Consider the following 57,671-nt stretch of genomic DNA (forward strand, 5'->3'; position numbering starts at 1 on the left):
CACGGCGTCGTCGCGGTAGATCTGGTGCTCAGCTTCGAAATCGTTTGCATCGGAGGCAGCCCAATGGCGATCCAGAGCCGCTCGAATCTCTTTGTCCTCCATGTCGAACTCCTGATCATCGTCATCGGCGTCAAACTGTGCGCGGCAAGACAGGTCGCGGCGCATTTCCTATTCGCCCGGGCCTGCTGGGTCACGATGCGAAATGTGGATTTTGCGTGCGATACGATCGTGAAGACTCGCGACTATGTCTTCACCGCGTACGGCATGAGGTGGCTGCCAAGATTACATCTTATTGGCTTCGACAGCTTTCCAACCGCCGTCGCTTTGGTTCTGGATGTGCGGCGCCGAAGGTCTCGGCGCGGGGCGGACCATCCATGATGGCCACTCCGCCGATAAATGCGCCTGTGCCTCGGCCATGGCCGCCGTTTCGTCAGGAGCGTCCACTTCCACTATGGCTTCCAAGGTTCGCCGAAGGGTGACAATGTACCGTCGCATTGGATGGTTCTCCCTTTGCGATAGGGTCCGAGGTCATCATAGCAAGCCATCATAGCAAGTCTTCTTGGATTAGCACGCCGCTCGCAGGCCCAATGCTCGCGGAACGGTCGCGCCGCAGGCGCAGCTTCAGCTTGTCTCTGACCGGCGGCCCACAAACAACGCACCAGGAAGGCTATGTCTTGCGCTGTTCGGCCAGAAAACTCGCAATATCGCGCGCGACGTCGGCTTGCATCCGCGCGCGTTCGGACGCGCCTTCGCTCGGTTTTTCATCGCCGTCAGAGGCATCGGCTTTGTCCAGATCGATGGCTGCTTGTTCGCGCAGCGCGGCATAGGCCAGCACTTGCTCGATGCAGCGTTGCCGCTCTGCGTCCATTGCCGTTTTGACCCTAGACTCGGGGTTGTCTTCGCTCATCGTGAACGCCCTTTCAGGCCGTCGGAAAAACCTACTCTAGCATGTAAGTGTTCGAACGGTGGCGTGCCCCGCAGAAAATCGAATTCCTGCCGTTCCAAATCAACAATATCGACTCGGATAAGGCCTGGCGGCGAGACCGCCGGAGGCGGCAAAGGCCGATGCCGACGTAAAGGTGACGATTATCTCGTTCGCCATGCGCGGCTGATGTCGAGGCCAAGGCAACCTTGAACCTTGGCGCGAAAGCCCGCTGTGCCACGCCCGCAAATCCAGCGCTTCCCATGCTGCCGGTTCGACGCTGATGCGGGGCAGGAACCTTCGGCCCCAACTGGACATTTTCCGCGGCAGCTCACGATCCGCACCGGATGGAACCAGATGCCAAAGTTCTTCTTCAGCATCGAAGATGGCTCGTTAGACAAGGCCGACAAGATAGGGACCGATCTGCCAGACGTGGAATCGGTGCGCGGCGAGGCAATTCGAGCCGCGGGCGAAATGCTTGCGGACGCCGACGGAGCCCTTGACGGAGAGGAGTGGAAAATGACGGTGACGGACGAGGCAGGCAAAGTCATCCTGAGACTGCAATTTTCCGCAGTGGGAGGGGAGGACGCTTGAGCCAAGAAGCCGCACGAAACGAAAGCGTTCAGTCAGGCAACCTGCATGGCCTGCTCACAAAGAAACTGCAAAACTTCGACGCGCTTTCGGAAGATGAGACCCGCGCTCTCGACCAAGCTATTAGCGGAACCAGGAGCTTTGCGCCTGATACGGACCTCGTGGCGCTGGGGAGCACGCCGGTTTTCAGCACGCTCCTCGTCGATGGCTGGGCCGCGCGATATAAAACGTTGGAAAACGGCGCCCGGCAGATCTCAGCGGTCCATATTCCTGGCGACTTCGTCGACCTGCACAGCTTTTTGCTGAAGCCGATGGACCACGGCGTTTTGGCCTTATCGGCCTGCCGCGTCGCGATGATCCCGCATGAGAGGTTGCGGGAGATCACCGAAACGCAGCCTCATCTCACGCGCTTACTGTGGTTGAATACGCTCGTCGATGCCGCCATGCATCGCGAATGGCTCGTGGACATGGGGCGGCTACAAACCGTCGTTCATTTGGCCCATCTCCTTTGCGAACTCTATCAGCGGCTTCATGCCGTCGGTCTCATCGCGGGCCAATCCTTCGAGTTTCCGGCGACGCAAGCTTCTGTCGCGGACATACTCGGCCTATCGACCGTTCACGTGAATCGCGCTGTGCAGGACATCCGGGCGCGGGGATTTGTGAGTTGGCAAAATAAGACCGTGACGGTTCTCGATTGGGAAGCGCTCAAGGTTTTTGCGCAATTCGATCCGACCTACTTATACCAGGTCAGGCGGCCCCGATAGTTCCGGCGCTTCCCGCGAGGCAGCGAAGCCGATGGAAAAAAGATCATCAAAAAAATGTAAGCGCGCGAGAAAGCATCGCATCACGACATTTTTCTGCTATGGAAGGGTGGCCATTGCCCATTTTCTAACAATCTTGGCCATGGTCAGGGCCGAGTCAGAGTTTCCTCTCTGCTCGGCCCGTTATTCGCAGGGGGGATTCCGCACAAGATTGCCCGCGGATTCGACACGGCCCTATAGCGCGTCTTCGCTTCGCAGCATTGGGAATTCTGCGCCTAGCCCGAGGCTCGTCGCCGGCATTATCTGACACATCCGCAGCGCGGCGGCGTAGAAGAGCTCGCAACCGGTGGTGTCGGGCGGAGGAAGGCGATGGCGCGCCGCGCGTCGGCCAAATGCACCCCACAAGCATGCGCTGCGTCGGCGGTATCCCTTCAAACATCGGAAGCGGGGATATTGCCATTTGGCGCATCTTGCCATATGCGGGCATAGGGGAAATGCAGACTCCCCATCAGACGGACTCCGTCCAAGCTCTGCGCAACGCTCGAATCGTCGAGGAGTTTGCGCATGGACGAATGCCGCAGTTCAGTTTCACAACCCCTTCCTTACAGCACCGTCATCCTAGCCGTCGCGCTTGCGGCGATACTGGTGCCTGCGCAGGCCCGAGCAGGGTCTTGGTTGTTGGGTTTCTCTCCCGCAGACACGCTCCCGCCGGGAGGGTTTTCCGCTATCGCAGGGACGGGAGGACAGATTTCATCTGTAGGCGATCCGAAACTTACCAGCTTCACCCCGTTTCTCGCTCATGCGGGTGTGCGGGCGGGATTGGCTGACGGCTGGGATATCGGTTATCGCTTGGCAACCGTTGCGCTTCCCTTTTCCAGCGTGGGCCCGTCTCTGGGTAGCGAGATCGACATCAAACATCGGTTCACGCCAAAGGATGCACCTTGGCAGGTCGCATTTGTTGCTGGGGTTGGCTATGCCTTCCTCGACATGCAAAATAACCCACGAAGCGCATGGAGCCCCGGCGCGGATCTGGTAATGAGCCACGCGATCGCGCCGGGTTACACCGCGTTCGCGGACCTGCGTTATGTCTATACATTCATCCCAACGGCAGGGGGCGGCTCCACTGCCAATCATTTCGAAGCATTTGGCCCCGGACTAGGCATCAAGGTCAGGCTGACCGATGTGGTTTCACTCACCCCCGAGGTTGGCGCGTTCGACTTCCAAGGCAAGTTGGCCGGCGAGAAGGCCAATGGATTTGGCGCGCAGTATGGCGCGGTCTTGGGTTTTCGCTTTTAGCGGCCTGATTTACTAACCGGCTGGGCGGTTGGAAACAAATCAACCCAGCCGGAAGCATTCGAAGGTCATCGCGGCGCACCGATACTCGGATGCATATGCGAAGTGGCGCGCCCGAAGAGATTCGAACTCCTGACCCCTAGATTCGTAGTCTAGTGCTCTATCCAGCTGAGCTACGGGCGCGCAGATTCCCAAGGGAAGACGAAAACTTGCCGATCTGACCGGAAGGTGTCGATCCCAGGGATGGACGGCCTCCTTTAGCGGCTCAGGCCGGGCATGGCAACAGGCAGTCGCATCGCCCCTTAGGCCGCCGCCGCAGGACGGCGTTGCGGCAACGTGATTCGGAAGGTCGCGCCGGCGGTTTCGTCGTCGGCCTCCGGCAAAAGTTCGATGCTGCCGCCGTGGGCGCGGACGAGATCGGCGGCGATGGCCAGGCCGAGGCCCGAGCCGCCCGGCCGCGAGGAGCTCGAAAAAGGTGTGAAAAGCTGCGCGCGGACGCTCGGCGGCACGCCCGGCCCGGTGTCGGTGATTTCGAGAATCGCGTCATCGCCGCCGAATTGCGCCGAGACCCTGATCTGTGCCGTCCGGCCGCGCGCCGGCCCGGCACGGTCCAGCGCTTCGACGCCGTTGCGCATCAGATTGACCATCACCCGGAACAGATGCTCCGGGTCCGCCCAAAGACTGAAGCCCGAGGAGACGTCGTTGATGATCGCAATGCGGCCGAGGCCGCTGGGGCAGACGGATTCAGCAGCCTCGTCGACCGCGGCGCGCAGATCGATGAGCCGCGGCTTCGGCGCCTCGTCCGTCGCCCGTCCATAGGTGAGCGTCGCCTGGCAGAAACGGATGGCCCGATCGAGGGTCGCGACGAGCTTCGGCGCGAGGCGCTGCGCCAGCGGATCGGTGACATTGGCGAGCCGGTCGGACAGAAGCTGCGCCGAGGCGAGCATGTTGCGCAGGTCGTGATTGATCTTGGCAACGGCAAGGCCGAGCGCGGCCAGATGCTTCTTCTGCGTCAATTCGCGGACGAGCGTATCCTGCATCGTCGCCAGCGCTTCCTCGGCGCGGCCGATCTCGTGGGTCTGGCCGGACGGAACGATAATCCGATTGGCGTTCTCAGGATCGGCGCCGAATTCGGTGATGTTCGTGGTGAGGCGGCGCATCGGCCGCAGCACCAGAAGATTGAGGATCGTGACGGCGAGGGCCGCGACGATCGCCGAGACGATCATGGAAATCGTCAGAACCCGCGCCGCGACGACGTGCAGCGCGGCTTTCGCCGGACCTTCGTCCATCGTGACTTCGATGGCTTCGCCGCCCATTGGCGCCGCGCCGAATACGGTCAGAACGCGATGGTCGTCGGCGAAATAGGTCCGCCAGGTCGAGGCGAGTTGTTGCAAGAATGTGGCCTGGCGCAGGTCGTAGAATTCATCGACGGCCGGCGGCAGGCTTGCCGCCGCGAGAATCTGCCGCGTCCCATGCGCCTGCAGGACGATGATGCGGGCGCCTACGCTGTCGAGCAATTGCCGCGACAATTGCTCGGAGACCATCGCCCGCGGCGCCGCTTCGAGCACCAGGGTCGCGGTATAGGCGGCGCTGAGACGGTTGCGCAGCCAATTGTCGCGGAAATTGACGACGAGCGGCACGTAGATAATGATTTCCGCTGCCATCACGAAAGCAATGACGGACAAAAGCGTCCGCGTCGCGAGGCCAAACCGAGGCCGTCCGCGCAGGCCCTGCAATTGCGAAGAGCCTTTGCCGGCATCAGGCTGCTGGTTGACGGTTATAAAGTCCCGCATCGCGCCTAGTTTGTACGACGCAGCCAAAAAGGCCGCCTGTACAGAGCTTTGCCGACTTGGGAGGGAGATGCAAGGGCGGCATTTGACGCGGCTTGCGCTAAAGTTGGCGCATTGGCGACGACATCGAGGTCGGCCGCTTTCATGCGCCGGTCTATGGCGACGCTGAAGATGCCGATCAGCTCGCGCGCGCTTGGGCCGACCAAGCCGGCGCCGAGGATCGTGCCAGCGGCATTCGTCACAATCTTGACATGTCCGTCCAGCCTGCCGGAGAGGCGGGCGCGTGTGGTTTCGCCGAGAGTGGCACGCAAGATACCGATCGAGCGATATTTTTCTCGCGCCGCGGCTTCGCTGAGGCCGACGGTGGCCATTTCGGGATCGGTTTCGAGAATGCGGGCAATCGGCGCCATCGAGCCGCTGTGACCGGCAAGATGCCGGGCGACGCGCTCGGCCTGGCCAAGCGCCGACAGGCTCGACTCCGAACCGCCTGCGGCATCGCCAATGGCATAGATGTGGCGATTGCTGGTGCGGCCCTGCGCGTCGGTCAGAATGCCGGAATTTGCATAGGTGACCTGAGCATTCTTCAACCCCAGGCCTTCGACCAGGGGCAGGGGGGGACCGGCGAAGATGATCTGTGCGGCGTCGAAGGGGCTCGCCTGTCCCTTGATATGAAGGCGGACGCCGCCGCCCGCCGGCTCGAGGCCGCCGATTTCGGCATGCGAAAAGAGCCGTAGGCCTTCACGCGCGAGTTGGGTGAGCACGGGGGCAAGGAGTTCAGCGTCTTCGTTTGGCAGGATGGCGCCCTGCTCGAGCAGGGTGACCTGGGTGCCGAGCCGCAGGAAGGCCTGCGCCAAAACCAGCCCCTGAAATGTCGCGCCAACGATGATGAGGCTTTCCGGCGGCCGATCGATCGTCAGCAGATCTTCGAGCAGCAGCGGACGGATCAATTCTTGGCCGGGCAACGCCGCGGGCGCCGGCATGGACCCGGTCGCCAGAATGAAATGCTTGGCCTCGATCGAGCGGCCACCCGCTTCCACCCGCGTCGACCGGCTGAAGCTGCCAAGGCCGCGGACGATCTCGATCTTGAGCGCCGCGAGCGGTCCCGGTGCATAATCGCCGGCGAAATCCTTCATCGCAGCGAGGACATCGGCGCGCAGGCGCACGAAATCGATTTTCGGTGCGGCGCCGCCGACGTGGGCATTGCGGGCCGCGCCCGCCCTTATGGCGGCGCTGCAGAAAGCCTGAACCGGGATCGTCCGTGTCAGATAAGTGCCCCCAAGGGCCCGCTTTTCGACGACGACGACGTTTGCGCCGAGCCGGGCTGCGGCGCGCGCCGCGGCCAGCCCCGCGCCGCCGCCGCCCAGAATGCAGAGATCGCATTGCAATACGTCTGTCATGCGGCTATCCCGCTAGGCTTGCTTGACGGCAACAGGCCCCGGCGGCGACGCTGCCCAGCCTTCCCTAATCTCGACAAAGACTTGCCCGAGACCGTGCCAGTCCGGAACGCGGCGTTGTTTCGAGCCTGTGTCATCGATCCGTTGCCTCACGGTCGTCAAAATGGCACTGGCAACGTTTCGGTCGCAAGTCCCATAAGGGTCGCGGCGCTTTAGGAGCGAAAAATGCAAATCGCTATGGTCGGCTCAGGGTATGTGGGTCTGGTGTCGGGGGCTTGTTTCGCCGATTTCGGTCATAAGGTCTGTTGCATCGACAATGACCCGGCGAAGATCGAGGCGCTGAAGTCCGGCAAGATGCCGATTTATGAGCCGGGGCTCGCCGAATTGGTGATGACCAATGTGCGGCAGAACCGGCTGACCTTTGCCGACAACCTCTCGGCGGTGCGCGAGGCGCAGGCCGTCTTCATCGCCGTCGGCACGCCGTCGCGGCGCGGCGACGGCCATGCCGACCTCACCTATGTCTATCAGGCCGCCCGTGACATTGCGGCGGCGATCGAGGGATTCACCGTCATCGTGACCAAGTCGACCGTGCCGGTCGGCACCGGCGATGACGTCGAGCGGATCATCCGCGAAGTACGCCCCGACGCCGATTTCGCTGTCGTCTCCAATCCCGAGTTTCTGCGCGAAGGTGCGGCGATCGCCGATTTCAAACGCCCCGACCGGATCGTAATCGGCGTCGAGGACAAGCGCGCCGAGGCGGTGATGCGCGAAATTTACCGGCCGCTTTATCTCAATCAGGCGCCGATTCTCGTCACCAACCGGCGCACGTCGGAATTGACCAAATATGCCGCCAATGCGTTTCTCGCGACGAAGATCACGTTCATCAACGAAATCGCGAGTCTCTGCGAGGAAGTCGGCGCCAATGTCCAGGATGTTGCGCGCGGCATCGGCCTCGACAATCGCATCGGTTCGAAATTTCTGCACGCCGGCCCCGGCTACGGCGGCTCCTGCTTCCCGAAGGATACGCAAGCGTTGATCAAGACGGCGCAGGATTATGGTGCGCCGATCCGCATCGTCGAAACCGTCGCGGCCGTCAATGACCAGAGGAAGCGCGCCATGGCGCGCAAGGTGCTTGCCGCTTGCGGCGGCTCGGTGCGCAATAAGACGATCGCCGTGCTTGGGCTCACCTTCAAGCCGAACACCGACGACATGCGCGATTCGCCGGCGATCTCGATCATCACCGCACTTCAAGATGCCGGCGCCAAGGTCAATGCCTTCGACCCCGAAGGGATGGAGCAGGCGCGGCATTATCTGGAAAATTTGAATTACTTCGGCGACCCCTATAGCTGCTGTAAGGACGCGTCGGCGCTCGTCATCGTCACCGAATGGGATGCGTTCCGCGCGCTCGATCTCGGCCGCGTCAAAGAGCTTCTGTCCGAGCCGATCCTGGTCGATCTGCGCAATATTTATACGCCGGACGAAGTCCGCCGCCAGGGTTTCAAATATCTCTCGATCGGACGGCCGGAAGGGCCGTCATCTTTGGCGGCCGAATGAAGTCGAACTCGGCGTAGCGTCTCGTACTTTAGTCGGAGCCCGCGCAGAAGCGCGGGCTCGCCTGTATTTGCGTCCGACTGCTGATAAGCCCATCAGCAGAAAGTCCAATTGTTTCGAGCGTTGAATGCGGCGATGACCGGCCAGACATTGGGTCTGGAGGCCGCAGCAATGAATATGATCACGCGAACCCGGGAACCGGATGCCGCAGTGCTCGCGGGCACCGGGCTCGCCGGCGCGCTAGCGGTGCAGGCCAATCTTCATGCGGCACCGCTCGTCGCTTTGGCGCTTCAGCGCGGCGAGGGTCGGCTCTCCGGCGACGGTGCGCTCGTCGTGCGCACCGGAACACATACCGGCCGTTCGGCGCAGGATAAATTCATTGTCGACGAGCCGGAAACGCGCTCCGACATTTGGTGGGGTAACGTCAACCAGAAGCTTTCGCCTACCAATTTCGCCGTGTTGAGTGACCATGTGCGCGGCTATCTGCAAGGCCAGGTCCTGTTCACGCAAGACCTTTATGCCGGCGCGGCGCCGGAGCATCGCCTGCGTGTGCGGCTCGTCACCACCAATGCGTGGCATGCGCTGTTCGCCCGCAATATGTTTATCCGTCCGCCCGCGGACGAACTGGAGACCTTCGCGCCGGACTATGTGATTTTGCATGCGCCAGACCTCGCGGTCGATCCGGACCGCTGCGGCTTGCGCTCGGCGACCGCCGTCGCTTTGTCCTTTGCCCAAAAGCTGATCGTCATTTCCGGCACCCAATATGCAGGGGAGATCAAGAAGGCGATTTTCACCGTCATGAATTGGCTGCTGCCGGCGAAGGGCGTGTTGCCGATGCATTGTTCCGCCAATATCGGCCCCGCAGGAGATACGGCCTTGTTTTTTGGCCTCTCCGGCACGGGCAAGACGACGTTGTCGTCCGACGCCGAGCGTCGGCTTATCGGCGACGACGAACATGCCTGGTCGCCGGACGGCGTTTTCAATTTCGAGGGCGGTTGCTACGCCAAAGTCATTAACCTGCGGCAAGAGGCGGAGCCTGAAATTTGGGCAGCCTCGCACCGTTTCGGCACCGTGCTTGAAAATGTGCCGGTCGATCCTGACGGCGGGATCGATCTCGACGACGATTCACTGACGCCCAATACGCGCGCCTGCTATCCGCTCGACTTCATCGCCAATGCCGAGCCGAGCGGGCAGGGCGCCGCGCCGCGCGACGTCGTGATGCTGACGGCCGATGCTTTCGGTGTCATGCCGCCGCTGGCGCGGCTGACGCCGACGCAGGCCATGGTTCATTTCCTTTCAGGCTATACGGCGCGTGTCGCCGGCACCGAAAAGGGCCTCGGCAAGGAGCCTTCGGCGACCTTCAGCGCCTGTTTCGGCGCGCCGTTCCTGCCGCGCCCTCCCGAGGTCTATGGCCGGCTTCTGATGCGCTATTTGTCCGAGCAGAAGGCGCAAGTCTGGCTCGTTAATACCGGCTGGACCGGCGGCCCCTATGGCGTCGGCAAGCGCATTTCAATCGCTCACACGCGTACGCTGTTGCGCGCCGCACTCAGCGGCGGGCTCGATCAAGTCGCATTCCGCGTCGAACCTTATTTCGGCTTGCATGTGCCGCTGCATGTGCCGGGCGTTCCGGACGGCTTGCTCGATCCGTCGCAGACTTGGCCGAGCGCCAAAGCCTATGCCGCGCAGGCGCGCCATCTCGCCCGCTTGTTTGAAGAGAATTTTTCCAGATTTGCCGGTGCGTTCGCGGCGGAATTGGGTGCGCAGGAGAAGCCCGTCCATGCGTGACTATCAATCTGTCGGCGGTCTCAAGGTCGCCAAGATGCTCTATGATTTCCTCGCCGCCGAGGCGCTCCCCGGCACCGGTGTCAGCGTCGGCGCCTTCTGGACGGGCTTTGAAAAACTCGTCAGTGAATTCGCGCCGCAGATCGCCGCCCAATTGCAAATTCGCGATGCTCTGCAAGACAAGATCGATGCCTATCATGTCGGCCATCGCGGCCGGCCGTTCGATCAATCCGATTACGAGCATTTTCTGCGCGAGATCGGCTATCTCGTGCCTGAGCCGCCGGATTTTTCGATTGCAACCGAAAATGTCGATGACGAGATTGCGCTGGTGCCGGGGCCGCAATTGGTCGTGCCGGCATCGAACGCCCGTTATGCGCTCAACGCCGCCAATGCCCGCTGGGGTTCGCTCTACGAAGCGCTCTACAGCACTGACGCGATTTCCTCCGCCGACGGCGGCGCGCGCGGCAAGGGCTATAACAAGATCCGCGGCGCCCGTGTCGTCGCCTGGGGCCGCGAATTTCTCGACGCGGCCGTGCCGCTCGCCGGCGCGAGCCACAGCGCCGTCGAGGCTTATCGCGTCGAAGGCGGCAAGCTCCAGGCCCGCCTGGCTGATGGAACGAAAGTCGGCTTGAGAAATCCGGCGCAGTTGCGCGCCTATCGCGGCGAGGCGGGCGCGCCCGGCGCGATCCTCTTGCGAAATAACGGCCTGCATATCGAGATCGTCATCGATCGTGCGAACCGCATCGGCGCCGACGATCCGGCGGGCGTTGCCGACATCGTCATCGAAGCCGCATTGACGGCGATCATGGACCTCGAAGACAGCGTCGCTGCCGTCGACGCAAGCGACAAGATTGGCCTCTATCGCAATCTGCTTGGCCTCATGCAGGGCACGATCTCAACCACGGTGGAGAAGAACGGCAAGGAGATCGAACGCCGGCTCGCCGAAGATCGCCTCTACGTCCGGCCGGACGGTACGCCGTTGGCGCTCTCCGGCCGCAGTCTGATGCTCATCCGCAATGTCGGCCATCACATGATGACCGATGCGGTGCTCGCGAACGGCGCTGAAATCCCGGAAACCTTGCTCGATGCGGCCGTGACGGCGCTGATCGCAATCCATGATCTGCACAAGACCGGCCGGCGTAACAGCGCCAAAAGGTCGGTCTATATCGTCAAGCCAAAGATGCATGGGCCGGCAGAAGTCGCGCTTGCCGACCGGCTTTTCACGGCGGTCGAGGATGTTCTCGGCCTGCCGCGCTTCACGCTCAAAATGGGCATTATGGACGAGGAGCGGCGTACCAGCGCCAATCTTAAGGCGGCGATCAAGGCGGCTGCCAATCGCGTGGTCTTCATCAACACCGGTTTCCTCGATCGCACCGGCGACGAGATCCATACATCGATGGAAGCCGGGCCGATGATCCGCAAAGAAGAGATGAAGAAAACGAAATGGATCGCGGCTTATGAAGATTTGAATGTCGATGTCGGCCTGCGCTGCGGTCTGCCGGGCCGGGCGCAGATCGGCAAGGGCATGTGGGCCATGCCGGATAGCATGGCGGGCATGCTGGTCGACAAGATTCCGCATCTGACCTCGGGCGCGAACACTGCCTGGGTGCCGTCGCCGACGGCGGCGGTGTTGCATGCGACGCATTATCACCGCATCGATGTCTTCAAGCGACAGAAGGAGTTGCGCGCCCGGCCATCGGCGAAGCTCTCCGATCTTTTGACCATTCCGATCTCGCGTGGAAACTTCGCGCCGGATGAGGTGCAGGAAGAGCTCGACAACAATTGCCAGGGCATTCTGGGCTATGTCGTGCGCTGGATCGATCAGGGGATTGGCTGCTCGAAAGTCCTCGACATCCACGACGTCGCGCGGATGGAAGATCGCGCCACCTTGCGCATATCAAGCCAGCATATCGCCAACTGGCTGCACCATGGCATTGTCAGTGAGACGCAGGTCTCCAATACGCTGAAGCGCATGGCGGCGATCGTCGATCGGCAAAACGACGGCGACGCGGCCTACCGACCGATGGCGCCCGGCTTCGACGGCCCGGCTTTCAAGGCGGCGGAAGACCTGATCTTCAAGGGCCGGGTGCAGCCCAACGGCTATACCGAATGGATTCTGCACGCACGCCGGCGCGAGGCGAAGGACCAGGCGGCCTGACGCTACTCGGCCGCATCTTCCACGAGCTTAGGCTCTCCCTCGATACGGCTGTCGATCGCGACTGACAGAAGCCAGATCGCCAAGCCGCCGAGCGCCAGCGCGAAGCCGACCCAGCCGGTCGCGGTCCAGCCGAAGCCGGCGCCAATCGCCATGCCACCGAGCCAAGGCCCGATCGCATTGGCGGTGTTGAAGGCAGAATGGTTGAGCGCCGCCGGCAGCGCCTGAGCCTCGCCGGAAATATCCATCAGCCGCGTTTGCAAGACGGTCGCAAGCGCGCCGCCGCAGCCGATCAGAAAGACGTCGACGCTGACCGCCCAGATATTCTGCGCGGCGAAAGCATAGAGGGCGAGCATCGCCGCGGTCCAGACGAGCAGCGCACCGGCGGTCGGCATCAGGGCGCGATCGGCGAAAAGCGGCACGACCAGATTGCCCGCTGTGAGGCCGAGGCCGAAGGCGCAGAGCACGAGCGGCAGATAGAGGCTCGAGACGTGCGTCACGTCGGCGAGCGTCGAGGCAAGATAGGTGTAGACGGCGAAAAGGCCGCCGAAACCAATGGCGCCGATCGCTAGCGTCAGCCAGACTTGCGGCCGTTTCAGCGCGCCGAGTTCGCGTAGCGGACTTGCTGCCGTGTCCGGCTCATCATAAGGCGTGAGCACGGCGACGAGCAGCAATGCAGTGACGCCGAGCAGCGCGACGGCGCCAAAACTCCAGCGCCAGCCGATCTCCTGCCCGAGCCAGTTCGCCGCTGGTACACCGATGACCGTCGCCGCGGTGAGACCGAGGAAAATCTGGCCGATCGCCCGGGTGCGCTTATTCGCCGGGACGAGCGATGAGGCCAGCATGGCGGCGATGCCGAAATAGGCGCCATGCGGCAGGCCGCTTAGGAAACGGAAGACCACCAGCCAGCCATAGCTCGGGGCCAGTCCCGCGAGTGCATTGCCGAGCGCGAAAACGCCCATCAGGATAATGAGCAGGGTCCGCCGGGCCATCCGCGCGGCAAGCACGGCAATGATCGGCGCGCCGACAACGACGCCCAGGGCATAGGCGCTGATCGCATGGCCGGCCGTCGGCGCATCCACGGCGAGGTCTTTGGCGAAATAGGGAAGCAGGCTCATCGTCGCAAATTCGGTGACGCCGATTGCAAAGCCACCCATAGCCAAAGCGAAAATGACGAGGCTCGGCCAGGGTTGTGGCGCGTCTTTCACAGTCAACCGGATCACTCCATTGCGATATCTGCTTCTCCTCCCTTCGATAGCGCTTTGCGCCTTGTGACTCGCGCGGAAGATGGCGACCGCCAGCCGAGCCGGCAAGATTGGGCGGCCGCTTTTGTCGGCGTTTCAGATCACCGATCCGTGAGAGGCGTCTCTGGTCGGTCGCCGCCCCGTCGTCCGGAACGCCGGCCGCAATGTCGTCCATGTCTGCGACCGTAATCTGCGGCCGTAAATAAGCCTCAGGGCTGGCCGCTGCCGCCAGCGGCGCCATAGACTTGTCCGGTCGCATAGCTCGCATCGTCCGCGGCGAGCTGCACGTAGATCGATGCCAGTTCCGCGGGTTGGCCGGCGCGGCCAAGCGGCGTGTGGCCGCCGAAACGCTCAAGACGGTCCATTGTCGTGCCGCCGGAGACTTGCAGGGGCGTCCAAATGGGGCCCGGCGCGACGCCGTTGACGCGGATCCCCTTCGGCCCAAGCTGTTTCGCCAGCGATTTCACATAATTCATCGTCGCCGCTTTGGTCTGCGCATAATCATAGAGCTGCGGTGAAGGATCGTAGGCTTGTTCCGACGTCGTCGCGATGATTACCGCGCCCGGCCGTAAATGCGGGAGCGCCGCCTTAAGGATCCAGAACGGCGCATAAATGTTTGTCTTCATCGTCGCATCGAAATCCTCGGACGAAATGTCGAGAATCGATTCGCGCGCCTGCTGGCGCCCGGCATTGCTCACGATAATATCGAGTCCGCCGAGGCCGCGCAGCGCATTTTCGACAAGCCTCCCACAAAAGGCTTCGTCGCGCAGGTCTCCAGGAAGCGCAAGGCCGACGCGCCCCGCATCCTTGATGAGGCGGACGACGTCTTGCGCATCCTCCTCCTCGCTCGGGAAATAATTGATCGCAACGTCAGCGCCCTCGCGCGCGTAGGCGATCGCCGCGGCGCGGCCCATGCCGGAATCACCCCCTGTGATCAAGGCTTTGCGGCCCAGCAGACGTCCCGATCCACGATAGCTCGTCTCGCCATGATCCGGCGGTGGATCCATTTTGCAAGCAAGACCCGGCCAAGATTGCGCCTGCTTCTTGTAAGGCGGCTTAGGATATTTGCGCGTCGGGTCGTTGAGCGGCAGGATCTCTGCGTTCTTGACGTGCTCGTTCATATTGGCCTCATCGGTGTGGGCCAACAACGCCGGAGTGCCTTTTGAGTTGCGTGATGGGTTAGGCGCGACGGGCCGTTCCCCGCGCCAGCGTCGAGCTGGGAGCCTGCGGCCGACGCCGTTGTTCTCCTGATCCGATACAAGATACCAATGGGTTCATTCGGTTCGCAACGGCATCGGATAAGGCGGCCAGCTGATCAATAAGCGACTCATGATGCAAGCGGAGAGCACCGCAGCGATACTGAAAGGCAACACGATTTCGACGGCGAACCACGGGGTCGGGTGCAAAAGCGCGGGATACATCGCCAGCGCGACGCCGGGCGGGTGGAAGATTCGCAATGAGGGCAGCATGATCATAGCGCCGAGTGCCGCCAACACCGCGACGTTGGGACCAAAACCGAACAATAAGCTCAATAGCGTCCCCATCGCTGCTCCGGTGACGGATCCGCACACGACCGGCAAAGGTTGGGCGATCGAAACCTCGGGCAGATAAGCCAGGATCGCCAACGTTGCCGCGAATGGAGGTATGAGAAAAATCGCTCCCGAAACGTGAATGGATGTGAAGCTGACGAGTAAAGCGCCCATCCACAAAGACCGGGGCATAGTAAGACCGTGCGAGGTGCCCCAGGATTTGAATAGGCAGGCTAGCATCTGAGCTCCAGACTTCATTTCCGCTCGCAGAGCGCTGATCAGACGGAAGAGCATTTTCATCACGCCGAGAGTCACCGAGCGCGCTCCGCCAAATCGGAAGCGGACTTACGGTGCGTCTTGCAAGGCGCGTGCGACATCAGCCCTAGGGCAATTCTGAGCCGCGGCTTGATCGTCCGCAAAAAGACTTTTTGGGCGGTATTGGAGCGAGGTCAGCCGCCTGCCGTCTCGCTCTGCAGAGCCATATGGTAGCCCGCATTTGCAAGTGCGCGCTCAAATTCGACGGCCGGACGTTCCGAAACGATGTCCACTTTTCGATTGTCCAGGTCGATGGCGACATTGGCTTTGGGATCGACGGATTCGATAGCCTTCGTGACGCTCCGCGCGCAACCGCCGCATGCCATGTCTTTAATATAGATCCGCATGAGAACCTCCTTTGCGTGTCCCATACAAATTCAAATGGCGGTTCCCATCGTTGTAAGGTCAAGGCACGGGCGGAAAAAACTTCGTGCTGCTTGGCCTTGACCTTCCTATCGTTGGAAGCCCCATTTTTCGGACAGTCCTAATCTTCTCGGAAGGGGTGACCCGTGAACGCGCCAGTCAAAGACCATTCTGCCTCAACCGAAGCCGTTGTGCTGCTGATCGAGGGCATGAGTTGCGCCTCCTGTGTCGGGAGAGTCGAGACAGCCTTAAAGGCAGTGCCCGGCGTTATAAGCGCAAACGTAAACTTGGCGACCGAGAAGGCGGAAGTGACGTTCAATGCCTCTGTCGACTCTCGCGCTTTGTCCGCCGCGATTGAACGTGTCGGTTATTCTATTCCGTCGAGGACAATCGCGCTAACCGTAGAGGGCATGACATGTGCCTCATGTGTAAGCCGCGTCGAACGAGCGCTTTCTGCAGTACCGGGTGTCGCGAGTGCGGACGTCAATCTGGCCGCTGAGCGTGCAACGATTCAGGGCAGCGCGGATCCTGCATCTCTGGTCCGGGCGATCGAGAACGCAGGCTATAAGGCGCGAGCCACGCAGGATAGCCTGGCGCAAGCTGCCGAAACAGCAGCGCGAAGGAACGCTGAACTGACGGATCTGGGGCGAGACCTTGCCGTTGCTACGCTCTTGAGCTTACCGATATTCGTATTTGCGATGGGCCCACATGTGGTGCCGGCATTTCATAGCTTTGTCGCGCGTGACGTTGGGGCGCGGTGGGATTGGTATCTGCAGTTCATCTTGACAACGCTCGTCGTATTTGGCCCCGGCCTGCGCTTTTACAGGAAGGGAATGCCCGCGCTGATCCGGATGGCGCCGGACATGAACTCAATGGTCGCGGTTGGCACGATCGCGGCTTACGCTTACTCGATAGTCGCGACCTTCACGCCCGGCGTTTTGCCGATGGGTACTGTCAATGTCTATTACGAGGCGATAGCTGTCATCGTGACGCTGATTCTGCTCGGACGCTTTCTAGAGGCACGCGCGCGGGGAAAAACGTCCGAAGCCATCCAGCGATTGGTCGGACTACGGGCGCGCACCGCGCGAGTCAGACGCGACGATCATGTACGCGAGATTGCCATTGACGATGTCGTACCGGGCGACGTTGTCGAGGTACGTCCAGGAGAGCGCCTTCCCGTAGACGGCGAGGTGGTCGAAGGCGGTAGCTATATTGACGAATCCATGGTCACCGGCGAACCAATTCCTGTCGCGAAGGCCCCGGGCGACACTGTCATCGGCGGTACGATCAACCAGAAAGGCGCTTTTACGCTTCGCGCCACTGCCGTCGGAGGGGCGACGGTACTTTCGCAGATCATCCGGATGGTGGAGGAGGCTCAGGGATCAAAGCTTCCGATTCAGGCTTTGGTTGACAAGGTAACGATGTGGTTTGTACCGGCGGTGATGGCCGTGTCCGTGCTGACCTTCATTCTCTGGCTTGCCTTTGGACCGGAGACAGCATTTCCCTTTGCAATTGTGAATGCCGTCGCGGTCCTCATCATTGCTTGCCCTTGCGCGATGGGTCTTGCGACGCCGACCTCAATCATGGTCGGTACCGGCCGCGGAGCCGAGATCGGCGTTCTGTTCCGCAGGGGAGCGGCGCTTCAGCTCCTCAGGGGTGCGAAGGTCATCGCCGTTGACAAGACGGGGACGCTGACCGAAGGGCGGCCGACGCTCACTGATCTAGCGGTCGCCGGAGGCTTCGATCGTATAAGTGTGCTTGCGCGAATCGCTGCGGTCGAAGCGAAATCGGAGCATCCGGTGGCCCAGGCGATTGTCAAGGCCGCTCGAGATGCTGGCGCTGCATTTCCTCGAGTCGCGGGGTTTGAATCTCTGACGGGTCTCGGTGTCCGTGCGGACGTGGAGGGCGAGCGTGTCGAAATCGGAGCGGATCGCTACATGCGCGAACTCGGGCTAGACGTGGATGTCTTCGCCGAGGCCGCCGAGCGGTTGGCCGCCGAAGGTAAAACCCCGCTCTATGCCGCCGTCGAGGGGCAGGTTGCAGCTATGATCGCGGTCGCCGATCCACTCAAGCCGACGACCCCGGAGGCTATCACGACGCTCCGCGCGCTCGGTCTCAAGGTTGTTATGATCACCGGAGACAGTCGTCGGACTGCCGCAGCGATCGCACGAAAGATCGGAATCGATGAAGTCGTGGCAGAGGTCTTGCCTAACGAGAAGGTCGAGGCGCTGCGGCGGCTTAAAAACGAGCACGGCTGTTTGGCCTTTGTCGGCGACGGTATCAACGACGCTCCAGCTCTAGCAGAGGCCGATGTGGGCCTTGCAATCGGCGCCGGAACCGATATCGCTATCGAGACCGCGGACGTGGTACTTATGTCGGGCAGCCTTCGCGGCGTACCCAATGCCATCGCATTGTCGAGAGCGACGATTCGGAATATTCGGCAGAACTTGTTCTGGGCGTTCGCTTACAACACCCTGCTGATCCCGGTTGCAGCGGGCATCTTATATCCGTTGTGGGGCATTTTGCTTTCGCCTATTTTGGCAGCGAGCGCGATGGCCTTCTCAAGTGTCTTCGTTCTTGGCAATTCGCTTCGGCTTCGCCACTTCGCGCTAGCGAGGAGAGGGACTGCCTGATTGAATCGAGCACAGTGGCGTAGAGGAGTGCGCTATGAACATCGGCGAAGCCGCACGCGCTTCAGGCGTGAGCGCCAAGATGATTCGCTATTACGAGCAGACAGGGCTGATTCCGCCCGCGGCTAGGACGGCGGCCGGATATCGCAGCTATTCCGAAGAGAACGTACATGTTTTGCGATTTATCCGCCGAGCCCGCGACCTCGGCTTTTCGATTGCCAAGATCGCGAACCTTCTGCAGCTCTGGCGAGACAGGAATCGTCACAGCGCCAAAGTCAAGCGCATCGCAGAGGCTCATATCGCGGAGCTGCGCAGAAAAATCGAAGAACTGGAGCAAATAGCGGCCACGCTTGAGCATCTGGCGGCGTCTTGTTCGGGCGATAATCGGCCAGAATGTCCAATCCTGGCTGATCTGGAGACGCCGCGCGCCGGGCCCGCACGCACCAAATGGAAGCGCTCGCGCGGCTTGGTCGGCGCTATTCTCAGTTGAGCGGCTGAACCCAACGCGGCAGACGTAAAGCGCCGTTCTAATGGATTGAGATCGCGCCGGCGGTCTCAATCCATGATTCAATTGCCTCAAGCCGTGGTCTGAACCGCAGCGGCCGACACATGCGCGCGCTCCATTGCCGGGCCGCGCGTCAGCTTTCCAAGCCCAGCGTGGACGAGGGCCGCAAAGACGGCGCCAGCGATTGGAGCGCAGGCATAAAGCCACGCGTGGCTGAAGGTGCCGGTCGCGACCATCGGCCCGAGAGCGCGGGCCGGGTTAAAGGCTGCACCGGTCAGCGGGCCACCCATGAGAATATTTAAGACGAGCGTCATCCCGATGGCGAGCGGGGCGAGGTGGCCGGTTCGCCCGGCGACGGCCGTGGAAAGGACGACGGTGACAAGGAAGAAGGCGAGCAGAGCCTCAAGCACGAAGCCCGCGGCAGGCGTCACTGTGATCAAGGTCGATCCGATCGCGATCCCCTTGGCCAGTGTCGGAACGCCGAGTCCAGTGGCGGCACCGCCGAGGACAAAGCGAAGCAGCTCGGCTCCGATGATGCCGCCGACAAGCTGTGCCGCGATATAGGCGGCCGCCTCACCCAGTCTCATAGCGCCGGCCGCAAGCACACCCACGGTGACGGCGGGATTGACGTGCCCTCCGGAGATCGGTCCGTAAGCGCTGGCAAAAACGAAAACGACGAGACCGTGGGCGAGCGCGACCCCCACCAATCCCGCGGGGCCCGCGCCTCCAATTAAGGCGCCAGCCCCTGCGCCAATAAAGACGAGCGTAAACGTGCCGATGAATTCAGCGAGCAGCTTCGCTGGGAGCATTTGTGACATGGAGAATCCCTCACTGACGTGGATTACGGTGCTGAATGCACCGCGCCCCGGGATTTGGGTGAGGGATGGCGTCAACTCTTATTCGATATTGCGCCAATCGATTCTGTCTTGTCCGAAAATTGATCGAGATCGCTAACAATGCTGCCGGTTAGAACTGTGGGCATCTCACTGAAAGTTGTTCGGCAAATCGTATTGCAGAGCTTCGAAAGCGCTTTCGCGCGACCATCTTCGTTGAGCGAGCGATGGCGCCGAAAGTGCCTGGCTGACTCTACGAAGACACGTCGGCACTGCAAATCGCTCGTCAGTTTATAACGGAGATCAAGCGATGGCCGAGCTGCCGGCGCAGGTAAACGTCTCACCCGCCGATTCAGCTAAGCGCCGGTGGGCATCTTGGCACAGCCTTTCGGCGGAAATCGTGCAATACACCAGCGGCAAGCCTTTCGAGTATCATTACCGGGCTCCCACGCATCTGTTCATCGCCTGCGATCGCGCGATCCGCATAGCAGGTGAGACGAAAATAGAGGGACTGCCTCCGTCACGCCTTCACGATTTCAGCCGCCGCATGTGCTTCATCCCGGCAGGACGGAATTTTTCCGGTTCTTTCACGCCGCGGGTACTCCCGCGCGTTGCTTATTTTTACCTTCCGCCAGCCGCTCTGATGATCGATCCGGAACTCGAACCGGATATGCTCGGCTTTGAACCGCATCTTTTCTTCGAGAATTCAGGCCTTTGGACCACCGTCGCCAAGCTCGCCGCTCTCATCGAACGCCCGGAGAGCGGGACCCGGCTCTATGTCGAGACGCTGAGCACCACTTTGGCGATCGAACTGCTTCAACTCCAGCGCGGCGCGATCAGTGGCGCACCTCACCTGCGCGGCGGCCTCAGCGGCTGGCAGAAACGGGTTGCATGCCAATACATCGAGGACAATCTTGCGTTGGACATATCGCTCGCCGAACTCGCGCGCCTCGCGCATTTGAGCCCGGCCTATTTCAGCCGCGCCTTCAGGCGGAGTTTCGGGGTTCCGCCGTATCGGTATCAGCAGGAGAGGCGCATCGCGCGCGCGAAGACGCTTCTTGCCGATCTGAAGCGGCCGATGCTCGAAATCGCGCTGGCCTGCGGCTTTGGCTACGCAAGCAATTTCACGGCGACGTTCCGCAAAATCACGGGGACGACGCCGACGCAATTCCGCCATAGCCTGGAATGATTTTCGCGCAAGCACTATCCGTTCCCCGGGTCGCTCCTGGCCGCATTGCAGAGCCAGATTATGAGGCGGTTCCTTTCAATCGAATAGATTGCTTGTCATTCTCCTATTGACGCAAAACTGGCAATTCCTCTCTGCGCTCTCGCACGACGAGAGTACTTTCATACCAGCCGAGAAGACTGGCTCTGACCGACGCATCCAGCACACAAACTGGAGGACCGCGAGGTTCTGTCCGTCTTCGAGAAGAGAGGTTCAAATGAGATACGCCCTGTTGCTTCCTGTTATCCTCGCTGCTTCCGTCGTTTCGGCACATGCGTCTGCGCTGCATGACGGCATGCGCCCGGAAAGTGATGCGGTGCCCTTCAGCATCCAGCCCCCTGCAGAAGACTTCGAAGCGTTGGGTTCGGCCGGGCATTTCGTGACCACGCCGCATCGGGCGGAATTTGTCCGCGCTGCGGGTGATTCGTCTGCGCTGCGGAGCGGGATGCGCCCGGAATAGTAGAATCTGTCGAAGTGAACTGCTCGCCGGCCGACGCCCTTGTCCTGGGGCGTTGGCCGGGCATCAGGGTCGACGCGAGGTCCGCTTATTCACGGCGCGCGCAGTGCGGCATCAAACGAATTTGCAATCTGCTTCAACTTGCCTGCAAGGGCGGAAAACTCCGATCCACGCGGATCGCTACGACGCCAGGCAAGCCCGATCGTTCTGGAATATGTCGTGCCCGGCAGGTGCGAATAAACGACAACGTCGCGCTCGGAGATGGCCAGGGCCGGGACGAGCGTGCAGCCCTCTCCCGCGGCGACCATATATTTCAAGGTTTCGAGACTGGTGGCGAGACGATTGGTGCGGCCCGAGGCAGAGCAGCCGACGAGCGCTTGATCGCGCAAGCAATGCCCCTCCTCGAGAAGAAGCCGCTCCTCGGCATCAAGCCTTTCCCAGCTCGGGCCGCCCTTTCGAGACGCGGGATGCCCCTTGGGACACGCCAGCAGGAAGGGTTCCGAAAAAATTGCCGTCGTCATCAAAGCGGGGTCGGCTTGCGGCAAAGAGAGCAGCACGGCGTCAATTTCGCCCTCGGCCAGCCTTGGCACAAGTTCAGCGGTCAAGCCTTCGCTGAGGATGAGCGTAAGATCGGAATATTTTTTGCGAATCCCCGGCAGAATGCGCGGAAAGAGATATGGCCCGAGCGTCGAAATGGCAGCGAGCCGCAGTGAGCCGCCAAATGGCTTGTCCGACCGCTGCGCAATCGTGAAGAGAAGCCGCGCCTCGGCGAGCACGCGACGGGCCTGTTCGACGAATGATTGGCCCTCGGCGGTGACGATCACCCGTCGTGTGGTACGCTCAAAGAGCACGACGCCCAGCCAGGTCTCAAGCTTGCGGACTTGAGCAGACAGCGACGGCTGCGCCACGCGGCAGCGCTCCGCGGCCCGCACAAAGCTGCCGTGGTCGGCGATCGCGACGACATATTCGAGATCGCGCAGGGACAGGCCCGAAAGGTTCATTGCTCGGAGTCCTTTTCGTAGGCGGCACCTATGCAGGTAGGTACTAACGGGTTCGGCATCGAGCAATCCGATGGCAGGAGGGGTGCGGCATATGGCCGACCGCCAATTTGCTTCGAAAACAGGCCTTCTTGCGCCGGACCGGGATTATAAGGAAACGCCTCTCAATCAGATAGCGTGCTTATCATTTTTCCGTCGAAGGGACGCTGGCATGGTCTCCCGAGCGTTTGCGCTAGGAGAGAAAGATGAATGAAAAACCGAAAATCCCGCTTCTGACCCATGCCTCGGGAACCCCGGTGACGGACAACGTCAACATCCTGACAGCGGGCCCGCGCGGGCCGGCGTTATTGCAGGACGTCTGGCTGATCGAGAAGCTGGCACATTTCGACCGCGAGGTGATTCCGGAGCGGCGCATGCATGCCAAAGGCTCGGGCGCGTATGGCACATTTACCGTCACCCACGACATCACGCGCTACAGCAAGGCAAAGATCTTCTCGCAGATCGGCAAGCAGACGCCGATGTTCGCTCGCTTCTCGACCGTGGCCGGCGAGCGCGGCGCGGCAGACGCGGAACGCGACATCCGCGGATTTGCGCTGAAGTTTTACACCGAAGAGGGCAATTGGGACGTCGTCGGCAACAATACCCCGGTCTTCTTCTTTCGCGATCCGCTGCGTTTCCCCGACTTGAACCATGCCATCAAGCGCGATCCTCGCACGGGCATGCGCAGCCCCGACAACAATTGGGACTTTTGGACGCTGTTGCCCGAGGCGCTGCACCAAGTGACGATTGTCATGAGCGAGCGCGGCATCCCGAAAAGCTACCGGCACATGCACGGGTTCGGCAGCCACACCTATAGCTTCATCAACGCGGACAACGAACGCACCTGGGTCAAATTTCACTTCCGCACGCAACAGGGTATCGAAAACCTTACGGACGAGGAAGCACAGGCCCTGGTTGGGTCGGACCGTGAGACCCACCAGCGCGATCTGTTTTACAGCATCGAGCAAGGCGATTTTCCGCGCTGGAATGTCTTCATCCAGGTCATGACAGACGAGCAGGCGAAAGCTTACCGGTTCAATCCCTTCGATCTGACGAAAGTCTGGTCGAAGGCTGAATATCCGCTTATCGAAGTCGGGTATTTCGAGCTCAACCGGAACCCCGAAAACGTTTTTGCCGAGGTCGAGCAAGCTGCGTTTTCGCCGGCGAACATCGTTCCGGGCATCGGATGGTCGCCCGACAAAATGCTGCAAGCGCGCCTATTCTCCTACGGAGACGCGCAGCGCTACCGCCTCGGCGTCAACCACCACCACATCCCCGTCAACGCGCCGAAGTGCCCGTTCCACAGCTATCATCGGGATGGCGCGATGCGGACCGATGGCAACCTAGGCCGTACGCCGACTTATTGGCCGAACAGCCACGGCGAGTGGACGGATCAGCCTCAGCTGAACGATCCGCCGCTCGAATGGACCGGCGCGGCGGCGCATTGGGACCACCGTGTTGACGAGGATCACTGGCAGCAGCCGGGCGATCTCTTCCGAAAGATGACGCCAAAGCAGAAGCAGATCCTGTTCGATAATACCGCACGTCAGGTCGGTCAGGCTGCCAAGCACATTCAGGAGCGGCACGTGGCCAATTGCAGCAAAGCCGACCCTGCCTACGGGAAGGGAGTTGCCGACGCCCTCGTTAAGTTCGCAAAGGGCACGCTCTAAGACATTTTGGACGGCGGACCGGAGTCCGCCGTCCAACTCAATCGGCCAGAGCCTCGCAACCGGCCGGTTCGCGACAGACTGAAGGCCATCAAAAGATGTCGTGCAAAAGATCTCGTGACCGGGAACGGTAAGGGATCAAACCTGGCGCCACGACGGCAAGTGTGGGTCCGCGAGCTTAATATCGACGGGGCCGATGCCGAAGACTGCGACGACGACGGGCTCGCTGATGCCGCGCGGAACACCGTCATAGTGGAAAGTGCGCGCGATTCGTTCGACAAAGCCGCCGGCAGGCACCGGGATTGCGCGCTTTGGATCGAAATCTGCACCGCTGTTGACCCACCAGGTTCCCGACAGCACCATTTGTATGCGGTCCGTTGCATAGCTATGCGGCGCGCTGAACCAACCCGGATTCCATTTCATCAGGACGAGATAGGGTCCCGGTTTGTTGAAATCGCCGTAGAGTTTGGCCATTTCACCGCTTCCCGGCGGCACCCCGTTCCAAGGCAGAAACTTGATATCACCACGTTGTAAGACGAAGGTCTTTTTCGGATCAATTGGCGAAGCCTGTGCGGTCCCTTCGGCCAACGCGGCCATCAGTGACGACAGCAGAAATGTGCGACGTTCCATTTCACCTTCCCTAATCATCGAACTCCGGATGCCTTGCCTGACATTTTCAGTCACCGCCTATATCGGCGCTCAAACCGGGCAGCCCAAGCCGATGCACGCGCTCGAACGGACAAAAGTTCTTGAGCGCCCCAGGTCGGCGCGCTCCGCGTGCCGACCTTTCAATTGGCCCGGCTGACGTATGGTTTGAAGCCGTAATGCGCGAAGATCTGCAGAGCTTCGGGCGAGCGAATGAAAGCAAGCCATGCCCTTGCGGCATCGGGGTGAGGTGCGCCCTTTACAAGCGCCCCCGCATAGATCGCCCGTGCGTTGTCCTTCTCCGGAATGTCGACCTGGTCGATCGGATGACCGATCTGCGCCTGGAAAAGAGCTTCCGATTGCCATGTGACGCCTGCATCAACGAGGCCCTGCATCAGGAGGATCGGCGTCTGGCGATGATGAATATGTGTCAAGACCGTCGAGCCGTCGGAGACTTTCGCGACGTAGACTGCGTCGACTAACGCCGGGCCGCCTGCTTTCCCAAGCGATGATTTGATTTGCCGGGCGATCCCTTCGAACGCCGGATTGGGCATAGCCAGCCGAATGTTCGCGCGGCCCAGATCGCTCAACGTTCGAACCTGCGCAGGGTTTCCCTTCGGCACCATGATTGTGAGGCTATTGGTGACATAAGGCACCGCCGGGCCAGTAAGCGTGCCGTCACGGATAAGCGCCTCGACCTTTTTCAGCCCGGCGAAATAGGCGTCCGCTTTGGCAGTGAAAGTCATGTTCCCGACGGTAATGACGCCGCCGGCCTCGATCTGCTTGACAAGCAGCCCCGGTGGAATGGTTTCCCAAAAAATCTTGCCCTTGTAGAGCGGCTCCTTCGCCTCGAACGCCTTCACCAGAGGGGCCATGGCGAAAAAGTAGTTCCCACCGACGTAGAGGACGAGTTTCGGGGCCGTCAGATCGCCGTGGAAATCCGGCATGTCGTCGACTTCGGGGACCGTGAACTGCAGGCCACGCTTCACGGCGTCGTTATTCGCGCCGTTCTGCCAGGGCGGGAAAATCGAATCGTTTCGGCGCAATACCGCGCTCACCGCCCGGTCTGCAGCTAAAGCAGCGCTGGCTATCGCGAGGCTCATGATGCCGCCTACCAAAACACGACGCAGAGACGCCTTCATCGATGAAATCCTTGTTTTTTCTTCGAGTCCACACGGAGACGGGCGATTGACCGGGAAGCGGCTCGATCGACGCGGAGGATCGATCGCCGGCATGACCGAGACGAAGTCCCTGTTTTTATACGGGGGCTTCGTCGCTAAGCGTTCGCGGCGCCACGGGAGCTATGCTTACCGGTGCCGCGGGGCCCAGAGCTTTTCATGCTCCTGCGTACACTCGATACCGCAAGGCGTCCCATTGATCGCCCGGGTTAAGTCGCTCAGGCTATCGTAACGACCATCGGGGTCGGTATAGCCGCTGTAGTTGACCTGGGGGCTTTCAGCATACCACTGCCGCTGGCCCGCATTGGCGCTCGTGATGGCGACTGGCAAAAAGGCCGCGGCTGCGAATGCGAGCTTCAGCAAAGAAGAATGAGTCATAGTTCCGATCCTTTCTTATTGCAGAGACTGTCTCGTCTGCTGAAGCGATATTTGATGTCTCGACAGGCGAATAACCAATTCAAAGTTGCGGTAATACTCATCGAATTCATTGCTGATATGCGTTCTGCCGCGTTTCTTTCCGTGGCGAAGAAATGTTGGCCGGCCTATTGGCTTCATCATGAGAATGTTATTAGGTAGCCCGTCTCTCGACATTTATTGAAAATGAGCGCGGGTCGAGGCGCGTACGGCATAGGTTCGAAGCTGATGCAATATGCCAATTGCGGCTTGCCTCTCGTCTCCAAAGACCGTCGGCAGAGCCGCGATTGAAATCTGCCGCCGTCTCTTCGAACGACAAATCGGATAAGCTCGTCCCACGATGATGGCCGCATTCGTATCGTCCCTCGCGGGCGTTCTCTCGGGCAGCCTCGTCGGCTTCTCGTTAGGGCTCATCGGCGGCGGTGGATCGGTTCTTGCCACGCCGCTGATGCTCTATGTCGTCGGCGTTCCGCAGACTCACGTCGCCATCGGGACGAGCGCTTTCGCAGTGTCGGTCAACGCATTTCTGGGATTTCTGACGCATGCGCGGGGGCGGACGGTGCGCTGGCGCGCGGCTTTGATTTTTGCGGCGGTCGGGATCATCGGCGCGCTCGCCGGTTCCACCCTTGGGAAAGCTCTGGACGGCGAGCGCCTTCTTTTTCTATTCGGCCTCGCCATGGTCGTGGTTGGAATCGCCATGCTGCGCGGCGGCCACGGCGGAGCCAATAACGTCGAGACGAGGATCGTCGCGACGGACTTCCGCGTCGGCAGCGCTGCGTTTTTCACGGGCCTCGTATCCGGTTTCTTTGGCATCGGCGGCGGCATTCTGATCGTGCCGGCGTTAACATTCGCGACCGGTATGGCCATGATCAATGCCGTCGGCTCCTCGCTGCTCGCCGTCGGAGCCCTCGGGCTCACCACGGCCGTCAACTATGCCGCATCGCGCCTTGTCGATTGGAAATTGGCGTTGGAATTTATCTGCGGTGGGCTTGTCGGCGGATATTTCGGCGCGCGACTCGCGATGCATCTCGGTGAGCGCAGAGAAGCGCTCCGGCGCATTTTTGCGATCACGATCTTCGTCGTCGCGGCCTACGTGCTTTTGCGCAGTGGGCGCAGTGTCTTCAGTTGACTTTGGTGTTGGCACCGCGACTTTTGTCAATAATAAATTTCACCAAACAAAGTCATCGCAATAATCAATTGGTCGCGGGTTCGCGGCGTGTTTAATCCTGCGGTCTCAAGACGCGGAGCGGGAGCAGGGCGCCGCAGGCTTCGCCAAGCTGGGCTGGACGACGGCGCCAGGGGCTGAACTCCGCCTGAGGCGATCGATGAAGGACCTGCGCATGTTCAGAAGCATTAGGCCGTGAGGAAAATGTCCAAATATAGAACGGCAATCATCTATGGCGCGACCGTCGCCGGCATCGCTGGCGCTCTGCAATTTTTCCGGCCGGGCGCGCAGGCGGGCGAACCGTCGGCCGTGCCTGGACACGCGTCGGCGAAGGCGTGGATAGTTCCGGATGTCGGCGCGTTGCCGGATAGCGACTGGGGCCGGACCGTGCGCTATGGACGCGATCTCATTGCAAGGACCGCTTCGTTGATCGGCCCCGAGGTCGCCGACCCGCAGCATCGCTTTGCCGGCAACAATCTGAATTGCCAGAATTGCCATCTCCAGGCAGGCACCAAGGAATACGGGCTGGCCTTAATCGGCGTCTATGCCGATTTCCCGAATTATCGTGCGCGATCGGGCAACGTCGGAACGATGGAAGACCGGATTGAAGGCTGCCTCACGCGCAGCATGAACGGCAAACCTATTCCGCAAAGCAGCCCGGAGATGACCGCGATCGTCTCTTATCTCAAGTTCCTTTCCACAGGCCGTCCGGTTGGCGCGCCGACGCCGGGCCGCGGCTCTGGCAGGATGATCGAGTTGTCGCGAGCCGCCGATCCGGCGCGTGGCAAGGTCGTTTTCGCTCAGGCGTGCGCGGCATGCCACGGCGCCGATGGCCTGGGCGAACGCGCAGGGCGGCCGGGCGATGCCAAAGGCTATCTGATTCCGCCGCTCTGGGGGCCAGACAGTTACAACGACGGTGCCGGGATGGCTCGTCTGATCAGCGCGGCGAACTTCATTCACAGCAATATGCCCAACGGGACCACCTGGAAGCAACCGGTGCTGTCACCGGACGATGCTTGGGATGTCGCGGCCTACGTTGATTCTCAGCCGCGTCCGCACAAGTCGGGCCTCGACCGAGACTTCCCCAATTTGACGCAGAAGCCGGTCGATGCGGCCTATGGACCTTATGCGGACCACTTCAGCGCCGCGCAGCATAAGTATGGTCCGTTCACGCCGATCCGCGCGGCCATCAAAGCGCTCGAAGCCGACAAATAAGCGATAGTGCATCAAAGCCATAGCGCCGCTGAGGCGAATGACCAACGAGGAGAATGTTCATGAACTTTGTTACGGGGCGGCGTGCTGCAGTGAAGACTTTGGCCGCGACGCTTGCGGCCGCCATGGGCGGCGCCGAATTGACAGTGGGGAGGGCCGACGCGTCGCCGGCCAAACCGGAAGCTGTTCCTTCGGCAGGTGCGGCTACGCTCGCTGAACTTACGGCGCGTCTTGCACATGCGCCGCGGCGGCGTGACTTCAAATCGGTGCCGATGATTTTGAACAATCCGGATCAGTGGGATCACGAGGCCTTGTCGGAGGTGTTGGCTTATCGGCCGCCAACGAAACAGGCATGGGACGTGACTGATATCGCCGGACCATGGTTGAACGTCATGCGCAATTCGCTCAATGCGCAGGTATGGTCGTTCAAGCATCCGGACTTTCTTGTCGTTTCTGAAACGCACGGCACGGCGCAGCTCGCTCTCTATGATCAACTGATGTGGGACAAATACAGGCTCGCGAAACTTGCCGGAAAAGATTTCGATCGAAATACGCTGATCCTGGAAAAACCCGCGGCGAAGTCGGATCCGACCGATTATGAGAATCCCGCCGGCGTCTTTTCCGGCAAGAACAATTCAATTCCAGCACTGCAAAAGCGCGGCGTCGTCTTCATGTCGTGCCACAACGCCATCTGGGAGCAGGCGGCCAAACTCGCCGGGATGGGCGTCAATCCGGACAAGCTTTCCGTCGATGCTCTGGCCGCAGAACTGACAAACCACCTCATTCCGGGTGTTGTTCTGACGCCGGGGGCAGTCGCCACCTTGCCGGAATTGCAACGCGCAGGATTTGCTTATGCGCGCTGAATGAGTCTCCGAGGGCTCGGATAATCGGAATCTTGGCGCCGGGGCCAAAGCCCGTTTTCGGGCAGGGGGCTGGGCGACCCGACCGAGCCGCCATGCGGCTGGCCGAATCGCGATGGTTAAGGCATGGGCGCGGAAAAGCCATATCCGCGCTCCAGTTCGGCACCGTGGAGCGCGATTTAACCGCCGCCGGAGACGCAATTAAATAATTGATTTTATTGGTGGAGCTGATGAGATTCGAACTCACGACCTCTGCAGTGCGATTGCAGCGCTCTCCCATCTGAGCTACAGCCCCGGCCAGCGCGCTGTTTACGTCCCTGGCGCAGCCACTGTCAATGCAAAGACGGCTTGGGGCTGCTGCGGGCGGCTTGCCCGCCGGGCTTCTGCCCGCTAAACGAAAGGCCCTTGCCGGGTTCCGGAGCCGCTATGCGCGCAATTCTCGACGTTCTTCTGCTCATCCTGCAAATCTATACTTACATCATCATCATCGTGGCGATCATGTCCTGGCTCATCGCCTTCAATGTGATCAACGTCTACAACGACGTCGTGCGCACGATCTGGAATGCGCTTAACGCCGTCACCGAGCCGCTGCTGAAGCCGATCCGCAATGTGCTGCCGGCGCTCGGCGGTCTCGATATTTCCCCGGTCATTCTGCTTTTGCTGATCTTTCTGGTGCAAGACATCATCGAGCGCTACGTCTATCCGAACGTCTTTTAGCGCCCATGGACGCAGCCGCGGTTCCTTGGGCCGCGCGCAAGGATGGCGTCGCCTTGGCTGTGCGGCTCACGCCCAAATCGTCGCGTGACGCCGTCGAAGGACTGGAACATCTGGCCGATGGCCGCGCGGTCTTGAAAGCGCGGGTCCGGGCTGTACCCGAAGCTGGCGCAGCCAACGAGGCTCTGCTGCGCCTTCTGGCCAAGGCCTTGTCGCTGCCGCCGAGCCGCCTGCATCTCGAATCCGGCGCGACGAGCCGCGTGAAAACAATCCACATTGCCGGCGATCCGGCCATTCTCGCGGCGAAACTGGCGGCCCTCGCCGGTTAAGCCTTGGCCGGCGCCGCGATCTTATTGTGGACGCGCACCATCAGGGCCGCGCCGAAGAGCGGCGTCAGCAGATTGGCGACCGGCACGGCGGCGAGCGCCGCGATGAGAAGCCCGGCCAGGAAAATCTGCCATTCATGGGCGCGGCGGATGCGCCCGACATCCTCGACGCCGCGATAGCGCAGCGCCGCAAGCTCGAAATAGCCGCGGCCGAACAGATAGGCATTGACGATAAGAAAGATGACCGCATTGACGCCGGGTACCAGCAACAGCAGCAGAGCGATGATGTTCAGCGCCAGGGCCAGAGCCGCGAAAACCGCAGCGATGCGGATTTGCGCGCCGAGCGGTGGCGTCTTGCCGCGATGCGCCGGATCGATCTCCGCTTCGACGATGGCCGCCAATTCATCGAAAAAGAAGCCCGCAACCAGAAACGAAACCGGGGTGATCGCGAAGGCAAAGCCGATAAGCAGTGCAATCGCCGCGAGCACGATGAGGCTCGTCGCCAGCCAATGGTAGGGCAGGACGAGAAAATGCCCGAGCGCCGTTTCGGCCCCGACGAAGATGAGGATCAAGAAAAGCAACGTCAGCGCCAGGGTCTTGATCAAGACGTGGCGGAACGGCGCGGTGAAAATCTGCGCCAGAGCGGCAAAGGCGAGGGAGAGCATCGTCGGGGCCGGAATGTTGCCTAGGAAATGACAAACAAAGCTTCTACTGAGCCGTATAGCGCGAGGAGACGGTGATGACGGCTCCCTTCGGTCTTTTCGGTACGACGCAAGCTGATCTGACAGCTAGTGGCTTTTTTCGCTGGTTCAATCTCGTCGATGAAGACCAGCTTGGCGGCGCCGGCAAGGCAGCGCCGGGCAAGGTGCCTACGGGAGAAGCGAAAAAGCCCGGCGAGACCATCTATCGGCCGAGCGGCGCTGCGTTTCGGCGGCTTGTCTTCTTCAAGTGCCGGACAGATCCCGGCCGCGCGTTGCAAAGCCTCGATCTTCATGTCGCGCGGGCATTCATCGACGATCCGCGGCAATCGCCCTTCGCGCGCGATATCGCGAAGAGCTTTCTCGAATCGATCGAACAGCCTGTTCCGGCGCTGCTCGAACCGTTGATCGCTGATATATCCTACCGCGATCTGGGCGGCGTCGTGATGATGCGCGGCAGCGCGCCGGACCTGCCGGCAATGCCGACGGCCGGCTATGTCATCTTCGCGACGCCGGTGCGGCAGGCCTGGTCGCGCAAGCTCACCAATCTGGAACTCACGATCCAGAATGTGTTCGGCCCGGACGCCGGCATGGATTCCAAAAGCGATCCCGGCGCTCTCAGTCTGCGCGCTGACTTGGCCTGATCGATGCGCAGGGCGGCTGCATTCTTGTCTTGACCGGTGTTTTCTTTTAGACCGATGGCGATGGACGCTTCCTCTTCCCAAGACATTCGCCACGACTGGACGGCCGACGAGATTGTCGCCGTGCATGATCGTCCTCTCCTCGAATTGATTGGCGAGGCCAACCGGCTGCATCGCGCGCACCAGCGGCCAAATTATGTGCAGAAGGCAAGCCTTTTAAGCGTCAAGACCGGCGGCTGCCCCGAGGACTGCGCCTATTGTCCGCAATCGGCGCATCATGAGATCAAGCTCGACAAATCGACGCTGATGCCGGTCTCTGATGTCCTCGACGCGGCGAAACGGGCGCGCAACGCCGGCGCCGACCGCTTCTGCATGGGGGCTGCGTGGCGTCAGGTGCGCGACGGCGCCGAGTTCGACGCGGTGCTTGACATGGTGCGTGGGGTTCGCGCACTGGGCATGGAAGCCTGCGTGACGCTGGGCATGCTGACCGAAGAGCAGGCGCAGCGTCTGAAACAGGCGGGGCTGACCGCCTACAACCACAACCTGGATACGGGCCCGGATTATTATCCGCAGATCATCTCCACCCGGACGTATGACGACCGGCTTGAGACCTTGCGGGCCGTGCGCGCGGCTGGCATCGAAATGTGCTGCGGCGGCATCATCGGCATGGGCGAAAGCGTCCACGACCGCGCCGCGATGCTGGCCGTGCTCGCAAGTTTCGATCCGCATCCCGAAAGCGTACCGATCAATGCCCTGGTCGCCGTCGCCGGCACGCCGCTCGGCGGTCGCGAGACGATCGATCCGCTTGCCTTCGTGCGGATGATCGCGACGACACGCATCGTACTGCCGGAGAGCATCGTCCGTTTGTCGGCCGGCCGCGCCAGCTTGAGCCGCGAGGCTCAGGTTCTTTGTCTCGTTGCCGGCGCCAATTCGCTGTTTTACGGCGAAACCCTGCTGACGACGCCCAATGCCGAGATGCTGGCGGACAACGCGCTCTTTGCCGCGCTCGGGCCGGTCCTGCGGGATGAGGCGGCCGCGGCATCCACCGCGCTGTCGCCGGCGTGAATTTTCCGTAACCTTCACGCCGGGATTGTAAATTTCCGGAACTCTTCTTGTCCTAAGCCGTTCTTCGCTCCCAACTCAGCGGGAGTGAACCATGAGCAGCACGACGGATAAAATTAAGGGCGTCTCCAACGAAGCCGCGGGTCACCTCAAGCAAGGTGTCGGCAAGGCCGTCGGTTCCGAAAAATTGCGGGCCGAAGGTGTGGCGCAGGACCTCAAGGGCCATGCGCAAAAGGCGGTGGGCGACGCCAAAAGCGCCGTGAAGGACGCCGCCAACAAAGCGGCGGATCACGCCAACAAACACATGTGACCAGCGCACCTATGTGATCTTCAGACATCGCTAATGGGGCGCCCCTCTGGGCGCCCTTGGCTCTGCTCGCGATCAATCGAGCCGGCGGGGTCTTGCTTCCTTCGGCAGCCGGCTGAACGGCGCGCGATAAGAACGCCATAGCATGCCGAGCCTTTCGTCCATTTGGTCGCCAGGCAGCGTCCGGCGGCCGCGGCTCAACACTATGCGGGGCAGGTGCAGCATAGCAATTCCTCAAGCTAACAATCGAGCCGGCGGAACAAACAGCAGGCACAGCGTGACATAATCAGAGGAAGCGGAATTGCTAATGTTGAGGCTGCGTATCGGCCATGCTTCGATGGCGGGGCTTGAGGCGCTTAATCGTTCGCGCTCGATGACCAGCTTGCGAAGGACACGAGCGGCGACTTCTCCAACTCGCCGGCAACGGCGTCGAGTTCGAGCGGATCGACAGCTGTGCTGACGAGCGTTGCAATGATTTCCGTCGCATCGGGCGAGCGCTCTTCGACCTCGATCTGGCGCACCGGATAGCTGGCTTCTTCTAACGCCTCGGCGAGCAGGTCGCGCACCTCGCCGACCTTATCGGGCCTTGTCACGACATGGATTTCATAGGCTGCCTCCAGGCTTAACTCGTCTATCGGCGCACGATTGATGGCGTTGACGAGGGGGCGCAGCAGCGTGTTTCCGGCGAGGACGGCGAGAGTCAGCACCGTGGCTTCGGCAGCAAGGCCGAGACCCGATAACGCACCGACGGCGGCCGAACACCAGAGCGTCGCCGCCGTATTGAGGCCCTGAATATGCGCGCCGTCTTTCAAGATGACGCCGGCGCCCAGAAAGCCGATGCCGGAGACGACATAGGCCGCGATCTGCGTCGCGCCGGCCTGGCCATTGATGCGCATTCCGAGAGCGACGAAGGCGGCAGCGCCTATGGCGACCAGCACATTGGTTCGTAGCCCGGCGCTTCGTTGTCGCCATTGGCGCTCCGCGCCGATCAGCGTCGCAAGGATGAAGGCAACGAGAATGCCGATCGATAGATCGAGGAGATGATTATAATCGAAATGCGTGATGATAAGCATCATGCGCCTCTGCCGAGCTCGAATTCCGCTGTTTTTGGGTTGACAGAGGCGATCAAGAAGATCAATAGCGGACCGTCGACGCGGATTCGTCCCGTTGGCGCTTCACAACCTTAGAACATACATGGGCAGTAGCAGCTTTTGGTGGCGAGCTTACGGATTCTCGTGTGCTCTCACCAGCAACATCGTCGTTGTCGCAGGCCGGAGTCCCTGCGTGGAAGCCGCTGAGCGGGCGTAAGCCGCGTTTCTGCAGCTCACAGGCCGGCCTGGACAAGGCTGGAGGTGAGCCATGAATAATCCCACCGACCCCATCATCGATTTGGCCACTCGCCGGGCGGCAAGGCGTGCGCCCGCGCGTCGCGCTGGTCTCGGCGTTGCGCTCATGTGTCGTTGGCAGCTCGATCCGGAATCGGGTCGGCTCAACTGCGCCTGGGTCGAAAAGGCGCCGCGGACGTAAGGAGCAAACCATGAAAGACGGACCCAGTAGGCCCGCCGCGGTTGCTCAGACAACCCGGCGGGCTGCCCCTCGACGAAATCCCAATTCCTATCGAGCCGGTGCGGCGGTGCGAGTCTGAGTGACTCTGCTCCTGCCGTGACGGCTAGGAGCAAGGCCAATGACCGTCCACATCCATAACGATGAAATCCGCGACGCCGTCCTCGACGAGGCTCACATCGGTCACATCACCGGTGCGTTCGGAACGATTCTGCAGCATGACACCGGGCCACGCCGCAAATGGCGTCACCGCCTCCAGACGCTTTTCGCCATCCTCGGCCCAGGACTCATTGTCATGGTCGGCGACAATGACGCGGGCGCCTTCGGCACCTATACCCAGGCCGGCCAAAATTACGGCACGTCGCTGCTATGGACGCTCGTGCTTCTCGTCCCCGTGCTTTACGTCAATCAGGAGATGGTGCTCCGTCTCGGTGCGGTCACGGGCGTCGGCCACGCACGCCTGATCTTCGCGCGTTTTGGCAAATTCTGGGGTTCGTTCAGCGTTATCGATCTTTTTCTGCTCAACGCGCTGACGATCGTCACCGAATTCATCGGCATTTCCTTGGCGCTTGATTACCTCGGCGTTTCCAAGGTCATTGGCGTTACGCTATCCGCACTTCTCGTGATGGCTGCCGCAAGCACCGGAAATTTCCGCCGTTTCGAGCGATTCTCCATGACGCTCGTGTTCGGCAGCTTGGTGCTCGTGCCGATCTTTCTTATGCTCCATCCTCCCTTTGGCCAGATTGCGCACGACCTCATGGTTCCGCAATTGCCGCACGGCGGTAAGCTGAGTGACGTCATGCTGCTCATCATTGGCATTGTCGGGACGACGATTGCCCCTTGGCAGCTGTTCTTCCAACAGAGCTATGTGATCGACAAGCGGATCACGCCCCGTTTCATGCGTTATGAGAGAGCCGACTTGTGGCTTGGGATCGTGCTTGTCGTCATCGGTGCTGTCGCGATGATTGCTTTTTCTGCCGCGGCATTTAACGGCCGCGCGGGGTTCGGCAATTTTACTGACGCGCGCGGCGTTGCGGTCGGTCTTGAGGCTGCCGCGGGTCATACCGCCGGAATCCTTTTTGCGGTCGGCCTCATCGATGCAAGCTTGATCGGCGCCGCGGCGGTATCGCTTGCGACAGCTTACGCAATCGGCGACGTATTTTCGGTGCGGCATTCCCTGCACCGAGGCGTTGCGGCTGCTAAAGGCTTCTATGCGGTCTATTGCGGATTGATCGTTGTCTCAGCCGCCTTGGTCTTGACTCCAGGCGTGCCGCTCGGCCTCTTGACCAATGCGGTGCAAACGCTTGCGGGCGTTCTCCTGCCGAGTGCGACGGTATTCCTTTTGCTGCTCTGCAATGACCGAGACGTGCTTGGGCCGTGGGTCAACACCCGGGCAGCTAATCTTTTCACCGGCGGCGTGATTGCCGTGCTGGTGATCCTCTCGGTTATTCTGACATCATCAGTCCTGTTCCCCGCGCAGACAGACACAAAGGCCATCCTGGCGATCATGATCGGCGGGGGCGTTCTTGCTCTCTTCGCAGCATTGGCCTCCGGCATCCTGAAGTCGCGCAGAGAGGCCGTGAGGCGCGTCGATGCGTGGGATAGGGAACTCGAAATGTGGAGGATGCCGCCGCTATCGCATTTGCGGCCGATGAAACTGTCGAAGTCGAGCAAAGTCTGGATGCTCGTCCTGCGCGCCTACCTTATCCTGGCAGGCGGTCTTGTGCTCACGAAAATCGTGACCTTGGCGTTTTGATTGCGCGTCGAGGTTCGACGGGCTGTAGTGGATCGATGCACCGCGATCGTGGCCGCATCGATCCTTCCACCAGCGGCAGCTTCAATTCGCCGCGACATGAACGGCGCCGCCGTCCTTCAGAACTGCGGGCGGATTGAGGATCACGCTCTCGCCCCCTCTCAGGCCCTGGCCGATTTCGACCTCGGCGCCGAAGTCGCGCACGATGCGAACCGGCACGAACTGCGCATGGTCGTTCTTAACGACTGCAACGCGAAGGCCATCGGCATCATAGATGAGCGCATTGGCGTCGAGACGGACATGCGGCGTCGGCGATACGAGATTGAAATGGACGCGCACATACGTGCCGATGGTGAGGACGTTGTTCGGATTGTCGATATCGACTTCGGCCAACAGCGTACGTGACGTCGCATCGAGTGCGTGCGCCGTCCGGGCCACGACGGCCTTGAAGACGCGTCCCGGCATCTCAGGGACCGAGATAGACGCGGCGACACCGTTTTTGAGGCCTTCGGCCATATCCTGCGGAACATAGACTTGCACGCGCACCTTGTCGGTTCGCGCGACGCTGAACATCGGGCGTGATGTCGTGTCGGCGCTGACGAGATCGCCGACATCGATATTGCGCCCGGTGACGACGCCGGCGAACGGCGCCACGACAGTCAAGTAGCTGCGCCGTTGGGTGATGGCCGCGAGCGCGGCTTGCGCGGCGCGCACATCCGCGGCGCGGGCGGCTTCGGTCAGGCGATCCTGGTCGAATTGCTGCGCCGTCACCCAGCCGCGCTGAACCAGGGCGCCGGAACGTTGGGCAGTGGCATGGGCAAGATCGAAATTGGCCTTGGCCTGGGTCAGTGCGGCCTCGGCCTGGCTCACCTGCTGATCAAGCTCGGGGGACCGGATGATGGCGAGAACGTCGCCTTTTTTTACCTGCGTTCCGATATCCGCGGAACGCTGCGAAATATAGCCCGAGGCCCGCGCGAAAATCGTCGCCGTCTCGAAGGATTCCAAGCTTCCCGGCAGGTCGAGCGGCACGCCGCCCGCCAATCGGTGCGCCGTCACGGTCCTCACGCTCGGAACCATCGAAAGCCGCGCGTCGGTTGCGGCTTCGGCGATCGAATCCGTTGAGATCCGGCGTCCGGCGCCATAGCTGAGACCCGCCGTGAGCACGATCAAGGCGATCCAGCCGAGCGATCGCGTCCCGGCGCGTGTTGGCGCGGGCTGCGAGGCGATTTCAAAATCTTCGGCAGGCTGCGGCTTAGACATGGGCGAAATCCTCCAACAGCCGGCCTTCGCGTTTGCGCAAGCGGCTATAGAGCCAAGGAACGAGAAAGAGTGTCGCGACGGTGCCGAACATCAGGCCGCCGATCACGGCGCGGCCCAAGGGTGCGTTTTGTTCGCCGCCATCGCCAAGGCCGAGTGCCATCGGAATCATGCCAACGATCATCGCGAGCGCGGTCATCATGATCGGTCGCAGCCGCGTGCGCCCGGCCATCACCGCGGCATCGCGCGCCGAAAGCCCGAAGGCGCGCTGCTCCTTGGCAAACGTTACGAGCAGGATCGAATTGGCCGAGGCAACACCGACGCTCATGATGGCGCCCATCAGCGACGGCACGCTGAGACTGGTCCCGGTCGCAAAGAGCATGAACAGAATCCCGACCATTGCGCCGGGCAGGCCCAAAACGACAACGAAGGGATCGACGAAGGATTGGAAATTGACGGCCATCAGCAGATAGACGACGGCGGCCGCGACCAGCAATCCGATGCCCATTTGAACGAACGCCGAGCGCATGCTGTCGATCTGGCCTTCGACGACGATTTCGTTTCCTGGGTGTAACTCGGTGCGGTATTTCGCAACGATCCGATCGATCTCCGCTGCGATGCGGCCGAGATCGCGCCCTTCGACATTGGCGTAAATGTCGAAGGTCGGCTGAATGTTCGAATGGCTCGTCACCGTTTGCGCGGCGTCGCGGCCGAAGCCTGCGACATTGTTGAGCAAAGTCGGGACCGTGCCCGCGGCCGATGCGCCGCGCGTGCCAACGAGCGTGCCGGCGACGTCGCTCAGCGATGCCAGTTTATATTGCGGCACTTGAACCGCGACTGGATATTGGATGCCGGTGTTGGGATCGACCCAGAAATTGGGCGTTACCGTGTTGCTTGAGGCAAGTGCGACCATCACGTTTTGCGCCACGCTTTGCATATCGAGGCCGAGGTCTTGTGCGCGCTGGCGATCGATCGCTACGGTCAATTCTGGTGCATCGACGATCTGGTGCAAATGCGCATCCGCGACGCCGACGACATGTTTGACCTCGTCGAGCATCGCTTTGACGATGCGTAGATTGTTATCCTTGTCGTAACCGACGACGCGCACGTCGATCGGCGCCGGCAGGCCGAAGTTCAGGATCTGGGTTACGATATCGCCCGGCTGGAAATAGAAGGTCACGTCCGGGAATTGGCGCGCGAGCGCGTCGCGCAGGCGCTTGATATAGGCCGCAGTCGGCTTATGCCCTTCCTTGAGCGAGACGAGGATCTGGCCATCGTTGCCGGCAACCGTCGTGCCGTCGTCGAAGGGCAGGGCATAGCGGAACGGCACGCCGATGTCGTCGATGATCAACTCGCGTTCGGAATCGGGGATGACGCGACGAATGGTGTTTTCGACGTCTTCGAAAATATGTTCCGTCGTTTCGATCCGCGTGCCGGATGGCGCGCGGACATGAAGTTTGAATTCGCCGGCATCGACCGAGGGAAAGAAATCGCGGCCGACGAGCGAAAAAAGCACGCCGCCAATCGCAAGGACGGTGAGCGCGACCGCCGGGACTTTCCAACTGCTTTCGATCAGCTTTTCGAGCGTGACCGAATAGCCGTCGCGCAGCCGTTCGAAACCCGCCTCGAAGCTGCGCGAGAAACGCGTAAAGATCGAGGCGCGATGGCTGCCGTCGACACCCGCCTCCCCGTGACGCTCGCCGGCGAGCAGCAAGGCCGCCAGGACCGGCACGAGCGTTCGCGACAGGATATAAGACGCGAGCATCGCGAAGACCACGGCGAGCGCCATCGGGGTGAAGAGGAATTTCGACGGACCGATGAGAAATTCGACCGAGACGAAGACCGCCGAAATGGCCAGCGTCGAGACGAGGGTCGGAAGGGCAATTCCGGCGGCGCCGTGCAGCGTCGCTTCGGGCAGCTTTTCTCCCAGCTGGCGCAGACGGTGGATATTTTCGATCGTCACCGTCGCATCGTCGACGAGAATGCCGACCGCCAGCGCGAGGCCGCCGAGGGTCATGATGTTCAGCGTCTCGCCGATGGCGGACAGGATGGCGATCGACGACAAAATCGACAGCGGGATCGAGACGGCGACGATCAGCGTCGAACGCCAACTTGAAAGAAACAACAGAATCATCGCCGATGTCAGGAGTGCGGCAATCGTCGCCTCGACGGCGACACCGGAGATCGCCGCGCGGACGAAGACAGACTGATCGAACAATTCCTCGATCTTCATCCCCGGCGGCGCCGCCGCGCGGCTCACGGGCAGGACGTCGTTTTTCACACGGTCGACGACGTCGAGCGTCGAGGCGTTGCCGCTTTTCAGAATGGAGAGGAGAACGGATCGGCGGCCTTCGCTGCGCACGATGTTCTGCTGGATGGCGTAGCCGTCGCGGACTTGCGCCACATCTTTGATGCGAATGAGCGCTCCATTGACCTTCTTGATCGGCACGTCGTCGAGAATAGAGACCGCATCGGCGAGACTGTTGATGCGAACGTCGTAGTCCTTGTCGCCGAATTTGACATCGCCCATCGGGAGCGAGAGGTTTTGGGCGTTGATCGCATTCGACACATCAAGCGGCGTGATTCCCTTGGCGGCAAGGGCCGCGGGATCGATGTCGACCATCACCTGCCGGATGCGCCCGCCATAGGGCGGCGGCAGCATCGTGCCCGGAATAGGCGCAAGCTGCTGGCGGATGCGATAGACGCCGTAATCATAAAGCTCCGATTCCGAGAGGCGGTCGGAACTTAGCGCCAATTGCAGAACCGGCACGGTCGAGGCGCTGTACTGCATGATGATCGGCGGCTGCGCGCCCGGCGGCAGGAAAGCGCGGATCGAATTCGTCGCCGAAACCACTTGGCTCATCGCCAAATCGACATTCACATCAGGCTGAAAATAGATCTTCTCGACGACGAGGCCGGGAATCGTCTGGCTCTCGATCGTGCGGATGTCGTTGACGAAAAAGCTGATCGAAAACTCTGAATAGGTTGTGATCCGCTTCTCGGTCTCATTGTTGTTGAGGCCGTCGTAATACCAGACGACGGTCACGACCGGGATATTGACGTTGGGAAAGATGTCGGTCGGCGTCCGCACGATGGCCGCGACGCCGAGAAGCAGAATGGCAATGCCCAACACAAGGAACGTGTAGGGGCGATGCAAGGCAAGGCGAACGATGTTCATGAATGCTTCCAAACGCCGCCCGGCATTGCGCCCAGCGGCCCCCCAGAATCAGCGAAGCGCAATTTATGTATCGCTCGTTACAATTGGCTGCTGCAAAGCAGCATATCAAGCCCCTGCCTTGATTTTTCTCGCTGCGATTTGAGAAGGGAGCATGACATTAGGCCGCCTGGACAAGGCGACGGCGAGCAATTATTTATCGATTGGTAAAAAAGTCAATGAGGCCGGCCGTGGCATTAGGACGCCCAAGGGCTTTCGACGTCGAGGAAGCGCTCGGAAAGGCGCTGGTCGTCTTTCGACGCAAAGGCTACGAGGGCTCATCGATCGCTGACTTGACGGAGGCGATGGGCATCAACCCGCCGAGCCTCTATGCGGCTTTCGGCAGCAAGGAAGAGCTCTTCCGCAAAGCTCTCGATCGCTATATCGGCATTCGCAAGGATTTTTCGCACGAAGCTCTTGAAGCGCCGACGGCGCGCGAGGTCGTCGAACGGCTTCTGCGCGGAACCGCCGATCAGCTCACCGAACCGCAAAATCCGCCAGGCTGTCTACTCGTCCAGGGGGCGCTATCTTGCGGCGACGCCGCCGAGCCCATCAAGAAAGAATTGTGTTTCCGCCGGGTGGCGGAAGAGGTCGCGCTTCGGCACCGGCTGGAACGCGCGCTTGAAAGCGGCGATCTGCCGAAAAACACAGATGTTGCGGGCTTGGCGCGCTATGTCGCCACGGTGAGTCAGGGCATGGCCGTGCAGGCCGCTGGCACGGCAACGCGCGCCGACCTACATGCCGTCGTCGATGCCGTCATCCAAGGGTGGCCGAAATAGACCGGCGCGATCCTCATCGGGATGTCGAGCCGCACTGCGCGTCGAGCCTCTTTCGCTTGCGCTTGGCTCGCGATTGAAGGCAGAGCCTCAAGCGATTGCGGACGCGCGGTATCGAAGGCAACCTCCGTCCGAGCAGAGAATTGCGAAACACGTGCTCGCATGAGATTGGCTGGCCTTAAGTGGAACGAGACGTTACGGCTGAGGTCAGGACGGCCTATCGCTACTGGGCGCCGATTTATGATGTCGTTTGCGGAGAAATCTTTGCAAACGCGCGTCGCGCGGCTGTCGAGGCGAGCGAAGGCTTCGGGTCACGGATATTGGAAATCGGCGTCGGGACGGGCCTTTCCTTTAAATATTATCGAAGGACGGACATCGATCTCGTCGGAATCGACTTGTCTTGGGAGATGCTGAAGAAGGCGCAGCGAAGAGTGCGCTCAGCGCCAAATCCATTCGTCGGCGGCCTTATCAATGCAGATGCGCACCGCTTGCCGTTCCGCGCAGCCGTCTTTGATTGCACCTTGTCGCAATTTATGATCACCCTCGTCGCAAATCCTGAATTGGTATTGGAAGAATGCGTGCGGGTGACACGGCCGGGAGGGGCGATCGTTGTTGTAAGCCACCTCACTTCGACGCAAAGCCGGTCGTTCTTGCGCGGGGCGGCGGTGCAGAGCGTTGCGCGTCGGCTTGGCTTGCGCCCGGGATTTGCGCGCGAGCGGCTGTTGCGATGGGCGCAAAATAGGCAAGATGTGACGCCGTTCAAATACCGACAGGTCGGCGCGCATACGCTCTTGATCTCAACGAAGCATCGCTGACGTGACCGACCGACAGCATGAACTTGGTTTGTACTGTCGCTAATTTTTTGCTCCCCGTCTCCTCCGCGCAACGAAGCTCCACGGGTTCGAGCAATCTTCGGGCACTTTGTCGTAAATATAGCCGCGACTGCGCAATTTTATTGCGCTCGACGCATCGAAAGAGAAACCGCGCCTCTTATCAAGTTGGCATAGCCCTTGCTCATTTCGCTCGATGAGGCGGCTAGGGTTCCAGCTTCGGGCAACGCCTGAAGTGTTCGGTCCGAGAGCCGCAATCTGCGGGGAGAAATCCCGCGGACGCACGGCGGGATAAAAGCCCGGGAGACCGAAGTGAACCAGGGATGGCTCACCTAAGTCTCGCCTTTCCCTGGTCAATGCGACCTGTTCGGGAGAGGCGCGATGTGCACATTGTCCCATCCAACGACGCCGGAAGGCTATCGCCAGCGCTATCTCGAATTGAAGCGCGTCGCTGAGGAGAAAGAGCGTCTCCGGCCGCCGGCTTCTCGGCGCGCCAACCCCGATCCGCTCCCCGCGGATTGCATCTTGCACGAAGAAGTCATTCCGGGGGGCTGGTATTGGAGCGTCCGGTTGGCGCGCGGCCAGAGTCTGCGGCTCGTTAATGACGAAGCCACGCCCGGCCTATCGTTCTTCGCCTGGAACGCCGACGATTCGAGCGAGCGCATCAACGCCGCCGATACGCTGAAGTTGCAATGGAATGCGACCGTCACCAAGGGGAGGCTCCTGTTTTCCGATATGGGGCGGGTCCTCGCCTCGATCACCGATGATACGGCAGATGGCGGGCACGACGCCCTTGCCGGCGGCAGCACGGCAGCGACCAATCTCGAGCGTTACGGTGCTGGCAGCGGCGCGCGCGATACGCGGAGCAATTTTATTTTGGCTGCCGGGAAGCATGGCCTTTCTCGGCGCGATATCGCGCCATGCCTGACCTTCTTCGCGCCGGTCCGCGTCGATGCCGACGGAAATCTCATCTGGCGCGACGAATTGAGAAAGCCCGGAGCCTATGTCGATCTCAGGGCCGAAATGAACTTGCTGATCGCGTTGTCCAATTGTCCGCATCCCTTAGCCCCTCAGCGGACCTTCGATCCCCGCCCGGTGCGCGCCATCGTCTGGAATTCGCCCGCGCCGGCCGTCGATGATTTTTGTCGAAACGCCACGGATGAAGCGATCCGCGGATTCGAAAACACCGACCGCCTCTTCGAGATTTAGGCAGGGCCTGACAGATGACCAATGAAGCGTTCCATCCGATTCCCTCCAATCTCGATCCCGCCGTAGCACGCTATGACTATGTCATCCCGGCCACCGCGCCCTGGTCGGGCATCGTCCACAAGGGCGAGACGCTGCGTATCGTCGATCTCGAAGGCTGTCAGGCTGTCGATACATTATTCTATAGCGCCGCCGATTTTTCCGAGCGCTACAGCGCCCAGGATACGATAGCCCTTCAAAGACATGCCTATGTCTCGGTCGATACGGCCATAGTCTCGAACGCCGGCACTGTGCTGGCGCGCGTCACCGCCGATACTTGCGGCCGGCACGATACATCGGCCGGGGCGTGCAGCTGCGAGGCGAATACTGTGCGCTTCGGGCATCACACCCGCTACATGCACGCCTGCCGGGAGAACTTCATCCTCGAACTCTCCAAATACGGCATGACGAAGCGCGACATCGTGGGAAATCTCAACTTCTTCATGAATGTGCCGATCCTCGAGGATGGCCGGCTCGCCATTGTCGACGGTGTATCGAATGCCGGCGATTACATCGAGCTGCGTGCCGAGATGGATATCCTGGCTGTGATTTCGAACTGCCCGCAGGTCAACAATCCATGCAACGGCTTCAATCCGACGCCGGTGCGGGTACTGATCTGGAACGGCGCCGAGGCCTAGCCCGTGTTTCACAAAATTCTGATCGCGAACCGCGGCGAGATCGCCGCGCGAATCATTCAAACCGCGCGGCGGCTCGGCATCGCGACGGTCGCCGTCTATTCCGATGCCGACCGCTTCACCTTGCCGGTGCGGCTCGCCGACGAGGCGGTGAGGATCGGCGCGGAGCCGGCGGCCGAAAGCTATCTCAACGTCGAGGCCATTCTCGCCGCCTGTCGCGAGACCGGGGCAGAGGCCGTCCATCCGGGTTACGGCTTTCTCTCCGAAAATGCAGAATTTGCCGAGAAGCTTGCAGCGCAAGGAATTGTCTTTATCGGGCCGACGCCGGCGCAATTGCGCGTCTTCGGCCTGAAGCACACCGCGCGGGAGATTGCCTCTGCCAACGGCGTGCCGCTCGCGCCCGGCAGCGGATTGATCGAAAGCCGCGAGGCGGCGCTCGCCGAGGCGGCGCGCATCGGCTACCCGGTCATGCTGAAAAGCACCGCCGGCGGTGGCGGCATCGGAATGCAGCTCTGCGAAGGACCCGATGCCCTTGCGCAAAAGTACGAAGCCGTGCAGCGCATGGCGGGCAAGAGTTTCGGGGATGCCCGGCTTTATCTGGAGCGCTACGTCGCCAGTGCGCGCCATGTCGAGGTGCAGATTTTCGGCGACGGCAAAGGCGGCGTCGTGGCAATCGGCGAACGCGATTGCTCTCTGCAGCGACGCAACCAAAAGGTCATCGAGGAAACCCCGGCACCGGGGCTCTCCGCGGTAGTGCGCGCGAATTTGCGCGAAGCGGCGCTCGCCCTCGGTCGTGCCGTCAATTATGCGTCGGCGGGCACAGTTGAGTTCGTCTACGATACGGAGCGCGACGAAGTCTATTTTCTCGAGGTCAACACACGCCTCCAGGTCGAGCATCCAGTGACGGAAGCCGTCTATGGCATCGATCTCGTCGAATGGATGATCTGTCAGGCGGCCGGAGATTTCGTGCTGCCACCGCAGGACGATCTCGTTCCGAAGGGCCATGCGATCGAGGCGCGGCTCTACGCCGAGGACCCGGCGCGTCAGTTCCAGCCGTCGAGCGGGTTGCTGACCGATGTGCATTTCCCCGAGGCCGTGCGCGTCGATCGGTGGATCGAGACCGGGACCGAAGTGACGCCCTATTATGATCCGCTGCTTGCCAAGCTCATCGTACACGAAGCCTCGCGGGAAGCGGCTCTCGCAGCCATGCAGATTGCGCTCTCGGCGTCGCGCGTCTGGGGCATCGAAACCAATCTGTCTTATCTTTCGGCGATCGCCAGCGAAGCTTCGTTTCGCGCCGGCCGCATGACCACCGGCGCACTCGCGCAATTCGTCTTCGCGCCGCAGACAGTTGAAGTCTTGGTGCCGGGCGCCCAATCGAGCCTTCAGGACTGGCCGGGCCGGCTCGGCTATTGGGCGGTCGGCATTCCGCCGAGCGGTCCGATGGATGCGCGTTCGCACCAGCTCGTCAACCGGCTTCTCGGCAATGCAGACGATGCCGCGACGCTCGAATGCACAATGAGCGGACCGAGCCTGCGCTTCAATGCGCAGGCGCTGATCGCTCTCGGCGGCGCCCGGATGGTGGCGTCGCTCGACGGCGTGCCGGTGCCCTATTGGACGCCGATCGCCGTCGCGCCGGGACAGGTCTTGACACTCGGTTCGATCGAGGGGCCGGGACAGCGCACCTATCTTGGGATACGCCACGGCTTCGACGCGCCGCGTTTTCTCGGCGCGCGCGCGACCTTTGACCTCGGCCGTTTCGGCGGCCACGCGACCGGCAATCTGCGGCCGGGCGACGTGCTGCATATTGCCGACGCCGCGGCGGCTCAGCCGCTTGCGCAATTGCCGGAGCCGCCGCCGGAGCTCACGCATGATTGGCGCGTCGGCATTGTCTATGGCCCGCACGGGGCGCCGGACTTTTTCACCGAGAAGGACATCGCGACATTATTCTCAGCCGAATATGAGGTGCATTTCAACAGCGCGCGCACCGGCGTGCGATTGATCGGCCCGCAACCCGAGTGGGCCCGCAGCGACGGCGGCGAGGCGGGGCTGCATCCGTCAAACCTGCACGACAACGCCTATGCCATAGGAGCGATCGATTTCACCGGCGACATGCCGATCATTCTCGGCCCCGACGGACCGAGCCTCGGCGGCTTTGTCTGCCCCGGCGTGGTCGCCGCGGAGGAGCTCTGGAAAATCGGTCAGATGAAGCCGGGCGATCGTCTGCGGTTTCACCCGGTCCCGCAGCCGCAAGATCCGGTCGACGCGCCGACGGTCTTGAAGGCCCGCCGCGAGGCTGGCTCTGCCATCGTCGGGCGGCACGAGCGCGGGCCAGTCCCTGTCATCTACCGTCGCGCCGGCGAGGATTACGTCCTGGTCGAATACGGCCCGATGACGCTCGACATCGCGCTGCGCTGCCGGGTTCAATTGCTTTATGAGGCGCTGCAGCGCGAGGCTTTGCCGGGCGTGATCGATCTGACGCCCGGCATCCGATCCTTGCAGATTCACTACAACAGTCGCTCTCTCACCCGATTTCGGCTTCTCGATACACTCGCCCGGATCGAGGACGACTTGCCGGCGGCGGAAGAGGTCGTGCTGCCGAGTCGAATCGTGCATCTGCCGCTTTCCTGGAACGATGCGTCGGTCCAGCTCGCCATGCGCAAATATCAGGAGCTCGTGCGGCCGGACGCCCCCTGGTGCCCATCCAACATCGAGTTCATCCGCCGCATCAACGGTCTCGATTCCGTCGATGATGTGCGCGCCATCATCTTTGCGGCGAACTATCTGGTGCTGGGCCTCGGCGATGTCTATCTCGGCGCGCCGGTCGCAACGCCGATCGACCCGCGACACCGCCTGGTCACGACCAAATATAATCCGGCGCGGACCTGGACGCCGGAAAATGCCGTCGGCATCGGCGGCGCCTATCTGTGCGTCTATGGCATGGAGGGACCGGGGGGCTACCAGCTTTTCGGCCGAACCATCCAGATGTGGAACTCATGGCGGACAACGCCGGCGTTCCACCCAGGCACGCCTTGGCTTCTGCGATTTTTTGATCAGATCCGGTTCTTCCCGGTCGATGCGGCCGAACTTGCCGAAGCGCGCGAAGCCTTTCCGCACGGCGCTTATCCACTGCGTATCGAAGAGACGCAATTCTCGCTTGCAGAGCATATTCGTTTTTGCGCCGCCAATAGTGCAGGCATTTCGGCTTTTGAAACGCGCCGCCAAAAGGCTTTCGAAGCCGAGCGGCAGGACTGGAAGCAACGCGGCCTCGATACGTTCGTAGCGCCGGAGAGCACGGTTGCCTCAAACGACGATGCGATACCGGCCGGTTGCGACGGCGTCTTTGCGACGATGACGGGAAATGTCTGGAAGATCCTCGTCGCGCCCGGCCAATTGGTCGCCGCTGGCGACCCCGTCATCATCGTCGAAGCGATGAAAATGGAAATGACCGTCGCATCGCTCATTACCGGCCGCGTGCAGGAAATCCGGGTGCAGCCCGGCCGCACCGTGCAAAGCGGCCAGATCGTCATGACGCTTGAAAAGGCCGTATGATGCTGCCGGATATCCTCGACATCACCCGTCTTCGCCGCCTTTATGCCGCCGGCGACGTGACGCCGCTCGACGTCGTCGAGGCCATTATCGCCCGCATCGCCGCCTGGCCCGATGCGGCGGTCTGGATCAGCCGCGTGCCGGACGAAGCGCTGCGCCAGGCAGCGCGCGGTCTCACGGCGCGGGGCCCCTCCGCAGAAGAGCCGCTTTGGGGCATCCCCTTCGCAGTCAAAGACAATATCGACTGCGCTGGGCCGGAGACGACGGCCGGCTGTGCCGCCTTCGCCTATCGCCCGTCAGAGGATGCGCCGGTCGTGGCGCGGCTGAAGGCGGCCGGCGCTTTGCTTATAGGCAAGACCAATCTCGATCAGTTTGCGACCGGCCTCAACGGCACGCGCTCGCCTTACGGTGCGCCGCGCACGGTCTTCAACTCGGCCTATATTTCGGGCGGCTCCAGTTCCGGGTCGGCTGTGGCGGTTGCCGCCGGCCTCGTCTCCTTCGCACTCGGAACCGATACGGCGGGGTCCGGCCGAGTGCCGGCTGCCTTCAATAACATCGTCGGCATCAAGCCAACGAGAGGCGCCCTGTCAGCGCGGGGACTGGTGCCCGCCTGCCGGAGCCTCGACTGCATCAGCATATTGGCGGCAACGGCGGGGGACGGCGAACTGATCCGCCGGATCGTCACGCAATTCGATGCGCAGGACCCCTATTCCCGTGCCGGGGCGCAGCGGCCCTTGCCGCAAGCGGGCCTGCGCGCCGGCGTGCTCTCGGCGAACGAGCGCGAGTTTTGCGGCGATGACGAAGCGGCGCGGCTCTATCAGCAGGCAATCGATAATATGGCGGCGCTCGGCGTCAGCATGGTCGAAATCGATTATGCGCCGTTCCGTGAAGCCGCGGCGCTGCTTTATGACGGGCCGTGGGTGGCCGAACGCCTTGCCGCCATCGAAGACTTCATCGAAGCGCATAGCGCGGAGATGGACCCAACGGTTTACGGCATCATCAGCCGTGCCCGCGCTTACAGCGCGGTCGATGCCTTTCGCGGCCAATACAAACTGCTTGAATTTGCGCGTCGCGCGGAGGCCGAATGGGCGCGCTGCGATGTCCTGCTGCTGCCGACGGCGCCCACGATCTACACGGTGGAGGCGATGCAGGCCGATCCGCTGCGGCTCAATGCGCGGCTCGGACTTTACACCAATTTCGTCAATCTGCTCGACTGCGCGGCGATTGCCGTGCCGGCAGGATTTAAAGCCGACGGATTGCCGTTCGGCGTCAGCCTGATTGCTCCGGCTTTTCATGATGCGGCGCTCGCCGAACTCGGCGAGCGTCTGCATCGCTCTTGCGCCTGTGGGATGGGTCGCGACCGCCAGGCTGTCTTGCCCGATTCTCTCCTATCCGAGGCGAAGAACGACGGCGATCGAATCTCCCTCTTCGTCGTCGGCGCCCATCTGTCCGGCATGCCGCTCAATCACGAGTTGACAAAGCGCGGAGGCGTATTGATCCGCCGCTGCCGATCGGCACCTTGTTATCGTCTCTTCGCTCTTGCCGGAACGGTGCCGCCAAAGCCCGGCCTATCGCACAGCCCGGGGTTTGTAGGGCCTGGCATTGAAGGCGAAGTCTGGAACCTCGGCGCCGCCGATTTCGGCAGTTTCGTCGCCAGCATTCCGGCGCCGCTCGGGATTGGCAAAGTTGCACTTGAGGGCGGCGATGTTGTCTCGGGTTTTATTTGTGAGTCCTATGGGCTCGCCGATGCGTTCGAGGTGACGCATTACGGCGGCTGGCGTGCTTATCGGACATCGATCGAAGCGCCGGTCTGAGTTCAACGATCCGTGAATGAGAAAGGCAATGGTGATGAGCGGCGGGAATGAACGTGTTGCGCAACGCTGCACCGTCATTCGCACCAAACACCACCCTCAGGCTTCGATGAACGGATGGATCGGCGGCATGATCGCCGCGAGGACCTGCAGATTGCCGGAGACAACGCCACGCAGTGCGGTCATTTCGTCGGCAATTGCCTGCAATTTATGCGCTGGGCCCTGCACGAGCAGGACTTCAAGGGTGCGATGATTGGCAAGATGCACGTGAAAAGACGAGATCACCTCATCGACATAGGCACGCTGAAGATCCGCGAGGCGTTGATCCACCCCGGTCGACAGATAATCATAAAAGAGCGTGATCGTACCGACCATGACCTCGTTGCCGATTTCATAGTGATGCGCCGCGAGGGAGCGGGTCAGGATTTCGGCCACGGCCTGGGAGCGGCTGGCAAAACCCCGTTTCGCCACCATCAGGTCGAGCTCCTCCACAAGCGCTTCGGGCAACGACAGGCTGACGCGTCCAACGAGCGATTTGCGCGCGCCCGCTCTTTCGTCGGCAATGTCTGCTGCGCCCATCAACCCCTCCTGTCTGGCACGGCGAATGCTTCCAAATTTGCGTATTACGATTATCGAAAAACGTAATACTCGCAAGAGGAGATCGGTATGGGTTCGTTCGGAAAATTCATCCGCGCCGCCGTCGCGGCGGCTTCCGCTGCGTCGTTTGCGGTTGGCGTCGGCAGCGCCTTTGCCGCAGATCACCCGCTGCGCATCGGCTATAGCGATTGGCCGGGCTATGTGGCGTGGCAGGTCGCGATGGATAAGGGCTGGCTCAAACAAGCCGGCGTGGATGTCGATTTCGAATGGTTCGACTATTCGGCTTCATTGGATGCCTTCGGCGCAGGCAAGATCGACGGGGTTTTCACCACCAATGGCGATACGCTCGTCATGGGCTCCGGCGGATCGAAAGGCGTCATGATCATGCTGACGGATTATTCCAACGGCAATGACATGATCGTCGGCAAGCCGGGCTTGAAATCGCTGAAGGACCTCAAGGGAAAGAAGGTGGGGCTGGAAAAGGGCCTCGTCGAGCATTTGCTCCTCTTGAACGGCTTAAAGAAGGAGGGCGTCAACGAAGGCGATGTCACAATCGTGAACGTCAAGACCAACGACACGCCGCAGGTCCTGGGCGACCCAAGCGTTTCCGCGATCGGCGCTTGGCAGCCTATCGCCGGCCAGGCGATCAAATCGTCGCCCGGAGCGCGGCCGCTCTATACGTCCGCCGACCAGCCCGGTCTCATCTATGATGTGCTCACCGTTTCGCCGACGAGCTTTGCCGAACACAAGGCGGATTATGCCAAACTGCTGAAAGTATGGTCCAAGGTCGTCGCTTTCATCGAAGCCCCTGCGACACAGCCTGAAGCCGTGAAGATCATGGCCGCGCGCAGCGGCGTGCCGCCGGAACAATATATCCGTTATCTCAAGGGCACCGGCCTGCTGAGCCCGGCGGCGGGCGCCAAAGTCTTTGCCGAAGGAGACGGCTTCAGCTCACTTTACGGTTCTTCGCGCTATGCTGATGCTTTCAATGTGAAGGCCGGCGTCTACAAGACGAGCCAGAATGTGAAGTCCTATATCGACCCGTCGATCGCCGGAAAGCCTTGAGCCGATGGACGCCGGCGTGAGCGATTTGACTCGGGTAGCGTCGCCTCCTGTCGTGCAGAAGCCGCGACGGCCTCGTGCCGCATCCTGGTGCGCCGTTGGCAAACCGCCAACGGCGCGCGCCCGCCTGATCCTCGGCGTTTTGTCTTTCGCGCTGCCGTTCGCGCTCTGGTGCGTGGTCTCCTACGTGCCCTTCGTATGGCATCCACTCATCGCGATCACAGATCCCGGCGACGTCTCTTACTACGAAGTCGGGATGCGAGCGCCGAAAGATGACTTTGCCGATGCGGTGCGAACCGCAATCGCCGCTCACCAGCAGCCTCCGAAAGGCGTCCCGGCCAATCCGGTCTATCTGCCGGCGCCGGACGAAGTTGCTCGCGCGCTCTGGGCAGCAGTGAGCGTGCCGAGCGGCACGCCCGAGGAGTTCCGCCTCTCGACGAGCCTGTGGCATTCGATCCAGATCATGGTCTGGGCCTTCCTTATTTCGTCTGCAATCGGCGTCCCGCTGGGTATCCTCAGCGGCGCCTATTCCAGCATCGGCCGGCTGACGGAACCCTTCGTGGAATTCTTCCGCTATCTGCCAGCGCCGGCCTTCGGCGCGCTCTGCGTTGCGATCCTTGGGATCTACGATGCGCCGAAGATCGCGATCATCGTCATCGGCACATTCTTCCAGCAAGTGTTGATCATTGCCGCGACGACGCGGCGAGTCGATTACGCTTTGCTCGAAGCGGCACAGACGCTTGGCGCGCGCAATCTGCGTCTTGTGCTGAAGGTCGTCGTTCCTGCGGCGCTGCCGGATCTCTACAAAGATCAGCGCATCCTTCTCGGCTGGGCCTGGACCTATCTTATCGTCGCCGAACTCGTCGGCACTTCGTCGGGCATAACCTTTTTCATCACCCAACAGGCGCGCTATCTGCATTTCGACAATGTTTATGCGGCGATACTCGTCCTCGGTATTGTTGGATTCGGTTCGGATCTGGTGCTTGCCTGGCTCGGCCGCTGGCTGTTTCCGTGGAAGAGAATCAGCGCATGAATGATACCGCCATTTCGCTTGATCCGGCGGTCGCAACACGGCTCGAACGCCTCAAGGCGCGTGCAGCGATTCTCGATGTCCGCGGTCTTCTAAAGGTCGTGGCGGATGGAAAGGGCGAGCGCGTCATCCTGAAGGACATCGACCTCAAGGTCCAACGGCGCGAGTTTCTCTGCGTCGTCGGACCGTCGGGCTGCGGAAAATCAACGCTGATCCGCACCATCGCCGGCCTTGAAGATGCGCAGGACGGCACGATCCTGGTCGACGGCAAGCCGGTGCGCGGGCCGGGGCCAGACCGGGCCATGGTGTTTCAGAGCTACACGTTGTTTCCGTGGCTGTCGGTGCTCGGCAACGTCATGTTCGGTCTCGAAATGGCTGGGCAACCGAAGTCGGAAGCCGCGCGTGAGGCGCGGCAATGGCTCAATGTCGTTGGTCTCGAATCCTACGCCGATTTTTACCCGCATCAATTATCGGGCGGTATGAAGCAGCGTGTGGCGATCGCCCGGGCGCTCGCGATCCGGCCGCGCGTCTTGCTGATGGACGAGCCTTTCTCCGCGCTCGATGCGCGCACCCGCGCTCGTATGCAAGCCTATCTCATCGAGATCTGGCGCAAGATCGATATTACCGTCGTCTTCATTACGCACGATCTCGATGAGGCGGTGCTGCTCGCCGACCGCGTCTTGGTGATGAAGGCCAATCCAGGCGAGCTCGTCGAAGTCCTGGACGTTCCCGCGCTGCCTGGCAACCGCAGTCTCGATGATCCTGCACTCAAAGCCGCGCTGACCCGGCTCGAAGGCCGGATCCATGCGCAGGAACAGGCGATGCATGGCGAAGAAGACCCTCAAACGCCGGTCGCGCGTCTCGCGCCGATCGACGACGGGGAATTCTGACGCCGCGGAGCGCACATCCGCGACAAGCGCGCCGGGTCCCCGCTATCGGCCAAATTCTTTCGTCAGGGCGGCGGTGATCATCGTGACATGATCGTCCAGGAGCCATTGGCCGATCTCGGCGCACGAACCTCGCGCATCGGCCAGGACTCCGCTCTTGCGCAAATAGCCGGGCGGCGGGGGGACGATGTCGTAGGGAGGAAAGTTGGCGCGGCTCTCCTGCGGAATTTTTGACAGGTCCACAAGATCGGGGCGCAGTCTCAACATCAACGACGTTTCGATCAGCGAGGCATGTTCCAGTTCGGTGCCAGGAAATCCGCCGGGAAAGATGCGGTCGAGCGTTTCGCGCTGCACGAAATCCCAATATTCCAGCCGCATCGCCTTCACATCACGGATGCCTTCGGCACGCAGATCGCGCAGCGCCAGATCGAGTCCTTCGACCGATGGCCAGGCATTTTCGAAATGCCCATTGATGATCACAAAGCGTCGCGCGCCATGCAGCCCCATATCGCGGATCACATCGCGGATCGTATGGCTGAAGGTCTGCGCGTCGAGGCTCGTCGTGCCGGGAAAACTCTGGCCGCCGCCTGTGCGGGGCATGGATTTATAACCGTATTGCAACGTCGGCGCGACCAGCCCGCCAATATGGCGGGCGACTGATTCCGCGACGGCCGTGGGCAGGATCACATCGACGTTCAACGGCAGATGCGGGCCGTGCTGTTCCGTGGCGCCGAGCGGCAGCAAAATGATGGCGCCGGCTTCGACCTTTGTCTGCCATTCCGGCCAGGAGAGCTCCGCCATGAACACGCTATCGACCATTTCAACCTCTCGAAAACTTGCATCAATCAGTGCATCGCCGCGCCGCCGTCGACGCTGTAGCATTGGCCGGTGATAAAGCTGGCGGCCGGGCTCGCCAGGAACAGAATGATGGGCGCTACTTCTTCCGGTTGGCCGATCCTCGCGAGAGGATTGCCGGTTTCGAGGCTGCGCAATTGCGCGCTCATGCCGGCGAAATTCAAAAGCGGCGTGTCGATCGGGCCGGGAGCGACGGCATTGACCCGGATGTCGGGGCCAAGCTCGCGCGCCCAGGCGCGCGTGAGGCTGATCAGCGCGCCTTTCGTTGCGCAATATCCCGAGGCATTGGCGCGGCCGAGAAACGCCAATTCCGAGGCGATATTGATGATCGACCCGCCCTTGGCGATGTGCGGCAGTGCCGCGCCTGCGACGAGCATCGGTCCCCGCAGGTTGATGGCGAACATCTTGTCGAGCCTGGCAATGTCGAGCGCCGCCAGTGCCGCGTCGTATTCGACGCCAGCGGCATTCACCACAACATCGAAACCGCCGAGTTGGCTCGCGGCTTTCGCGACGGCGGCCGCTGCCGCATCCGGCACGGCGAGGTCGGCTTGCACCCAGGGCACGTCGTTTGGCGGCTGAGCGATGTCGAGCCCGACCACGTCCGACCCTTGCGCCACAAAGGCGCGCGCCGCCGCCAGCCCGATGCCGCTGGCCGCCCCTGTCATCAGGACCCGCATCAGGCGCAGAGCCCCCAAATGAGGGCAGACGGCTTGGCTTGGCTCATGCTGCTGCGCCTGGTCCGTAATAGGGGGCGCGGACCGCGCGCTGCGGCCAGCGATCCGCCAGGCGCGCGGCAAGGTGACGCTGGATAAGCCAGACCGGCTCCTCGAGATGGCTGAGCCGCCCGTGCCTCGTGAAACGGGAGTTCAGTCCCAATTGCATGGCGCGGTTCACCTCCATGTCCTCAGCATGGAAATCGCGCAGCAGCCTCGTCTCTTCCTCAAGTGCCGCGGCAATGTTGGGCGCGGCCATCGCCTCCGGGCTGATCAGTGTCATCGTCTGGAGCCGGCAGTGATCAGGGGCAAGGGGGAACAATCTGTACCAAAGCAGACGGTCGGGCATCGTCAGGAACATGAAGAAGGGATGTCCGACGAACAGGCCCCATTCCTTGCTTTGCGCGTCGCTCGCCTCCGCGATCGGCCGGAACGCGGTCGGCTGGCCGCCGCGCGCCTTCGTCGCATCGATCTTCGCGCGCAGCGCCTCGGTGAACGGCAGATGCGCATGGACGAAGTAAGGATGCTCCGGCTCAGTCCAGGTATTCTGTCCGGGCATGATCGGGTTCAAGGTGATGCGATGGGCGCCGATGTGGTGGTAGGATTCCATCCAGTTTTCCACCATCACTTTCCAGTTGAAGGCACAGTCCCAATCCATGCTGATGGCGATCTGCATCTCTGCGATCCGCCACGGCGCGAGCAGAGGGTCAAGGTCGTCATAGATCTCCGCGAGGGGCGGCGCCATGCCGTCGAAGTTCACGAAGACGAACCCGTTCCACACGCCGCTCCTCAGTTTTATCAGCGGCCAGTCGCGCCTCTCGAACCCCTCCGCCTCCTGCATTTGCGGACAACTGCGCAAGCGTCCATCCATTTCGAAGGACCAGGAATGGTAGGCGCAAATCAGGTGCGCGGCCTGAAAGCGGCGGGGAAATCCGTCCGCCAGCGGGAACATGTCCATATTGCGGTGTGAGCAGACCCGCGAGAGGACATGAATTTGCCCCCCTGCATCGCGCGTGACCACGAGCGGCTCGTTCAGCATGTCCACGGCGAGGCAATCGCCCGCCGCCGGCACTTCCGAGACATGCGCGATGCAAAGCCAGCCAGCGCGAAACAGTTTCCTTTCTTCGGTCCTGTAGAACGCCGGCGACGTATAGGCGGCGGCGGGGAGGGTGCGCGCTCTCGCGAGCGGCTCTGCGGCGATTTCAGCAACGGCCCGGCAAAGCGCAGCCATCTCGTCGGCATCCATTTGCGTCTCGTGCGTGAGAATATCCCGCCTAGGCTAGCGGCCGCGACCGGACGGTAAAAATGACGATTTATGGCAGCGAACTTGCCTAATCGAACAAGAATCCCCGGCGCCTTCAGGCGCCCCTTATCAGTCTGTATTCGCGTGCGAGCTCTGTCAGGAAATTCAATGCCGCTCGCGACGACGGCTCCTTAGCGCGGGTTGCGAACTGGAATTCGACCAGATAACCGAACCGTTCCGGCAAGACCGGCCGCAGCGGCAAGGCAAAGCGGGTGCTGCGGACATAATGGTCCGGCAGATAGCCGATATAGCGTCCGGTCAGGATCAGAACCGCGACGCCCTCGACGTCGTTGGCAGTCGCGGTGCGCACCAAGCCCCCGATGAGCTGGCGCGCCTCGTCCTGCTCCGCATAGCTGCGCCCCACGACTTCGCAGCCCGTCAACATCTCAGCCGGAACTGCGTCCGGGCAATAGCGGTAAAGCGGATGCGTCGCGGCGCAGTAAAGGTTGTTCTGCTCGGCATAGAGAAATTGGTAATTCAGCTCCGGCAGGCGCTGGTGCACCGAGACGATCGCTGCATGGAGGCGTTCCTCGACCACCGCTTTTTGCAGCAAATTCGGCGGATCGACGCTGATGTTCACATGCACGCGCGGCGCCCGCCGCTTGGCCTCCGCCAGGATCTGCGGCAAGCGAAAATTCGGATCCGTCGCCAAAGTGTCGATGATCCCGAGATTCAGCTCGCCGGCGATCTCGGCATGGATATTGTTCATCCGCTCGCGGAATCCATCCAAGGCGCCGAGCAATTGCCGGACCGCTCCGAGGACGGCGTGTCCTTGCTCGGTCAGGGCAAAGCCGCCGCGGCCGCGCCGGCAGAGGGTGACGCCGAGCCGGGTTTCCAATGCTTTCAGCTGCTTACTGACGGTCGAAAGGCCGATTTGCAGCTCCGCTTCGGCTGCTGTGAGGCTTCCCGCCTCGGCGACTGTCACAAATAACCGCAGCAAGCGGAGATCGACATCACCGAGGTTGCCTTTGAAGGGCGCGGGTCTGCGGGACATATTTTCCAAACTGGGAATGTAATCGGGACCATTGCGTCATGGATGGCCCCGAGTCCTTATGCAAACAACGGACCCACCTTCGATTTCCAGGTGGGTGCCCGATGCATAAGGCTTTCTCGTTCCGCTATCCTGAAAGCGCCGGACGGAATCTCGCGGCGCTCGCCTATGCGCTGCTCGGCTATGGAGCGGCGCTGTTTCTGATCACACGTCCCAATATTTTGTTGAACGCCGGCGGCATATTGCTCCTCGCTCACAGTCTCGTCATTTGTGCCTATTTCATCCATGAATTCGTGCATGGTTCGATTTTTTCCCGAATGGCCGACAACGATCG

Annotated in this window: 50 protein-coding genes, 2 tRNA genes, 2 pseudogenes and 1 riboswitch (1 of these 55 running past the window's edge); of the genes and pseudogenes, 30 read left to right on the forward strand and 24 right to left on the reverse strand. The window is 61.4% G+C overall.

The annotated features are described in order from the left end of the window. Both Q0025_RS00005 and Q0025_RS00010 read right to left on the reverse strand, forming a co-directional pair. A pseudogene (locus tag Q0025_RS00005) lies at positions 1-102 on the reverse strand (nuclear transport factor 2 family protein); the annotation flags it as partial. Positions 103-667: 565 nt separating this feature from the next. Beyond that, positions 668-907 carry a hypothetical protein gene (locus tag Q0025_RS00010; RefSeq protein WP_297294942.1) on the reverse strand — a complete coding sequence of 80 codons (240 nt, stop codon included), beginning with the start codon at positions 905-907 and terminating at the stop codon, positions 668-670. A gap of 372 nt (positions 908-1,279) precedes the next feature. On the opposite strand from Q0025_RS00010, the gene Q0025_RS00015 reads away from it, so the two are divergent. From Q0025_RS00015 to Q0025_RS00025, 3 genes are all read left to right on the forward strand, one after another. Continuing rightward, complete coding sequence (locus Q0025_RS00015; RefSeq protein ID WP_297294943.1) at positions 1,280-1,516, forward strand: hypothetical protein; 237 nt, start codon at positions 1,280-1,282, stop codon at positions 1,514-1,516. Beyond that, positions 1,435-2,277, forward strand: coding sequence for a Crp/Fnr family transcriptional regulator (locus Q0025_RS00020; protein WP_297294944.1), 843 nt, complete (start codon positions 1,435-1,437; stop codon positions 2,275-2,277). Before Q0025_RS00015 ends, Q0025_RS00020 begins: the two co-directional genes overlap by 82 nt. Before the next feature lie 561 nt (positions 2,278-2,838). Beyond that, positions 2,839-3,570, forward strand: a complete 732-nt coding sequence (locus Q0025_RS00025; protein ID WP_297294945.1) for a hypothetical protein — start codon at positions 2,839-2,841, stop codon at positions 3,568-3,570. Positions 3,571-3,673: 103 nt separating this feature from the next. Here the strand turns inward: Q0025_RS00025 and Q0025_RS00030 are convergent. From Q0025_RS00030 to Q0025_RS00040, 3 genes are all read right to left on the reverse strand, one after another. Then, positions 3,674-3,750, reverse strand: a tRNA-Arg gene (locus tag Q0025_RS00030). Positions 3,751-3,869: 119 nt separating this feature from the next. After that, on the reverse strand, positions 3,870-5,360 hold the full coding sequence (locus Q0025_RS00035; protein WP_297294946.1) for a HAMP domain-containing sensor histidine kinase: 1,491 nt from the start codon (positions 5,358-5,360) through the stop codon (positions 3,870-3,872). 5 nt (positions 5,361-5,365) lie between these two features. Beyond that, the gene (locus tag Q0025_RS00040; protein ID WP_297294947.1) at positions 5,366-6,754 is read right to left on the reverse strand and encodes an NAD(P)/FAD-dependent oxidoreductase; all 1,389 of its coding nucleotides are present in this window, start codon (positions 6,752-6,754) and stop codon (positions 5,366-5,368) included. 222 nt (positions 6,755-6,976) lie between these two features. Between Q0025_RS00040 and Q0025_RS00045 the strand changes: the two genes are divergently transcribed. From Q0025_RS00045 to Q0025_RS00055, 3 genes are all read left to right on the forward strand, one after another. Further along, a complete protein-coding gene (locus tag Q0025_RS00045; protein WP_297294948.1) occupies positions 6,977-8,305 on the forward strand; it encodes a UDP-glucose/GDP-mannose dehydrogenase family protein in 1,329 nt (442 codons plus the stop codon). Positions 8,306-8,473: 168 nt separating this feature from the next. Continuing rightward, positions 8,474-10,087, forward strand: coding sequence for a phosphoenolpyruvate carboxykinase (ATP) (pckA, locus tag Q0025_RS00050; RefSeq protein ID WP_297294949.1), 1,614 nt, complete (start codon positions 8,474-8,476; stop codon positions 10,085-10,087). Further along, positions 10,080-12,242: a malate synthase G gene (locus Q0025_RS00055; RefSeq protein ID WP_297294950.1), complete on the forward strand. Its 2,163-nt coding sequence runs from the start codon at positions 10,080-10,082 to the stop codon at positions 12,240-12,242. The genes pckA and Q0025_RS00055 overlap by 8 nt, the downstream gene beginning before the upstream one ends. Before the next feature lie 2 nt (positions 12,243-12,244). Here Q0025_RS00055 and Q0025_RS00060 read toward each other — a convergent pair whose 3' ends face one another. The 4 genes from Q0025_RS00060 to Q0025_RS00075 all read right to left on the reverse strand — a co-directional run bounded on the left by Q0025_RS00060 (position 12,245) and on the right by Q0025_RS00075 (position 15,674). After that, the gene (locus tag Q0025_RS00060) at positions 12,245-13,396 is read right to left on the reverse strand and encodes an MFS transporter (protein WP_366939369.1); all 1,152 of its coding nucleotides are present in this window, start codon (positions 13,394-13,396) and stop codon (positions 12,245-12,247) included. 296 nt (positions 13,397-13,692) lie between these two features. Then, positions 13,693-14,604: an SDR family oxidoreductase gene (locus Q0025_RS00065; protein WP_297294952.1), complete on the reverse strand. Its 912-nt coding sequence runs from the start codon at positions 14,602-14,604 to the stop codon at positions 13,693-13,695. A 153-nt stretch (positions 14,605-14,757) separates the two neighbouring features. Then, positions 14,758-15,327, reverse strand: a complete 570-nt coding sequence (locus tag Q0025_RS00070; RefSeq protein WP_297294953.1) for an HPP family protein — start codon at positions 15,325-15,327, stop codon at positions 14,758-14,760. A 134-nt stretch (positions 15,328-15,461) separates the two neighbouring features. Continuing rightward, positions 15,462-15,674 carry a heavy-metal-associated domain-containing protein gene (locus tag Q0025_RS00075; protein WP_297294954.1) on the reverse strand — a complete coding sequence of 71 codons (213 nt, stop codon included), beginning with the start codon at positions 15,672-15,674 and terminating at the stop codon, positions 15,462-15,464. A gap of 162 nt (positions 15,675-15,836) precedes the next feature. On the opposite strand from Q0025_RS00075, the gene Q0025_RS00080 reads away from it, so the two are divergent. After that, a complete protein-coding gene (locus Q0025_RS00080) occupies positions 15,837-18,323 on the forward strand; it encodes a heavy metal translocating P-type ATPase (protein WP_297294955.1) in 2,487 nt (828 codons plus the stop codon). A 34-nt stretch (positions 18,324-18,357) separates the two neighbouring features. After that, positions 18,358-18,810, forward strand: coding sequence for a Cu(I)-responsive transcriptional regulator (gene cueR, locus Q0025_RS00085; protein WP_297294956.1), 453 nt, complete (start codon positions 18,358-18,360; stop codon positions 18,808-18,810). A gap of 86 nt (positions 18,811-18,896) precedes the next feature. Here the strand turns inward: cueR and Q0025_RS00090 are convergent, their stop codons facing one another. Then, positions 18,897-19,643, reverse strand: coding sequence for an aquaporin (locus tag Q0025_RS00090; protein WP_297294957.1), 747 nt, complete (start codon positions 19,641-19,643; stop codon positions 18,897-18,899). A 658-nt stretch (positions 19,644-20,301) separates the two neighbouring features. On the opposite strand from Q0025_RS00090, the gene Q0025_RS00095 reads away from it, so the two are divergent. Continuing rightward, a complete protein-coding gene (locus Q0025_RS00095) occupies positions 20,302-20,847 on the forward strand; it encodes an AraC family transcriptional regulator (RefSeq protein ID WP_297294958.1) in 546 nt (181 codons plus the stop codon). 253 nt (positions 20,848-21,100) lie between these two features. After that, positions 21,101-21,343, forward strand: coding sequence for a hypothetical protein (locus tag Q0025_RS00100; protein WP_297294959.1), 243 nt, complete (start codon positions 21,101-21,103; stop codon positions 21,341-21,343). Between the two features lie 89 nt (positions 21,344-21,432). Here the strand turns inward: Q0025_RS00100 and Q0025_RS00105 are convergent, their stop codons facing one another. After that, complete coding sequence (locus Q0025_RS00105; RefSeq protein ID WP_297294960.1) at positions 21,433-22,341, reverse strand: LysR substrate-binding domain-containing protein; 909 nt, start codon at positions 22,339-22,341, stop codon at positions 21,433-21,435. A 242-nt stretch (positions 22,342-22,583) separates the two neighbouring features. Between Q0025_RS00105 and Q0025_RS00110 the strand changes: the two genes are divergently transcribed. After that, on the forward strand, positions 22,584-24,047 hold the full coding sequence (locus tag Q0025_RS00110) for a catalase (protein ID WP_297294961.1): 1,464 nt from the start codon (positions 22,584-22,586) through the stop codon (positions 24,045-24,047). A 135-nt stretch (positions 24,048-24,182) separates the two neighbouring features. Here Q0025_RS00110 and Q0025_RS00115 read toward each other — a convergent pair whose 3' ends face one another. The 3 genes from Q0025_RS00115 to Q0025_RS00125 form a co-directional block, all read right to left on the reverse strand. After that, a complete protein-coding gene (locus tag Q0025_RS00115; RefSeq protein ID WP_297294962.1) occupies positions 24,183-24,728 on the reverse strand; it encodes a cupin domain-containing protein in 546 nt (181 codons plus the stop codon). A gap of 104 nt (positions 24,729-24,832) precedes the next feature. Further along, a complete protein-coding gene (locus tag Q0025_RS00120; RefSeq protein WP_297294963.1) occupies positions 24,833-25,831 on the reverse strand; it encodes a substrate-binding domain-containing protein in 999 nt (332 codons plus the stop codon). Positions 25,832-25,996: 165 nt separating this feature from the next. After that, complete coding sequence (locus tag Q0025_RS00125) at positions 25,997-26,245, reverse strand: hypothetical protein (RefSeq protein WP_297294964.1); 249 nt, start codon at positions 26,243-26,245, stop codon at positions 25,997-25,999. Between the two features lie 379 nt (positions 26,246-26,624). Between Q0025_RS00125 and Q0025_RS00130 the strand changes: the two genes are divergently transcribed. The 3 genes and pseudogenes from Q0025_RS00130 (at position 26,625) to Q0025_RS00140 (ending at position 29,521) form a co-directional block, all read left to right on the forward strand. Further along, positions 26,625-27,410, forward strand: coding sequence for a sulfite exporter TauE/SafE family protein (locus Q0025_RS00130; RefSeq protein WP_297295080.1), 786 nt, complete (start codon positions 26,625-26,627; stop codon positions 27,408-27,410). Between the two features lie 396 nt (positions 27,411-27,806). Next, positions 27,807-28,661: pseudogene (locus Q0025_RS00135) on the forward strand (c-type cytochrome); the annotation flags it as partial. 122 nt (positions 28,662-28,783) lie between these two features. Next, positions 28,784-29,521: a transcriptional initiation protein Tat gene (locus Q0025_RS00140; RefSeq protein ID WP_297294965.1), complete on the forward strand. Its 738-nt coding sequence runs from the start codon at positions 28,784-28,786 to the stop codon at positions 29,519-29,521. Between the two features lie 216 nt (positions 29,522-29,737). Here Q0025_RS00140 and Q0025_RS00145 read toward each other — a convergent pair. Continuing rightward, positions 29,738-29,813 (reverse strand) — tRNA-Ala (locus tag Q0025_RS00145). A gap of 131 nt (positions 29,814-29,944) precedes the next feature. On the opposite strand from Q0025_RS00145, the gene Q0025_RS00150 reads away from it, so the two are divergent. Continuing rightward, positions 29,945-30,235 carry a YggT family protein gene (locus Q0025_RS00150; protein WP_297294966.1) on the forward strand — a complete coding sequence of 97 codons (291 nt, stop codon included), beginning with the start codon at positions 29,945-29,947 and terminating at the stop codon, positions 30,233-30,235. Positions 30,236-30,240: 5 nt separating this feature from the next. Continuing rightward, entirely contained in the window at positions 30,241-30,561 is a 321-nt protein-coding gene (locus Q0025_RS00155) for a DUF167 family protein (protein ID WP_297294967.1), read from the forward strand. On the opposite strand, the gene Q0025_RS00160 is transcribed toward Q0025_RS00155, so the two are convergent. Continuing rightward, complete coding sequence (locus Q0025_RS00160; RefSeq protein ID WP_297294968.1) at positions 30,558-31,223, reverse strand: EI24 domain-containing protein; 666 nt, start codon at positions 31,221-31,223, stop codon at positions 30,558-30,560. The genes Q0025_RS00155 and Q0025_RS00160 overlap by 4 nt on opposite strands. Positions 31,224-31,297: 74 nt before the next feature. Here Q0025_RS00160 and Q0025_RS00165 point away from each other — a divergent pair, with 74 nt between their 5' ends. From Q0025_RS00165 to Q0025_RS00175, 3 genes are all read left to right on the forward strand, one after another. Continuing rightward, positions 31,298-31,900: a hypothetical protein gene (locus Q0025_RS00165; protein WP_297294969.1), complete on the forward strand. Its 603-nt coding sequence runs from the start codon at positions 31,298-31,300 to the stop codon at positions 31,898-31,900. Between the two features lie 60 nt (positions 31,901-31,960). Next, positions 31,961-32,962, forward strand: coding sequence for a biotin synthase BioB (gene bioB / locus Q0025_RS00170; protein ID WP_297294970.1), 1,002 nt, complete (start codon positions 31,961-31,963; stop codon positions 32,960-32,962). A gap of 91 nt (positions 32,963-33,053) precedes the next feature. Next, positions 33,054-33,269, forward strand: coding sequence for a CsbD family protein (locus Q0025_RS00175; protein WP_297294971.1), 216 nt, complete (start codon positions 33,054-33,056; stop codon positions 33,267-33,269). 353 nt (positions 33,270-33,622) lie between these two features. On the opposite strand, the gene Q0025_RS00180 is transcribed toward Q0025_RS00175, so the two are convergent. Further along, positions 33,623-34,339 carry an MgtC/SapB family protein gene (locus tag Q0025_RS00180; protein ID WP_297295081.1) on the reverse strand — a complete coding sequence of 239 codons (717 nt, stop codon included), beginning with the start codon at positions 34,337-34,339 and terminating at the stop codon, positions 33,623-33,625. A 611-nt stretch (positions 34,340-34,950) separates the two neighbouring features. Between Q0025_RS00180 and Q0025_RS00185 the strand changes: the two genes are divergently transcribed. After that, entirely contained in the window at positions 34,951-36,585 is a 1,635-nt protein-coding gene (locus Q0025_RS00185; protein WP_297294972.1) for an NRAMP family divalent metal transporter, read from the forward strand. Positions 36,586-36,666: 81 nt separating this feature from the next. Here Q0025_RS00185 and Q0025_RS00190 read toward each other — a convergent pair whose 3' ends face one another. Together Q0025_RS00190 and Q0025_RS00195 are read right to left on the reverse strand one after the other, a co-directional pair. Further along, a complete protein-coding gene (locus tag Q0025_RS00190) occupies positions 36,667-37,842 on the reverse strand; it encodes an efflux RND transporter periplasmic adaptor subunit (protein ID WP_297294973.1) in 1,176 nt (391 codons plus the stop codon). Next, positions 37,835-41,017 (reverse strand): efflux RND transporter permease subunit, encoded by a 3,183-nt coding sequence (locus tag Q0025_RS00195; RefSeq protein WP_297294974.1) that lies wholly within the window; start codon positions 41,015-41,017, stop codon positions 37,835-37,837. The genes Q0025_RS00190 and Q0025_RS00195 overlap by 8 nt, the downstream gene beginning before the upstream one ends. 227 nt (positions 41,018-41,244) lie before the next feature. Between Q0025_RS00195 and Q0025_RS00200 the strand changes: the two genes are divergently transcribed. The 6 genes from Q0025_RS00200 to atzF all read left to right on the forward strand — a co-directional run bounded on the left by Q0025_RS00200 (position 41,245) and on the right by atzF (position 49,902). Continuing rightward, positions 41,245-41,832 (forward strand): TetR/AcrR family transcriptional regulator, encoded by a 588-nt coding sequence (locus Q0025_RS00200; protein WP_297294975.1) that lies wholly within the window; start codon positions 41,245-41,247, stop codon positions 41,830-41,832. 179 nt (positions 41,833-42,011) lie between these two features. Further along, positions 42,012-42,644, forward strand: a complete 633-nt coding sequence (locus Q0025_RS00205) for a class I SAM-dependent methyltransferase (RefSeq protein ID WP_297294976.1) — start codon at positions 42,012-42,014, stop codon at positions 42,642-42,644. A 209-nt stretch (positions 42,645-42,853) separates the two neighbouring features. Beyond that, positions 42,854-42,967: riboswitch (guanidine-I (ykkC/yxkD leader) on the forward strand. A gap of 73 nt (positions 42,968-43,040) precedes the next feature. After that, complete coding sequence (locus tag Q0025_RS00210) at positions 43,041-43,868, forward strand: urea amidolyase associated protein UAAP1 (protein WP_297294977.1); 828 nt, start codon at positions 43,041-43,043, stop codon at positions 43,866-43,868. Between the two features lie 14 nt (positions 43,869-43,882). Continuing rightward, positions 43,883-44,542: an urea amidolyase associated protein UAAP2 gene (locus Q0025_RS00215; protein WP_297294978.1), complete on the forward strand. Its 660-nt coding sequence runs from the start codon at positions 43,883-43,885 to the stop codon at positions 44,540-44,542. A gap of 3 nt (positions 44,543-44,545) precedes the next feature. Beyond that, positions 44,546-48,091, forward strand: a complete 3,546-nt coding sequence (uca, locus tag Q0025_RS00220; RefSeq protein ID WP_297294979.1) for an urea carboxylase — start codon at positions 44,546-44,548, stop codon at positions 48,089-48,091. Further along, complete coding sequence (gene atzF / locus Q0025_RS00225) at positions 48,091-49,902, forward strand: allophanate hydrolase (protein ID WP_297295082.1); 1,812 nt, start codon at positions 48,091-48,093, stop codon at positions 49,900-49,902. The genes uca and atzF overlap by 1 nt, the downstream gene beginning before the upstream one ends. 96 nt (positions 49,903-49,998) lie before the next feature. Here the strand turns inward: atzF and nikR are convergent, their stop codons facing one another. Then, positions 49,999-50,478 carry a nickel-responsive transcriptional regulator NikR gene (gene nikR, locus Q0025_RS00230; RefSeq protein WP_297294980.1) on the reverse strand — a complete coding sequence of 160 codons (480 nt, stop codon included), beginning with the start codon at positions 50,476-50,478 and terminating at the stop codon, positions 49,999-50,001. 87 nt (positions 50,479-50,565) lie between these two features. Between nikR and Q0025_RS00235 the strand changes: the two genes are divergently transcribed. Genes Q0025_RS00235 through Q0025_RS00245 form a run of 3 tightly spaced genes read left to right on the forward strand, consistent with a single transcriptional unit; the run spans position 50,566 to position 53,478 of the window. Then, on the forward strand, positions 50,566-51,561 hold the full coding sequence (locus Q0025_RS00235; protein WP_297294981.1) for an ABC transporter substrate-binding protein: 996 nt from the start codon (positions 50,566-50,568) through the stop codon (positions 51,559-51,561). Positions 51,562-51,577: 16 nt separating this feature from the next. Continuing rightward, positions 51,578-52,591, forward strand: coding sequence for an ABC transporter permease (locus tag Q0025_RS00240; RefSeq protein WP_297294982.1), 1,014 nt, complete (start codon positions 51,578-51,580; stop codon positions 52,589-52,591). Further along, the gene (locus tag Q0025_RS00245; protein ID WP_297294983.1) at positions 52,588-53,478 is read left to right on the forward strand and encodes an ABC transporter ATP-binding protein; all 891 of its coding nucleotides are present in this window, start codon (positions 52,588-52,590) and stop codon (positions 53,476-53,478) included. The genes Q0025_RS00240 and Q0025_RS00245 overlap by 4 nt, the downstream gene beginning before the upstream one ends. A gap of 42 nt (positions 53,479-53,520) precedes the next feature. Here the strand turns inward: Q0025_RS00245 and Q0025_RS00250 are convergent, their stop codons facing one another. The 4 genes from Q0025_RS00250 to Q0025_RS00265 all read right to left on the reverse strand — a co-directional run bounded on the left by Q0025_RS00250 (position 53,521) and on the right by Q0025_RS00265 (position 57,286). Then, positions 53,521-54,294 (reverse strand): creatininase, encoded by a 774-nt coding sequence (locus tag Q0025_RS00250; RefSeq protein ID WP_297294984.1) that lies wholly within the window; start codon positions 54,292-54,294, stop codon positions 53,521-53,523. A gap of 26 nt (positions 54,295-54,320) precedes the next feature. Further along, a complete protein-coding gene (locus tag Q0025_RS00255) occupies positions 54,321-54,995 on the reverse strand; it encodes an SDR family oxidoreductase (protein WP_297294985.1) in 675 nt (224 codons plus the stop codon). A 55-nt stretch (positions 54,996-55,050) separates the two neighbouring features. Next, positions 55,051-56,289, reverse strand: a complete 1,239-nt coding sequence (locus tag Q0025_RS00260; protein ID WP_297294986.1) for an aromatic ring-hydroxylating dioxygenase subunit alpha — start codon at positions 56,287-56,289, stop codon at positions 55,051-55,053. A gap of 112 nt (positions 56,290-56,401) precedes the next feature. Further along, positions 56,402-57,286, reverse strand: coding sequence for a LysR family transcriptional regulator (locus Q0025_RS00265; protein WP_297294987.1), 885 nt, complete (start codon positions 57,284-57,286; stop codon positions 56,402-56,404). Positions 57,287-57,441: 155 nt separating this feature from the next. On the opposite strand from Q0025_RS00265, the gene Q0025_RS00270 reads away from it, so the two are divergent. Next, on the forward strand, positions 57,442-57,671 hold the 5' end (the start) of the coding sequence (locus tag Q0025_RS00270) for a fatty acid desaturase (protein ID WP_297294988.1). Its footprint extends 778 nt past the window's final position; 230 of the gene's 1,008 nt are visible here — the first part of the coding sequence; it begins with the start codon at positions 57,442-57,444; the stop codon falls past the right edge of the window.

The organism is uncultured Methylovirgula sp. (assembly GCF_947646745.1).
Classification (GTDB): Bacteria; Pseudomonadota; Alphaproteobacteria; order Rhizobiales; family Beijerinckiaceae; genus Methylovirgula.

Coding starts and splice junctions, on each gene's coding strand:
- Q0025_RS00090 (WP_297294957.1), bottom strand. CDS start 19,643: ATGTCACAAATGCTCCCAGCGAAGCTGCTCGCTGAATTCATCGGCACG.
- Q0025_RS00015 (WP_297294943.1), top strand. CDS start 1,280: ATGCCAAAGTTCTTCTTCAGCATCGAAGATGGCTCGTTAGACAAGGCC.
- atzF (WP_297295082.1), top strand. CDS start 48,091: ATGCTGCCGGATATCCTCGACATCACCCGTCTTCGCCGCCTTTATGCC.
- Q0025_RS00120 (WP_297294963.1), bottom strand. CDS start 25,831: ATGAAGGCGTCTCTGCGTCGTGTTTTGGTAGGCGGCATCATGAGCCTC.
- Q0025_RS00075 (WP_297294954.1), bottom strand. CDS start 15,674: ATGCGGATCTATATTAAAGACATGGCATGCGGCGGTTGCGCGCGGAGC.
- Q0025_RS00040 (WP_297294947.1), bottom strand. CDS start 6,754: ATGACAGACGTATTGCAATGCGATCTCTGCATTCTGGGCGGCGGCGGC.
- Q0025_RS00245 (WP_297294983.1), top strand. CDS start 52,588: ATGAATGATACCGCCATTTCGCTTGATCCGGCGGTCGCAACACGGCTC.
- Q0025_RS00095 (WP_297294958.1), top strand. CDS start 20,302: ATGATCGATCCGGAACTCGAACCGGATATGCTCGGCTTTGAACCGCAT.
- Q0025_RS00185 (WP_297294972.1), top strand. CDS start 34,951: ATGACCGTCCACATCCATAACGATGAAATCCGCGACGCCGTCCTCGAC.
- Q0025_RS00180 (WP_297295081.1), bottom strand. CDS start 34,339: ATGCTTATCATCACGCATTTCGATTATAATCATCTCCTCGATCTATCG.
- Q0025_RS00255 (WP_297294985.1), bottom strand. CDS start 54,995: ATGACAGGGGCGGCCAGCGGCATCGGGCTGGCGGCGGCGCGCGCCTTT.
- Q0025_RS00110 (WP_297294961.1), top strand. CDS start 22,584: ATGAATGAAAAACCGAAAATCCCGCTTCTGACCCATGCCTCGGGAACC.
- Q0025_RS00060 (WP_366939369.1), bottom strand. CDS start 13,396: ATGGGTGGCTTTGCAATCGGCGTCACCGAATTTGCGACGATGAGCCTG.
- Q0025_RS00105 (WP_297294960.1), bottom strand. CDS start 22,341: ATGAACCTTTCGGGCCTGTCCCTGCGCGATCTCGAATATGTCGTCGCG.
- Q0025_RS00035 (WP_297294946.1), bottom strand. CDS start 5,360: ATGCGGGACTTTATAACCGTCAACCAGCAGCCTGATGCCGGCAAAGGC.
- nikR (WP_297294980.1), bottom strand. CDS start 50,478: ATGGGCGCAGCAGACATTGCCGACGAAAGAGCGGGCGCGCGCAAATCG.
- Q0025_RS00195 (WP_297294974.1), bottom strand. CDS start 41,017: ATGAACATCGTTCGCCTTGCCTTGCATCGCCCCTACACGTTCCTTGTG.
- Q0025_RS00260 (WP_297294986.1), bottom strand. CDS start 56,289: ATGGATGCCGACGAGATGGCTGCGCTTTGCCGGGCCGTTGCTGAAATC.
- Q0025_RS00160 (WP_297294968.1), bottom strand. CDS start 31,223: ATGCTCTCCCTCGCCTTTGCCGCTCTGGCGCAGATTTTCACCGCGCCG.
- Q0025_RS00065 (WP_297294952.1), bottom strand. CDS start 14,604: ATGAACGAGCACGTCAAGAACGCAGAGATCCTGCCGCTCAACGACCCG.
- Q0025_RS00025 (WP_297294945.1), top strand. CDS start 2,839: ATGGACGAATGCCGCAGTTCAGTTTCACAACCCCTTCCTTACAGCACC.
- Q0025_RS00215 (WP_297294978.1), top strand. CDS start 43,883: ATGACCAATGAAGCGTTCCATCCGATTCCCTCCAATCTCGATCCCGCC.
- Q0025_RS00210 (WP_297294977.1), top strand. CDS start 43,041: ATGTGCACATTGTCCCATCCAACGACGCCGGAAGGCTATCGCCAGCGC.
- Q0025_RS00140 (WP_297294965.1), top strand. CDS start 28,784: ATGGGCGGCGCCGAATTGACAGTGGGGAGGGCCGACGCGTCGCCGGCC.
- Q0025_RS00235 (WP_297294981.1), top strand. CDS start 50,566: ATGGGTTCGTTCGGAAAATTCATCCGCGCCGCCGTCGCGGCGGCTTCC.
- Q0025_RS00045 (WP_297294948.1), top strand. CDS start 6,977: ATGCAAATCGCTATGGTCGGCTCAGGGTATGTGGGTCTGGTGTCGGGG.
- Q0025_RS00010 (WP_297294942.1), bottom strand. CDS start 907: ATGAGCGAAGACAACCCCGAGTCTAGGGTCAAAACGGCAATGGACGCA.
- Q0025_RS00175 (WP_297294971.1), top strand. CDS start 33,054: ATGAGCAGCACGACGGATAAAATTAAGGGCGTCTCCAACGAAGCCGCG.
- Q0025_RS00130 (WP_297295080.1), top strand. CDS start 26,625: ATGGCCGCATTCGTATCGTCCCTCGCGGGCGTTCTCTCGGGCAGCCTC.
- Q0025_RS00190 (WP_297294973.1), bottom strand. CDS start 37,842: ATGTCTAAGCCGCAGCCTGCCGAAGATTTTGAAATCGCCTCGCAGCCC.
- Q0025_RS00055 (WP_297294950.1), top strand. CDS start 10,080: ATGCGTGACTATCAATCTGTCGGCGGTCTCAAGGTCGCCAAGATGCTC.
- Q0025_RS00155 (WP_297294967.1), top strand. CDS start 30,241: ATGGACGCAGCCGCGGTTCCTTGGGCCGCGCGCAAGGATGGCGTCGCC.
- Q0025_RS00100 (WP_297294959.1), top strand. CDS start 21,101: ATGAGATACGCCCTGTTGCTTCCTGTTATCCTCGCTGCTTCCGTCGTT.
- bioB (WP_297294970.1), top strand. CDS start 31,961: ATGGACGCTTCCTCTTCCCAAGACATTCGCCACGACTGGACGGCCGAC.
- Q0025_RS00250 (WP_297294984.1), bottom strand. CDS start 54,294: ATGGTCGATAGCGTGTTCATGGCGGAGCTCTCCTGGCCGGAATGGCAG.
- Q0025_RS00150 (WP_297294966.1), top strand. CDS start 29,945: ATGCGCGCAATTCTCGACGTTCTTCTGCTCATCCTGCAAATCTATACT.
- Q0025_RS00165 (WP_297294969.1), top strand. CDS start 31,298: ATGACGGCTCCCTTCGGTCTTTTCGGTACGACGCAAGCTGATCTGACA.
- cueR (WP_297294956.1), top strand. CDS start 18,358: ATGAACATCGGCGAAGCCGCACGCGCTTCAGGCGTGAGCGCCAAGATG.
- Q0025_RS00125 (WP_297294964.1), bottom strand. CDS start 26,245: ATGACTCATTCTTCTTTGCTGAAGCTCGCATTCGCAGCCGCGGCCTTT.
- pckA (WP_297294949.1), top strand. CDS start 8,474: ATGAATATGATCACGCGAACCCGGGAACCGGATGCCGCAGTGCTCGCG.